The organism is Thermoclostridium caenicola (assembly GCF_900142095.1).
Lineage (GTDB): Bacteria > Bacillota > Clostridia > DSM-8532 > DSM-8532 > Thermoclostridium_A > Thermoclostridium_A caenicola.
This window is the reverse complement of the sequence record NZ_FQZP01000001.1, coordinates 115,344-159,092: the sequence shown is the minus strand read 5'-3', so window position 1 is coordinate 159,092 and position 43,749 is coordinate 115,344. Positions and strand designations below refer to the sequence as shown.

Below are 43,749 nucleotides of genomic sequence, written 5' to 3'. Positions count from 1 at the left end.
AATGGTTTCACGGAAGGTGTCAACAACAAGATTAAAGTGATCAAACGAAATGCCTATGGGATAAGAAATTTCACAAGGTTCAGAAACAGGATACTTCATGTTATGGCTTAGCTCTTATATTCAAAATTGGCAGATGACCAAAATTGATCATCTGCCAACAAAGCATAAGCTACTTCATTTTACTAGTTCCACCCCAACAATTGACGTAGAACCAGAAAAAGCACTGGTCAATTCCAGGGCCTCTTTTGCTCACAAAGTTAATATTGATATATCTATTGTCACAGTAATTGTGACCTTTGATGGTGGAGGTGAGGGGAGTCGAACCCCTGTCCGAAACCGTATCCGCAAGAGCATCTCCGGGTGCAGTTCATGTTTTAACATTCCCTCCGCTGTACGCCCATGAACAGGCTTACAGCTTCAGTAGCTTCATTTTGTCATGCACGGCTCAAAGCTTTGCCGTGTCACGTTCACCACTGGTCGACGCCCCATCGCGGGCCGTGGTCCTCCCGCGCGGGACGGCAGCCTTTAATTAGGCTGCGAGAGCCAACTTGTTATTGTCAGCACTTATTTTTTTCTCTCGTTTTTTAAAGTGGCCAACGAGAATCCACTACCCGCTTCTCTTACTTCAACAGCCCCGTCGAAACCTTGACACCCCCGTTGAAAGTAAAAAATGTGCTGCACAATGATTATACCATATCCGGCTCCGTATAGACAGAGTGGGTTATTTCCTGCTTACCTGTTGTATTCCTTCATCCTGCGGTCTATCTCCCTGGCCGCGTCCCTCCTGGCGATGTCCTGGCGCTTGTCGTAGAGCTTCTTGCCGCGGCATACCGCAAGCTCCACCTTCACAAGCCCCTTCTTGAAATAAAGGCTCAGGGGAATCAGCGTAAAACCCTTTTTCTGGGTCAGCCCAATCAGCTTGTTGATCTCGTAGCGGTTCAGCAATAATTTGCGCACCCGCAGGGGATCGTGATTGAACCGGTTGCCCTGATCATAGGGGCTGATATGCATGCCCTGGATAAAAACCTCACCGTCTTTGATGACGGCATAGCTGTCCTGAAGGTTGGCACGGCCCAGGCGTAGGGATTTGACCTCGGTTCCCGTGAGGGCAATCCCGGCTTCAAAGGTTTCCTCTATGAAATAATCATGCCTTGCCTTTCTGTTCTGTACGATCACTTTTCCGCCTTCGGGCATCGCGTGCTTCTTCCCTTTCAGGTATTGTCATGCTCCTTGCCGGAGAGAGACAAAAAGCCTCCACCGCATGGAGGCATGATCTAGTATACAACCGTTAAACCTGTTCGTCAAGTAAACTTGGGAACGAGGCGTTTATTGCCTGAAGAATATGAGCCTTCTCTGCAGACTAGTCAGACGCCTTGTCCTGCGGGTTAGACTCAAAAAGGCCACGGACGTCCACTACGGGTTCCACGAACAGTATACCCTTGCCCGGCTCCTCAAGATGAAGTTCCTGGTACAATGCGTCCGCGACTTTTTCGACCAGCTCGTCCGGTATCAGGATCAGGACCAGTTCTTTCTCGGGTTCGATTTCCATGCCGAAAAGCTTTTCGGTGTATTCCGCGCCGGCAGCCCGACCGTGCATGATGGTGCCACCTCTGACACCTGCCTTGCGGGCTATTTCCATGACATCTTCGCCCATACCGCGGTCAACGACCACTGTCAGTTTCTTATACATACGCATACCCTCTTCCTTCATAGCTTGTTCCGTATTTCCGCTTTCCTGCGTTTTGCCGGGCCTGCAACCGGCCATAACCACCGGAGTGGTGAAGGCAATGCCATGACCGGGCTCATGGAGTTGAAGCTCTGCAGTAAAGAAATCCAGCATCTCCTTTGTCTGTTCTTTCTCCAGCAGGAAGCTGATGATTTCCTTCTTCTGGCTCTTAATGCCCAGCAGGTGCAAAACTGAGCTTTTCACGGTGCCTCTGCCCAGGGTTATGATACCGCCGCAGATGCCTTTTTCCCTGGCGAGATGGATGCACTTGTGGCATTGGTTGTCACTTAGGATAAGCGTCAGAATTTGATGCTCCGTATCCTGTGTTTCCATTTGCATTTCCATGACTACTGACTACCTCCGACAGATTGCTTATTGCTTATTTTTAAGTGCACTTTGCGTCATCTTGCGGGCTTTGGCCTGATAGAGCGCGCCAAGCAGTTCAATTGCAACGATGGGCATCATTGCAACGATGGCTATCATACCAAACCCGTCCGTTACCACATCGGCGGTGGGCACCTGCGCAGCAATGCCCTGGACAAAGGCAAGGGAGAAGGTGGCTGTCATAGGTCCTGAGGCAACACCGCCTGCATCAAAGGCCATACCGACAAACAAGTCCGGTATGAAGAAGGCCAGGATCACGGCAAGGCCAAACCCGGGCAGCAGATACATCCATAGCTGAATATCGGGTATGAGGATCCGCAGGGCGGACATGAAAATGGACATTCCCACTGACACGGACAGGAAGATGAGCACCAGGGTTCGGTTGACAGAACCGCCGGTGATATCTTCCACCTGGTGGGTTAAAACAAGTACAGCGGGTTCGGCCAGTACCGTTGTGAGCCCAAGCAACAATGATACCAGCAAAACCGGAAAATTGGAATCCATGGCGGCAAGTTTCTTTCCCAGCTGGGCGCCCACTTCCATGAAACCGGCGTTTACACCCAGCAAGAATATGATAAGACCGACAAGAGTGAAAACAAGACCACGGGCGATATCGATGACCTTGTTCTTCCTGTGCTTGAAGAAGAATATCTGGAACAGGATATACACGATAATAATGGGAAGCAGGGACAAAAATGCATCCCAGGCTATGGTGAGCAGCTTATCTCCATAGGTCTCCAGCATGTTGGCGGTAGAAATCTCGGCTTCCGGCAATACCCCTTCCAGCTTCTTGATATCGAGGAAAATACCCGTTATCAGAACCCCGAGAATCGCACCGGCCGAGGCAATGCCTACCAGGCCGAAGCTGTCGGCTTCTCCCATCTTGCTGTCCTTCTTTAAGGCCGAGACACCGGCTGCCAGCGCAAGCATGAAGGGGACCGTTACCGCGCCGGTGGTTGCACCCGAGGCATCGAATGCAATAGCCAGAAAATCAGCCGATGAGAACTGGGACAGGATAAAGATCAGAAAATAAACGCCTGCGAATACATATTTCAGCCGGACGCCCCTGAGAATGCGCAACATGCCAAGTGTCATCATCATGCCAATACCAATGGAAACAACCACGACCAGCAATGTATTGTCAAACTGGCCGGAAGTCACGCTGGCTACCTGCTTGGCCAGGATGTGCAGATCCGGCTCTGCGTAGGATATAAAGAAACCCAGTATCAAGCTGAATGTCAGCAGCACTGCATAACTGTTGGAACGGGTTATGGTATTGCCTACGCCTTGTCCGATGGGCTCCAGTCCCTGATCGATACCAAAGAGAAATATTGTCAGGCCGAGGATGACCAGGGCCGAACCTATCAGAAAAGCAACAAGCATATCCGGTTCCAGCGGACTTATGGTAAAGTGAAGTATCAGAACAATAAGCGTTATGGGCAATACGGATGTCAGGACTTCTTTAAGTTTTGCAGTTATTTCGCTCAAGTCATCACCCCTATGTAGTTATGAGTTGTAAAGATATGTTTATCTTTTTTACCCTGGCACATCCGGGTATTGCTCAGAATACAGAATCCAGCCTATGATGCCTGCACGTAATGCTTCATTTGAGTTTCAGGATTGTGCTTTCAGCCGACAGTGCATGATATGCGTATAAACAGCATGATTAGACCAGTGCAGGCTGGGATGAGCCTTTAAATCAACCAGAAACATTATAGCATAAAAAAGGGGAAACTTTCGATGCGCAATCTTCATGATTTCTGCTGATTTAATTGCCGAATGCTTTGGCAATTGATCAAACCGGACGGCCCCGGCATGGCTATCCTATGCCCGGAATCTGCTTGGCGCTTTGGAAACATGCGGTTGGCAAAGGGGCGCGTGTGATTGCTGTTGCGCCACTTTTCAATTCCCAACCATATTCTAGAAAATTATAGCAAGCTATAGTATAATGCATCGATAAAGGAATATTTTGAATGGTACAGGGGGCTTTTATTGCCCGGCCTTCTTCGCATGAGGAGGTGAGTTCACAATGAAACGCTAGGACAGTCATATGTTCAACCTGGAAGTTCCCATTGGACTGTTTAACCGGTATACGGAAACCGGTATCAAGGGATTGGCGTTTGTCAGGGAAATAGAGATTTTTGCTATGGAATAATCTCCATTGGCATATGTATGGTGCAGAGTGCAAAACGGAAATTTTATAACCCGAGGAATCGTACCGTGTTGTAAAAAATAGTGTTATAAATGCAACTGTGTTATCATAAACATGGTAGAAGGGGAGTTAATTTCTCCCCTTCAGCTTAGAGGACTTCGTTTTCTTTATCTTGGATATTTCCTGCACTTGTTTGGCCGCTGTCAGGGGTAATACCAAGAGCTGAGCGAAGTCCTTTACTGTTTTTATCATTGTATTCCCTCCCTTTCTATATTTTGTCACTATATTATATTGATGGAGGCTCAAAAAAAGAAGTAGAACTTTTATTGTATATGGAGAATTTTGCAGGCGGATTTATGCATGGTGGCAGGAAAGCAAGTGCTGGCAAGGGTATAGAATAGAATGGGAGGATATGGCATGGAAGTGTCCTGAACATGCCCGGAAAATGATGGTTTAGTTGCCTTCATGCGCTGAGAAAATAGGACGCGTCTCATCCAAATAATTGAGCGTTACCCGGGCATGGCGAACCACCCTGGTGGTGCCCGGATCTTGGGGGATTATCTCTTTTCATGCTGAACCATGATGAAGAAAGAAATGAGGGAAAAGAAAAAACCGCTCAAGTTGAGCGGTTTTTCTGGTACACCATCAGGGACTCGAACCCTGGACTCCCTGATTAAGAGTCAGGTGCTCTACCAGCTGAGCTAATGGTGTATATTCTGTTCTGTCGAAGTCCGTCCGACAGTTTTATATTATAACGAGTGTACATGCCGTTGTCAATAACCTATTGCGGATGTTTTTGGTAACATTTTATTACATTTATGGGAGATGTATTATAAACAACCTGCCTCCGCATGGCCGGGCAATATGCCGCTACCCAGGGCCCGGGAGGCAGGCTTTGAAGGAGAGCGGTATCTTTGGTGGCGTAACCGCTTTGGGCAGCATCCGCATTCTCAAAGTTGACTGACTGCGTTTTCAAGCTGGGTGAGGGCCTGCTCCAGGATAGCCCTTGGGCACGCGATGTTGATGCGCTGGAATCCTTCGCCGCCGGCTCCGAACATGGTTCCGGAATCCAGCCACAGTTTTGCTTTGTTCACGATAAGGTCCTCAAGCGCATTGTCATCCAAACCAAGGGCGCTGCAATCGAGCCATACCAGGTAGGTGCCTTCAGGCTCCACAAGCTTGATCCGGGGCAGCCTTTTCTCAAGGAATTCCCGTAGGTAATCCAGATTGCTCTTAAGGTACTTTTTAAGTTCCTCAAGCCACGGGCCGCCATCCCTGTAGGCCGCGCGGCAGGCCACAATGCCCATGATATTGGGCTGGCTGTAGCCGCTTCTGGTGATTTCCTGCTTAAACTTTCGCCGGATGGCCTGGTTGGCGATAAAGATGTTGGAAATCTGCAGGCCCGCCAGGTTGAAGGTCTTGGTGGGCGCCGTGCAGGTGATGGTGATGTCTGAAAACTCTGGCTTCAGATTTACGAACACCTGGTGTTGGTAGCCGGGGTAGGTAAAATCGGCATGGATCTCGTCGGCTATGACGATAACCCCGTGTTTCAAACAGATATCACCAAGCCTGATGAGCTCTTCCCGGGTCCAGACCCGGCCTACCGGATTGTGCGGGCTGCACAGGATGAAGAGCTTTACCTTGTTCCGGATGATTTTTTCCTCAAAGTCATCAAAGTCGATGTTGTACTTGCCTTCCGAGTAAACAAGCTGGTTGATGACCAGCTTTCGCCCGTTTGCCCGTATGGAGCCGGAGAACGGATAATAGACCGGTTCCTGGATAAGTACCGCATCGCCCTCGTTGGTGAGGCTTCGGATGGCAGCGCAGATGGCGTATACCACACCGGGGGTTTTTACGAGCCATTCTGGCCTGATCTGCCAGCCGAATTGCCTGGAAAACCAGTCGTGCAGCACTTCAAAATAGTCTTCCCGGGTATCCGAATAACCGAATATGCCGTGCCGGCTTTTCTCCACCAGGGCCTCTATCACGCAGGGCGGGGTCCTGAAGTCCATGTCGGCCACCCAAAGGGGCAGGACATCCTCGGGCAGACCCCGCCTTACGGCGAAGTCGTACTTTATGGAATCCGTGTTTTTACGGTCAATGATGGTATCAAAAGTTTCCTGCAAAGCCTATTCCTCCTCAAATGCCTGCTCCAGATCGCGTATCAGATCCTCCGGGCTTTCCAGTCCCACCGAGAGGCGCAGCAGCCTTTCGTTGATGCCTTTTGCCTCGCGCTCCTCCTTGGGAATGTCGGCATGGGTCTGGAGCATCGGATAGGTGATCAGGGTCTCGACGCCGCCCAGGCTCTCGGCATACTGGATCAGGGAGACCTTTGAAAGCACCCGGACCGCAGTTTCCTCCGAGTCGGTTTCAAAGGAGATCATGGAGCCAAAACCGGTTCCCTGGCGCTTTGAAACCTCATAGTCCGGATGGGAGGGAAGGCCTATGTAGTGCACCGCCTTAACCTTTTTGTGGCCCTGAAGCCATTGAGCGATCTTCATGGCGGAATCCTGCTGCCTGTCCATGCGTACGGCCAGGGTTTTGATGCCGCGGATGATCAGCCAGCTGTCGAAGGGGGCGAGGCAGCCGCCAATGGTCTTGTAAATAAACCGGAGCCGCTCCGAAAGCCCGCTGTCCGCCACCACCAGAAAGCCTGCCAGGGTGTCGTTGTGCCCGCCCAGGAACTTCGTTCCGCTGTGGATGACGATATCGGCGCCCAGGGCCAGCGGCTTCAGATAATAGGGCGTCAGGAAGGTGTTGTCCACGATTAAAAGCAGGTTATAGCTTTTCGCAAGGCGCGCCGCCGCCGCGATATCGGTGACATGCATCATCGGATTGGTGGGCGTCTCAATGAATATGGCCTTTGTTTCAGGCCGGATATGGGCCTCGATCCGGGAGATGTCCGACGTGTTTACCAGGCTGAAACGAAGACCGTTTTTCTCCGAGATGTTGTAGAACAGCCTGTGAGAACCGCCGTAAAGATCATCGGAGGCGATGATGTGGTCCCCGGGCGAGAAGAGCTCCATAAGCGCGGCAATGGCTGCCATGCCGCTGGAAAAGGCCATGGCGTCAACACCGCCTTCCAGCTTTGCCGCCGTCATTTCGAGGTGTTCCCTGGTGGGGTTCTGGAGCCTGGAATAGTCGTATCCGGTGCTCAGCCCCACACCCGGATGGGCAAAGGTGGCCGACTGGAAGATGGGCACACTGATGGCGCCGGTATTATCATATTTGCGGTCACTTCCATGGATGCAGAGGGTACTGAAATCCATACGCATTCACCCGACTTTTAAATAAAGAACATAAATCCCTGGTCGGCTTTATGCTTTTCCACTTCACTGACCAGGTCGGAAAGGGTTATCTTTTCAAGCGCACTTTTTACCGCACTGTCAAGCGCATCGAACACGGTGGCCCGCATGGCTGCGTCGATCTCGGGCGCATTGAGCTTCACGGTCTCCTCGGCCGGCTCGAAAAGAGCAGTCTCAACCGCCGACAAGACATCGTAGACGGTTACCTGCCGGGGCGAACGGGCAAGCTGGTAGCCTCCCTGGGCGCCCTTTACCGAATTGACGATGCCGCCCCTTTTCAGGAGGGAGAAGACCTGCTCCAGATAGATTTTGGATATGCCGAGTTTTTCGGAAATGCTAATCACGGTGATGTATTCCCCGCTGCTGTAGTTCTCGGCCATATTGATGGCAGCAGCCAGCGCGTAGCGCCCTTTAGCCGATATTCTCATCTGTCCATCCTTTCCTTTCCAAAAACATCACAGCATTTAATTCATACTTTTAATATATAAATAATATGTAAGAAACGGGGGAATGTCAATACCTATCAATCATATAAAGTTTATATAAAAAATATGATTTGGCCTATTGACATCCCCAACCAATAGGATTATAATGACTATATCATAGTAAACATATATGAATTATATCAATGGTAATTTAATCAAGGAGGTAATATTATGCCGAGAATTTATAAGAACCTTGTTGACCTGATTGGAAAGACACCGCTTCTGGAATTGACCAGATATGAGAAGAAATACGATCTTAAGGCTACCGTTATTGCCAAGCTGGAATACTACAATCCGGCGGGCAGCGTTAAGGACAGGATCGCCAAGGCCATGATCGAGGACGCCGAGGCAAGGGGTATTTTGAAGCCCGATTCGGTCATCATTGAGCCCACCAGCGGCAACACCGGTATAGGCCTTGCTTCCGTTGCCGCAGCCCGCGGTTATCGCATTATCCTTACCATGCCTGAAACCATGAGCATTGAGCGCAGGAACCTTTTGAAGGCCTATGGTGCGGAGCTCGTCCTCACCGAAGGTTCAAAGGGTATGAAGGGCGCTATTGCCAAGGCCGAGGAACTGGCAAAAGAGATACCCAATGCCTTCATTCCGGGCCAGTTTACCAACCCGGCTAACCCCGCTATCCACAAGGCAACCACCGGTCCCGAGATCTGGGAGGATACAGATGGCAAGATTGACATCTTTGTGGCAGGTATCGGTACAGGCGGTACCATCACCGGAGCAGGCGAATTCCTGAAGTCGAAGAATCCGAATTTACATATCGTTGCCGTTGAGCCGGCCGGTTCCCCCGTGCTTTCCAAGGGAACACCCGGTACCCACAAGATCCAGGGCATCGGCGCAGGCTTTGTGCCTCAGGTTTTGAATACCAAGATCTATGACGAGATCATTACGGTCGAAAATGAAGATGCATTTGCGACCGGCCGCGACCTTGCAAAAACAGAAGGTCTGTTGGTTGGTATATCCTCCGGTGCTGCGCTCTGGGCCGCGACCCAGGTTGCCAAGCGTCCCGAAAACGCAGGAAAGAATATTGTCGTTGTGCTGCCCGACACCGGCGAACGTTATCTTTCCACCCCCCTGTTCTCGGAATAAGCGTGTTGCGGCTGGCGCAGCATCCCATTTCTTAAATCCCCCCAAACACTGTCTGATAACATATCCATTCAGGGTCACTCGCAAAGGCAGACATCAACAGGTTGTCTGCCTTTGCTGTACATGTCCTTTTTTCTGATTCTCTGTTCTGTGAAGTCTTCTGTCAGGAGGAATGATGATGGTCAAAAACAGACTCCTAACCGGTATTTTGCTCATCATCCTGGGAGCGCTCATCGCCTTTGGTCCCATAACGGTTTTCCCGGTCTGCGGTGTACATACGAAAGAAACCGCGGCAGATAGTGCAATGAAGATGGATGGGCATAAAAGCGATGATAGTGTCCATGCTTCCAAAGATACCAGCGGCATGACAGCCAACACCGCGACATCAAACAAGGTGATGAAATGCCACTGGACCGCCCGTGCGGAACTCGGTACAGGATTGGTCATCGCTTTGCTTGGCCTCCTAATGCTCATCTTCAGATCGGCGCAAATAAAGCTTGGTCTGAGCATAGCGCTGGGTCTGAACGGCATTCTCGCACTTTTGATCCCCACAGTGCTGATCGGTGTTTGCGGTAATGTGAAAATGACCTGCCGATCGCTCACCCTGCCGGCCCTGGTCATTCTGGCCTCAGTGGTTACTGTTGCCGCAGCGGCCAATGCGTTCTATCTGTACCACTCCAACCGCAAGGAGCAGGTCGGGACATGAAGCAGACGCCATTGACCAATCGACGCTTGTCATTTTATAGCTTAAAACTAAGGCCGTTTCGAACGGCCTGCCTCATCCTTGTCGTCACCATCCTGGCTTTCACCCTGTTTGGGGGATCGGTTCTGACGGCCAGCCTAGAAAACGGCATGAACAGTATGATCCAAAGGCTGGGCGCCGATCTGATGGTGGTTCCCGAAGGCTATAAAGCGGATATGGAAGAGGTTCTCCTGAAAGGAGATCCGTGCCATTTCTATTTCAGCCCGTCCATCGCGCAGCAGGTGGCGCAGATTGAAGGCGTCGCCCAGGTGACCGCCCAGTTCTTTCTCACATCCCTTTCAGAGTCCTGCTGTTCCGCGCAGGTCCAGCTCATCGGCTTTGAACCGGAAACCGATTTTGTCATACAGCCATGGATTGCCAGGACTTACGGAAGCGTAGTCGAAAACGGGGTTCTTATCGCGGGCAGCGATATCGTTCTGGAAAGCGATCATACCCTGAGGCTGTTCAACTGTTCCTATCCCGTGGCGGCGCAGCTTGAGAAGACCGCTACCGGCCTGGATTCCTCGGTTTTCATGAACATGGACACCATGAAATCCCTGTTTGCCTCGGCACGCGAGGTGGGCATCAACTTCCTGGCGGCGGATGAACCGGGAGGTTCGGTATCTTCGGTCCTGGTCAAGGTCAAAAAAGGCCATGACCCGGAAACCGTGGCCAGCCTGATAAGAAACCGGATTCCGCAAGTGGATGTGATCGTGTCCAAAAGCATGATAACCGGAATAGCCGATAACCTGGGTTCCCTCGTCGACTATATCCAAATGCTTGCCATACTGCTGTGGGCTATCGCCGTCCTGGTGCTCACAGCGGTGTTCTCGGTCACCATTAACGAAAGGAAAAAGGAGTTCGCTGTTCTGCGCATTCTGGGCGCAACGCGGAAAAGGCTGGTCAGCCTGGTATTGACCGAGTCGCTGATTTTGAGCGCCATGGGCGGTGTTGCCGGTACAGCGGCGGCAGGGGTATTGGTGTTGCCCTTCAGCGCCTATATTGGCGAGAGGCTGCAACTCCCATATCTTCAGCCGAATACCGGCGTCGTTTTGGGGATCCTGGCCCTGAGCCTCTTGCTGTCATCAGCCGTAGGGCCCCTGGCTTCCATCTATGCAGCGGCCAGAATCAGCCGGACGGAAACCTATCTTACCATGCGGGAGGGCGAGTAGCCATGGTGCTGAGAGTGAACCAACTGACAAAGGAGTTTAAACGCGGCAACACATCCTTTTTTGCCGTGAAAAACGCCGGCCTCTCGGTTTATCCGGGGGATTTTGTGAGCATCATAGGGCGATCGGGCAGCGGAAAGACCACGCTGCTGAACCTGATCGCCGGGCTTCTGAAACCCACCTCCGGCAGCATCGAGATCGGGGGAAAGGATATTTCATCCTTCAACGATGCGGAAGCTTCCCGTTACAGGAACGCGATCATCGGCTATGTCCCCCAGGGTCAGAGCCTGCTTGCCAACCTGACGGTGCTGGACAACGTCCGGCTGCCGTTCTATTTCTTCAGGCGTGAGGGAGATGCCGCAAAGAAAGCCTTGTCCCTGCTCGAGCAGGTAGGCATACCCCATTTGGCCTACATGTACCCCAGGCAGCTTTCCGGCGGGGAAATGCGGCGGGTAGCCATTGCACGCGCGCTCATCAACGATCCCGCTATTCTTTTGGCCGACGAGCCCACCAGCGATCTGGATGTGCAGACCACCGCCGAGGTGATGAAGCTGTTCAAAGAGATTTCCCTGAGCGGAACCGCCGTCCTGATGGTGACCCATGACCTGGAAGCCATCCATGAGGAAGCCCGGGTCTTCAGGATGGATGCGGGTGTCCTGACCGGGCAGGCTTAACGCCCGGGCGTTTGACAAATCAAAAGAGAGGCAGCATCGGGCTTGCCTCTCTTTTTTCGCTTATTCGTTTGAATTCTCTTAAGATGCTTTCCGGGTATCAGAGGTTGGCCTGGAGTTCCGGACGGATGTTTCCTGTCTCCAGGGCCAGCAGGTAATCACCCCACTTGGACGCCCAGTCGCGCAATTCCTGGATGCCGAGGGGTTCCGGCGTCCTGGAATCCTTGTGCTCGGCTATTTTTTCAGCGAGCCTGAAATAGATTTTGGCCTGCTCGGAATCAGGTGCTGCCTCGATGGTGGTCTTTCCCTGGAGCTCGCACTGGGTGACGGTCACGGAGCGGGGGATGTATTCCACCACCTGGGTTTTTGTCCTGGCTACGAAATCGTCAATGATCTCCCTGGCATAGGGTGCGTTGATGGAATTGGCGATAACTCCGCCCAGGAGCGCACCGCCTGCGTTGGAATACTTCTGGATCCCGCGGAAGAGGTTATTTGCCGCGTAGATGGACATGAAGTCCGCCGAGGAAACGGTGAAGACATGCTCGGCAATGCCTTCGCGGATAGGTACGGCGAATCCGCCGCAAACCACGTCACCCAATACGTCGTAGATGACAAAGTCCAGGTTCAGTTCCTCAAAAATGCGCTGCTGCTTGAAAAGCTCCACGGCGGTGATGATGCCCCGGCCGGCACAGCCGACACCCGGAGCGGGTCCGCCGGCTTCCACACAATATACCCCATTGAACCCCTCGTAGATGACGTCATGGGCGTTTACCGTGCTTTTCTCACGCAGCGTGTCAAGGACAGTGGGGATGTAGGTCCCGTTGCGGAGCGTATTGGTGGAGTCGCTCTTGGGATCGCATCCGAACTGCATCACTTTAAATCCGAGCTTCGACAGGGCGGCCGTGAGATTGGATGTGGTGGTGGACTTTCCGATGCCGCCCTTTCCGTAAATCGCTATTTGCGTCACTTTCTTGGCCATGATTCATTCCTCCGGTACTGTGAAATTTGTTTTGATGAAATATTTCGCCAGCTTTGACAAGGCGTTGTCTATGTAATCGGGCTGCTCGAAAACAGCAATTCGGTTGATCTCGAGCGCCCTTCTTGCTGCCGGGCCTATTTGTGAGACCAAAACGGCGACGCAGTCGTGCAGCGCGCCGACATGGGCCTCCATGGCTTCCCGGGTATGCTGGCCGCCTGAGCAGAGGGGGGCAACCTCACGCTTTTCAACCAAATGCCAGGTTCCATCCCGGGCAATATCAACAATAAAAAATGCCTTGGCACGTCCGAAATGCTCGTTGATGACCTTTCCATCCAGGCTTGCTATGGCAACACGCCAGTATCTGTCCATATCCGGCTCCTTTTGGCAGCGCCCGATGCAACCGCTGATCAGGCGGCTGCATCGGGCAGAGGCCTATAAAGTATTGTGGGGGGGACTTATTGGTAAGGAATATTGTCAAGCTTAACGAAACTGTTTTGCGGAAGGGCCTTGGTGTCCACATCCGCTTCCAGCATGCCAACCTTCTGAAGCTGTTCCGCAAGCAGGCCGAACATGTCGTATGCCTGGGAGTATGACGGGATGTAATTGAAGGTTTTCAGAACCTCGGCATTGATCTTGGCATCGCCGGCAACCCATTTGTTCTCCACCTGGATCCGTGCTGTCTCATCCTTGTTTTCCTGGACCCATGCGCTTGCCTTCTGCATGGCACGTGTATACTTGGCCGCGATTTCAGGATACTCCCGTGCGATGTTCTCACGCACGTAGGCAGAGCAGCAGTATTGATCCTTATAGGGCTCGTCAATGGCTGAGTCGAAGATCACCGTAAAATTGTTTTCCAGCTCCGGATGGCGCCGGTGGACCAGTCTGAAGGTTTCCAGCGCATGAGTTGTGGCGAGCGTGTCGCCGGGGCCCGCAATGCCCACCACCGTGATCTCGGGGCACAGGGTAAGGGCCTTATCCACCAGCTGCGCGGCCTGTTCCGGTGTCAGCAGCCGGCCGGCCACACCGGGGCGCTGTTCGGATTTATTGAAGATTCGCTTGCAGAATCTGCACTGGATATTGCAGGCCGGGCTCACCGGAAGATGGACCCGTCCTCTGCTCATGTTGGCGCCACCGCTGAAGCAGGGGTGCAGGTTGGAAATCTTCTCAAACCGCGTATCGACCTTTGCTTCAAAGCATGCCATTTCAGCGCCTCCTTTCGGGCGAATTATCGTTCAAGGCTGTCAAACAGCGGGGTGGAAAGGTAGCGCTCGCCGGTATCGGGAAGAAGAACGACAACGATCTTTCCTACGAATTCCGGGCGTTTGGCGATTTGCGTCGCCGCAAAAGCGGCTGCACCGGAGGAGATGCCGACAAGCAGCCCCTCAATCCTTGCCAGGTCCTGCGCCGTCCTGTATGCGTCTTCCGTTCGTACCTTAAAGATTTCATCGATCACGTCCAGGTTCAGAACGGATGGGATAAACCCGGCGCCGATACCCTGGATCTTGTGGGGACTTGGCGCGGAACCGGACAAAACGGCCGAATCATAGGGTTCCACGGCGATGATTTTGATGTTGGGATTTCTCTCCTTCAGCACTTCGCCCACACCGGTTATGGTGCCACCGGTGCCGACGCCGGCCACGAAAGCGGCAATCTCGCCGTTCGTGTCGCGCCAGATCTCTTCGGCAGTGGTTTCACTATGGATTTTTGGGTTGGCCGGATTGTTGAACTGCTGGGGGATAAAGGCATTCTCGATTTGGCTTGCGAGTTCCTCCGCTTTCCGGACTGCGCCTTTCATGCCATCCTTGCCCGGCGTGAGGACAAGTTCCGCATTAAGCGCCTTTAACAGGTTTCTGCGTTCCATGCTCATGGTTTCCGGCATGGTAAGAATCAGGCGATAGCCTTTTGAAGCGGCCACAAAGGCAAGACCGATGCCCGTGTTGCCGCTGGTAGGTTCGATGATGACCGTGTCTTTGTTGATGATTCCTTGTCTTTCAGCATCTTCGATCATCGCCAGGGCGATTCTGTCCTTCACGCTTCCCAAGGGATTGAAATATTCCAGTTTACCGATAAGCCTTGCCCTGACGCCATGCGCCTTGTTGTAGTCCGTCAGTTCCAGCAGCGGGGTGTTTCCGATAAGCTCTGTGAGCTTGCGTGCGATTCCAGCCATTGTGACCCTCCAATCATATAAATTATATATGTTTAGTAGGAATTAAATTTATTATCATTATATGCTTCAAATTTCCAAATGTCAACCAATAATCATACAATTCATATAAAATTTATAGGAATATTTTTTCAATCTGCCCAATTCCAGCTTGCAACGAGGGCTGCGGCTTTTGTTGAAACCCTGGATTGCATCTGATATAGTAGTAATGCAGGGGGAGATTGCATGAAGATATCCACAAGAGGCCGATACGCGCTGCGACTGATGCTGGATCTTGCCCTGAACGGCCAGGATCAGTATGTCACCATAAAAAGCGTTGCGGAACGGCAGGAGATATCCTATAAGTATCTGGAACAGATCATCACCGTTTTGAACAAGGCCGGTTTTGTCAGAAGCATCCGCGGCGCCCAGGGCGGGTACAAGCTGTCGCGCCCGCCGGAGGAGTATACCGTGGGCATGATTTTAAGGCAGATTGAAGGAAATCTTGTGCCCGTGGCCTGCATGGAGGATGAGCCGAATCAGTGTCCCCGCAGTAGCAAATGCGTGACGCTGGACGTGTGGAAGCAGCTCAGCGATGCCATCAACAACGTGCTGGACAGCATTACCCTCGCCGATCTGGTCAATAGGGCTCACGAGAAGATGGCGGCATCGGAGTGATGCGTGCCGGATAGCCATATAAAGAAAAGCCGTTTTCCTTTGCCCGATGAGACTGGCGGGCAGGAAAACGGCTTTTTCAAACCGTTATGCATGACAGTTGACTGGCACCCCAGGGGCTGGCTTATGCTCAAAGAGGAGGTGGCAAACATGTTGATCCATGAAGTCTGCAAGGTCACAGGCCTGACCAAAAAGGCCATTGATTACTATATCGAAAAGGGCTTGATAGCACCGTCCATTTTGGAGAATGGATACAGATCCTTTGACCGAAATGATGTTGAACGGCTGAAAAAAATAGCGGTCCTCAGAAAGCTTGGTCTCGGCACTGATGAGATTAAAAGCGTCTTGTCCGACGGTTCGGGGAATGCGCTGCATACCTTGGCCGTACGCAGGCAACTGGACATCCAGAGGGAGCAGGCGAAAAAAGCCATCCTTGAAAAGCTGGGCAGCGGCGCAAGCTACGCTGAAATCAGCGATGAACTCCAGGCGATAGAGAACGGCAAGACCATCGCAGAGAAGCTGCTGGAAGCCTTTCCGGGGTACTATGGCAGGTTCGTCTGCCTGCATTTTGCCAGGTTCCTCAATGAACTCATCAGGACTGAGAGCCAGCAAGCCGCCTATGACAGGATCATCGCTTTCCTTGACGATATGCCGCCCCTGAACCTGCCGGAGGATCTGAAGGCCTTTTTGATGGAGGCAACCGACGAAATAACTACGGAACAGATTATGGAATCCCTTGAGCAAACCAAAAAAAACATCGAGAATCCTGACGAATTCTTGAGCAATAACAGGGAAATGCTGGAGAAGTACATGGCCTTCAGGCAATCGGATGCATACAGGAATTCTCCCGCATACCGGCTGATGGCCTATATAAAGGCGTTCAACCAGGCAAGCGGATACTACGATGTGTTCATTCCGGCCATGAAAGCGCTGAGCCCGTCCTATGCCGAGTACAGCAAAAAACTGGAGGTGGCCAATGAAAAGCTTCTTGCCGAATATCCGCCCGGCTCCGGAGAACCATCCGGCACATTTTGATGTCCCTGGCATACCGATCCTTCTGGTATAATGGATACAGAATGGCTGGATCTGGTGGTGAATTGCGGTTATGGGCATCTGCCGGCGTCCGGATTGCCGGCTTGCTTTTATAACCGGAAGAATATGAAGCCTTTCCGCATCAATCTAACAAGAGCATATCGCTCCATCCTCCCGGTCATGGCGCTTGCCATATTATCCGGCCTGGTACTCTGCGGCTGCAAAAGTAAATATAAAATTTTGCTGGATGCCGGTCTTACAGTTCCCCTGACCGAATCCCAGGTTGTCAGTCTTTCCGTGGAAAGCAAGATCCTGGGCAGGGAGATCCCCTGCAAGGTGTATCTTCCGAAAGGATACGGCGGGGGAAAGAGATATCCTGTATGGTATGGGCTCCATGGGCATGGCCAGAGTGAATCCATGTGGATCCGCGATGTGGCCATGGACAAGGTGGCCGACGAAATGATTGAGGCAGATGAGATCCAGCCCATTATCATGGTGTTTCCTTTCACCAGGGATGCCACCCTGAAAGAGATCGAGGAAGACTTAAGGGATGACGGCAAGCTTGATGAACGGAAGTGGGATCAGTTCCTGTGGAAGGAGCTGGTACCCTATATGGATTCCCGTTTTGATACCGTGACGTCGGCGGAAGGAAGGTATATCGGGGGATTTTCCATGGGCGGCGCCATTGCCCTTCGCATCGCGTTTCATCATCCCGAGCTTTTCAGCAGGGTAGGCGGATATACGGCCGCCGTCCCTTCCGATGATTTTTCAGGAAAACAACTGGAGAAATGGTTGTATCCGAACATGGATCCTGAAGCTGTTTCGGACGTTGCCCGGTTTGCCGAGGAGAAGGGGCTTGCCAATCTGAAGGTCTATCTTGAGGCAGGAAATGAGAACGATCCCTTTTTAAACCCCTTGCAGTCCCTGCATGAAGCGCTTCTTGAGCGGGGAGTCCAGTCGGAGTTTATCATCTATAACGGCGGACACTCCCTGGACAATGCCAGAAAATGCGCAAAGGATTATCTCAGATTCTACGTGGCAGAGGATTGATCAGGAAAGACGACAGGAATGGGACAGACCGGTGTCAGACGCAGGCATACCCGGTATACGCTGTGGCAGGATGCCATATAAAAAAGCCGCTTATTTGCGGCCTTTTTTCTGATCCATATTAGCTTTCATGGGTTCAAGATTTTCACCAATCTGATCATTGTAGAAAGCCGGATCACCCTTTGTATCCCCTGTGATGCGCTTATCCTTCCTCTTTTCCTTACTGCCCATCCGCAGCCCTCCTTTGCAGTGCTTTTATCGCTATTGTGCATCGCTATCATCAAAATATGCATGCCTGATGCGTTTTTACGGTTTATCCCCTGAATGGCCAGGGCAGGAAGACCTGATGGCCCCTGGTGTTGACGGTCCATGTGCCATATGATAAGTTATCCTTAAATTCTCAGGCCATGCCCGTTTTTTTGACGAACGGGTACCGATGAACTGCTTAGGGGGGCTACAGGATATGGGACTGGGGAAAAAAACTGTTTTTGCCATGATTCTGGCGACCTTGTTCATGATGCTCTTTGCAACTTCCGCCAGGTGTGAGGAATTGTCGGACAGCGTCTACCAGGAGACAACGGCCGAAAGCCAGGCTGGTGCGGGTTCTCCGTCGGAGGGAGCGGAAGAGCCTGAATATCCCAGGGGAAGGGTCGTCAGGGTATTGGATCAAACTCAGGAAGAGACCGAGTTTTCCGGCGGAAATTTCAGTACCAGCCTGCAGCTTTTGGAGGTTCTCGTCTTAAACGGCTCCCATGCCGGTGAAACCGTTCAGGCAGAATACATGCTGAATTATGGATTTTCGGACAAATACGAATACACGCGCCTGTCCGAAGGGGACGAGGTGTTCCTTTACCTGCAGGAGAATGATGAAGGAAATATCGATTTTGCCTATGTGACAGAGATCGTGCGGGACAAGTACATCCTTTACCTGGTCATAGGCTTTTTGCTGGCCCTTTTGGCCGTTGGAAGGCTGAAAGGCCTGAAGGCCATCGTATCATTGGTTCTGACCGCTCTTGCCATCGTGAAGATATTGATTCCAGCCATCCTGAAGGGCTGGGACCCCGTAAGGGTTTCGGTCCTCATCTGCATTGGCGTCATATCGGTGACCCTGCTGATCATCAGCGGCTATAACAAAAAGACCCTGTCGGCCATCATCGGCACTGCGGGCGGGGTCATCGTCGCAGGGGTCATCGCCCTGCTCATAGGTTCCATGGCCAAGCTCACCGGGTTTGGGGACGATGAATCCCAGATGCTGATGTACATACCGCAGAACGTCACCTTCGATTTCCGGGGGCTTTTGTTTGCCGGGATCCTCATAGGCACCATGGGCGCCACCATGGACGTGGGCATGTCCATCGCGTCGGCCATGCATGAGATAAAGGAAAACAGTCCGAACATCAAAACTTCAGCCCTGTTCCGGGCCGGCATGAACGTGGGCAGGGATGCCATGGCCACCATGTCCAATACCCTGATCCTGGCCTATGCCGGGGGCTCCCTGCACATGATGCTGCTTCTGATGGCTTACCAGACACCGTTTACGCATATCATCAACTGGGATATGATCGCATCCGAAATCCTGCGATCCCTTGCCGGAAGCATCGGTATCATTTTTGCTATCCCCATAACGGCTCTGGCATCCGTGATGATTGAAAAATACGAAAAAAGGGATTCCAGGATTTACAGCGGCAGCTACAGGTACTGAACGGGCTGACCGGCTTATGCTGCCGGAGCCGTGTCGCGGTCAGGCCTGCCTTTGAAGTTTGACATGCATGCGAAAACCGGCAGCGGCAATAATAGGCTGTAACGGGCATTGTGATTTTCAATCGGGCAGGCCTTAATCGGCTCCGGGACAGCCCTGCATCATGATCCGGCTTTGCCAGGAAGCTCATAACCCGGTATTCTGCTTGTTGGGGAGTGGTAGGTTTGATCGGCCTTGCGCTGGAAGGCGGGGGCGCCAGGGGCGCTTTTCATATGGGTGTGATAAAAGCCTTTCTTGAGGAAGGCTATGATATTGGAGGCGTTACGGGAACCTCCATTGGCGCCCTGAACGGAGCGGTTCTGGTCCAGGGAGCTTTTGAGGAAGGCTTCAGGATATGGGAGAACCTGACACCTTCCCAACTGTTTGATATTGATGATGAGGAATACAGAAAGCTCATCCGCCGGGATTTTGACAGGGAAACCGCTCTCCAGTTTGCTGCCCGGATCGGTGGAATCATCAGGAACAAAGGGATTGACACCAGCAGACTGAAGCAGTTTTTGCAGGGGATCATCGACGAGGATAAAATCCGCCAATCGCCCATGGATTTTGGTCTGGTCACCATATCCCTGTCCGGATTGAAACCCCTGGAGCTCTATAAGGAAGACATTCCCAAGGGACAGATGATCGATTACCTGATGGCCAGCGCCAACTTTCCCGGGTTCCGCCTCAAGGAGATTGAAAACAAGTATTACATCGACGGCGGCCTGTATGATAATTGCCCCATCAACCTGCTCGCCCGTAAAGGGTACAGGGAGATCTACGCCGTCCGGACGCTGGGCATCGGCATGTTCAGGCATATCAGGTATTCCGATGTGAAGGTCACGCAGATACTGCCTTCCGAGCCACTGGGCAGGATATTCGATTTCAGCCGCGACCTCATCCGGCGCAACCTGAAAATGGGGTATTACGACGGCCTGAGAGTCATCAGGGGGCTCAAGGGCAGAAAGTATTGCATCAAGCCGGTGGAGGAAGAGCTTATGCTTCGCGCGCTGTACCGGGTGCCGGAAGAGCAGATAGGCCATCTGGCCAGCCTGTTTGGCCTTGGTCAGACCGGCACCAGGCGCATGCTGCTGGTGAAGATCCTGCCTGAAATAGGCGGGAAGCTGGGCTTAAAGGATGATGCCGATTTCCAGGACATTGTCATAAACCTGCTGGAGCGGCTGGCCGAGGAACAGGCGCTTCCCAGGTACCAGATATACGAAATGAAGGATTTTCTCACCGCCATCAGGGAAAGAAATATGCCCGAAACATCCGAAGCGGCCGGAATTACGGCTGCCATCAGGAACAGGATCACAGAAAGCCTCACGGGAAAGCACAGGCTCCTGGAGGCAGCCCGGATGATTGCTGAAAATCTCATGCTTGATTAGATTCCTGCAAAATCAGGGACAATAATGAAGCGGGCCGTACATAATCAAATTCCATTCCGGATTGGTTGAGGGGAGTGCAGCTTGCTTACCGATATTTTGTTCCTGTTGATTCTGATTTTTGTCAACGCTTTCTTTGCCGCTTCGGAGATCGCCCTCATATCCCTTAATGATACCAAGATCAGGCTCATGGCCGAAGGCGGCAGCAAAAGGGCCGGTTTGCTGCGGAAGCTGCTGGCCGAACCCAGCCGTTTTTTGGCTACCATCCAGATTGGCATTACCCTGGCAGGCTTTCTGGCCAGCGCCTTTGCTGCGGAAAGATTCTCGGACGTACTGGCAAGCCTCATTCAAGGTACCGGGATTGCCATTGATGCCGGGGTTTTGAAAACCCTTTCCCTCATCCTGATCACCCTCGTTCTGTCCTATTTTACGCTGGTTTTTGGCGAACTGGTTCCCAAGCGGGTGGCCATGCAGAAGGCCGAGTCCATATCCATGCTTGCCGCAAGGCCGCTGACCATCCTGTCTGCTGTTACGGGCCCCTTTGTGAAATTCCTTACCCTGTCCACCAACTTCTTTGTGAGGCTTTTCGGGGTTGATCCCGACCAGGATGACGAGGAGGTTACAGAAGAGGAAATCCGCATGATGGTGGACGTGGGGGAGGAAAAAGGGACCATTTGCGGCGCCGAAAAGGAAATGATCAACAACATCTTCGAGTTCAACAACAAGACCGCCGATGAGATCATGACCCACCGGACCGACATCGTGGCCCTGCCGGTCAGCGCCGGGCTCGGCGAGATCCTGACCCTCATCAGGGAGGAAAAGTACACCCGGTTTCCGGTCTTTGAAGAGACCATCGACAATATTGTGGGAATTCTCCACGTCAAGGACCTGATAAGGTATCTGGACGACAGCGAGGACAAGGCGGACTTTGACCTGAAGCGGATCATCCGCCCGCCTTTTTTTGTACCCCAGTCCAAGAAAACCGATGTCCTGTTCCGGGAGCTTCAGAAAAGCAAGAACCACATGGCCATCATCATTGACGAGTACGGGGGCACCGCCGGGATTGTCACCATCGAGGACCTGATGGAAGAGATTTTCGGCAATATCTTTGACGAATATGACGAAGAAGAACCGGAGATCGTGAAAGTGGATGACACCACCTATGTCATCAGCGGCCAAACCAGCCTGGATGTGGTCAGGGACCTGTTGAAAGTGGAGCTTCCGGTGGATGAATATGTGACCCTGAGCGGATTTGTTATCGGGCAATTGGGAAGGATTCCGCGGGATGATGAAAAGCCCGAGATTGAATTCAACGGCATCCTCTTCAAGGTCATCCGGGTGGAGGAAAAGCGGATCGAGAAGCTCAAGATCTGCAGGACGAGCTGAAAAAGGTTATGAAAAAGGGATTTGGCCAGATAGTATCTGCCTGCCAAATCCCCGTCATCTTTGCAATTGCACCTACATCTTTTCGGGTCTGGAGGGCGAAGAGATATCCGCCAGGGTTTCGGAAATTTCCACATCCTGGGGGGCCTCGGTAGCCACATCGCCCAGGGCGACAATGCCAACCAGATGGTTGTTTTCCACCACGGGAAGCCTTCTTATCTTCTTTTGCGACATGAGACCGAACACATCCCTGATCTCGTCATCCGGGCTGACCGTGGTCACATCGCTGGTCATGACGTCCCTGACCGGTGTCTGGTGCGGGTCTTTTCCATGGGCGATGTTCCTGACGACGATATCCCTGTCGGTGACGATGCCGACAACGCCGTTTTCATCGCAAACAGGAATGGAGCCGACATTGTGCTTCTGCATGAGCTGTGCCGCCTCCACCACGGTGGAAGCCGGGTTGATGTAGGCCACGTTCCTGGTCATGATATCCTTGACTTTCATGTTCGCACATCCCTTCCTTACTGTGATTCCGTCTTTATTCTTCCACCTGCGAAATCAATCAGTACAGAAAATTAATGGATGGCGTTGTTGTCTCCGGCAAAAGGAAATTATTGGAATAAACTTATGAACCCAGAATCCAGGAAGCGATGTCCTCTAGCACCCGATCGTCCACCTTGCCCGGCGTGTTGTAATCCTGCGGGCCGGGTGTGTCTGTTCCGTAGATCATCAGGTGGTTGAGGCCTTCATAGGATTTGAACGTGACATTGTCCTTGTCCTCAAGGGCATCTTTCCACTGCTCAAAATCCTCCATGGTGACCTGGTAATCCCTATCACCCTGCAGAATGAGCAAAGGTTTGCCGATGGCCTTTGCTGCTTCCGCAGGCCGGTAATCTTTCAGATCCAGCCAGTAGGAGGCCGGAATACCGAAAAGCTGTTCGGGTGGTAAGTCCGATCCGGGAGTGAGGGCCTTCACCCGATCGCGCATGGCTTTATAGGTTTCCAGCGCCTGTTCTTCCTGTTCCGTGACGGTTCCGTCCAGTTCGCTGATATAGGCGGTCTGCTTCACGATCAGATCCTCAAGGGGAGTAACCGGACCGGCCATGATGATGTATCCGGCCGCATCAGGCGTAAAGGGCGCAATTCGCGGGATGAGCATGCCACCAAGGCTGTGGCCGAGGATGTAGATTCGGCTTTTATCAATGCTGCCATCCTGTTTCAGGAACTCAGCCGCCAGGATCGCGTCTTCCACAGTTTCCTCATATACGGTGATATCGGTCAGGCCCGACATTTTCTGCTGGTGGGCATATGTCCGCTTGTCATAACGAAGCGTGGCAACTCCCCGATGGGCAAGACCCAGGGCGATGTCCCTGAAAGGCTTGTTGGGGCCCAGGGTTTCATCCCGGTCATTGGGACCGGAGCCATGGACCAGGATGACAACGGGGAAGGGACCATCGCCGGCAGGTTTGGTGAGCGTTCCGGAGAGTTCCCAGCCGCTTTTGCCAAAGGTGATATCGGTTTCTGAAATGCTCTCAGGTGCTTTAGTGGCGACAGCGTCCGGATCAGGGGCGAAATTGAGACCGGCCACCCGCATGTCCGCGTCAAAAACCACGTTGATATAGAGGCTGCCCTTCTCAAAAGCAGTTATGACCGAGATGATATCATAATCCTGGCGCTGGGAGGCTTTTGTGCCGGTAATTTCGGAAAATGCGCCATAGGCGCTGATGAGCGGATTCCAAAGCTGGTCCCTGATAAACTGACTGTCGGTGATCACTGCCTTCATCTCCGGTGAGAACGGGTACGACGAATAAACCTTTTCAAAGTTTCCGGCTGCCATGTCGGAAACCAGATTCACAGCCATCTCTTCCATGCTTGTTCCCTCCGGCCAGGGTGATGCAGTTGACGGTGCGGGCGTGACAGTTGCGCCAGGTGCCTGCCCACCGCCGCAGCCTGTCAGAAGAATGAGGACCGCCAGGATCCAAACCAAGTGCTTTCTCATGTGTTGCCCCTCCAGTTGTAATACGACTTTTGCCTTTACGGACGCCCAAAACTGCGCAGATGTCATTGCGAGCTAAGCGTCATTGCAGCGCGGCAATCTCTGAAAACCCGTCAGCGGCTATATAAGCGACTGAGATTGCTTCGTCGGCTGCGCCTCCTTGCAATGACACAAGGGCCAAGGCCAGCGGAGCCATACTTGCATGTCATTGCGAGCGAAACGGAGTGGAGCGCGGCAATCTCCACCCGTAAGCCCGTAAAGCCCGGCCGCTGTGCTGCACGGCTGCAAAACAGCAACTGTTCGAATGGGGGCCGGCTGAACTCGCTGCGCTCAAACAGCAGCCGCCCTTATCCCATTCTCACAGGCTGTTTTGGCGCCTTATCGCAATGCGGCCTTAACCTTTACGGGCTCCCTTTCTGAGCATCTAACGCGATCGCAGCGCAAGGTTCCAGATTTATTATAAAGCATTCACGACCCGCTATGCAAAAAGCAATCATGCGGTTTTCCGGCGCTATACGCCCCGAAACCTGTCCTGGGCAACTCGTCTTGCCTTCAATTTGGCGGTATGAAATAATGAAGAAAGAGAAGAGGCGGACATCGTATCTGAAGTTGATTTGGACAGGGGATTTGCAATGAGCCTGAGACTGATCTATGGCCGGGCGGGAAGCGGCAAAACCCGCTTCTGCCTGGAAGAAATCAAAAATAGGATACAGGAAGGTGCCGACCACCAACTGGTCTACCTGGTGCCGGAGCAGTTCAGCTTTCAGGCGGAGCGGGACCTGGTTGCCATGCTGGATACCGGAGGTATCCTGAAGACCGAAGTCCTGAGCTTTCGCCGCATGGCATTCAGGGTCTTCAACCGGTTGGGCGGCATTACCTATCCCCATATCCATCCTGCAGGCAAATGCATGCTGATCTACCGCATCCTGGACAAAATGCGGGACAATTTCAGGATCTTTGCCAGGGCTTATGAGCGGGAAGGGTTTGCCAATACGATTTCCACCCTGATCACCGAGTTCAAGCGGTACAATGTGACGCCTGAACACCTGAAAAAAGCCGGTGAGGAACTGGGCGAGGATCATCCCCTCACCGCAAAGCTTTCCGAACTCCATCTCATCTATGAGGCCTTTGAAAAGGCATTGGTACAGCAATACAGGGATGCAGACGATGATCTGACCCTTGCTGCACGCAAGCTGGAGAACTCGCCGCTCTACAGCGGGGCCGAAGTCTGGATCGACGGGTTTGCCAGCTTTACGCCCCAGGAATACAGGCTCATCGAATGCCTGCTGAAACAGGCAAAGCGGGTCAATATCACTTTTTGTACCGACAGCATCGATCTGGATGGCAGCATGCAGGAACTGGATGTGTTCCATTGCGTGAAATACGCCTGCCACAAGATTCGCAGGATAGCCGAGGCAAATCGGATTCCCGTGGAAAAGGCCGTTTGCCTCAACCAGGAGGTGCTGCCGCGATTTAAGGAAAGCGCCGAGCTTACCCACCTGGAAAAATATCTGAATGCCTGGCCCTACCGGGTTTACGGACAACAGACCAGGGATATCCTTCTCTTCTCCTCATCCAATCTTTTTTCAGAGGTGGAAGCGGCCGCCAGGGAGATCCTTTCCCTCTGTCGCGACAGGCATCTGCGATTCAGGGATATCGCCGTTGTCATCGGCAATCTTGAGGCGTACGCGGAAATCATCGAAGTGGTGTTCAGGGAATATGGGATTCCCTGCTTCCTGGACCGCAAGGTGGACATTGCCAACCAGCCCCTGGTACGGCTTGTCCTGTCCATGATGGACATTTTTATCGAGAACTGGTCTTATGAAGCGGTCTTCCGCTATTTGAAGACGGGGTTGACCGGCATCCCGCAGGAAAGCATCGACAACCTGGAAAATTATGTGCTGGCCTGCGGCATCCGGGGAAGTCGCTGGACCGACGAAGAAGACTGGCAGATGATACCGGGCATGATTCCCGACGAGCGGGCGCCGGAGGCCGATAAGGAATACCTGGAGACCATCAACCGGATACGCCGGCAGGTGGTTGCTCCCCTGGTGGCCTTCAGGGAGAAGACCCTCGGCCGGCGTAAGGCGTCGGATTTCTGCGCCGCCCTGTATGATTTCCTCTGTGAACTGCATGTTCCTGAAAGAATTGAGTCATACATTGAGACTTTCAGAAAGAACGGCGATTTAAACCGGGCCAATCAGTACTCGCAGGTCTGGAACATTCTCATGGAGGTGTTTGACCAGACCGTGGAGGTCATGGGCGACGATACCTTCGGCCTCGAGCGGTTCAGCAGGATTCTGCGAATCGGGCTGGGCGAATACCAGATCGGACTGGTCCCCGCATCCCTGGACCAGGTGATCGTGGGAAGTGCAGGCCGGTTCAGAAGCCATGAAATCAAGGCCATGTTCCTGCTGGGGGTCAATGACGGCGTTTTCCCGTCTGCTGCCCTGACCGAGGGCATCCTTTCGGATCAGGATCGGGCTGCCCTCAGCCATATCGGTCTGGAGCTTGCCAATGATACCAGGACACAGGCCTTTGACGAACAGCTCCTGGTCTATCGGGCCCTCACCACTGCCGGCCGGTACCTGCGGATCAGTTGGGCCATTGCCGACCAGGAAGGGAGAACCTTAAGGCCTTCCACCCTGATATCCCGGCTCAAAAAGCTTTTTCCGGCGATCACACAGGACAGCGACATCCTGCCGGCCGGCACGCCGGAAGAGGAAATGGCATTGATAGCCGGAAAGAACCCCACTTTCAGGCACATGGTAACGGCCCTGCGCAAACGCCTGGACGGCCGGAGCGTTCATCCCGTCTGGAGAATCGTCTACGGCTGGTATGCTTCAAGGGAGGACTGGAAGCCAAAATGCGAGTCAGCCCTTGTATCCTTGAGCTACAGGAATGTGGCCCAGCGGGTGCGTCAGGAAAATGTTCGTGCCCTGTACGGCGATCCGGCCCTGTCCAGCGTCTCCAGGCTGGAGAAGTATACATCATGCCCTTTCTCCTTCTATGTCCAGTATGGCCTGGGTGCCAGGGAGCGAAAGGTCTACCGCCTGAGCCCGCCGGATGTGGGCACCTTCATGCATGCGGTCATCGAGCGTTTCTCAAGGCTTCTTGCCAGGCAGCGCCTGTCCTGGAGGGAGATAGGCAAAGACCAATGCCTGGCCATGGTCTCGGATATCGTGGACGACATGCTGGGCATGATGCGCGGTTCGGGCATTGCGGCGTCCAGAAGGTATACCGCGCTTGCCGCAAGGCTCAAGCGCGTTGTGGGACGGGCGGTATGGATCATTGCCGAGCATATCCGCATGGGAAGTTTCGAACCTGTGGACTATGAAGTGGGTTTCGGAGAAGGGGAGAAATACCCGCCCATTGTCATCGAACTGCCGTCGGGCGAACACATCCACCTGCGGGGCAGGGTTGACCGGGTGGATGCACTGGAGACCCCAGAGGGGACATACCTGAGGATCATAGACTACAAATCCGGGTATAAGGATTTCCGGCTCTCGGATGTCTATTATGGCCTTCAGATACAGCTCATCACCTACCTGAATGCCCTGTGGGAAGCCTATGAAAACCGGGATGACAACGGTGATCCCCGCGGTGCCTGCACGCCTGCCGGAGTGCTGTATTTTAAGATAGACGATCCCATCATCAAAAGCACGTCACGGATGTCGGAAGAGGAAATCGAGAAGGCCATCCGCAGGCAGCTCAGGATGAAGGGGCTGATCCTGGCCGATGTGAAGCTGATCAAGGAAATGGACCATGCCATCGACGGACCTTCCGCTATCATCCCCGCCACGCTGAACAAGGGAGATGTTATCGGAAAACATACCTCAGGTGCCACAAGGGAACAGTTCATGCTGCTCAGAAAGCATGTTAACAGGCTGATGACCGCCATTTGCGAGGAAATCATGAAGGGGAACGTGGCCATCAGCCCATACAAAAAGAAAAAGAACACTCCGTGCGACTATTGCGGGTTCCGGCCGATATGCCAGTTCGACGCGGCCATGAAAGACAACCGGTACAGGCTTCTTCAGGACAGGAGCGACGAGGAAATCTGGAGCCTGATGGAACAGGAATGACGGTTGGATGAAGGGAGTACGGGTTCATGGGAAATGCCAGATGGACCAATGAGCAATGGGAAGCCATAACGGAGAACAGTGGGAACCTTTTGGTGGCGGCTGCGGCCGGAGCGGGCAAAACGGCCGTGCTGGTGGAAAGGATCATCCGGAAGATCACCAGCCCCGAAGCGCCTGTAGACATCGACAGGCTGCTGGTGGTGACCTTCACCAACGCGGCGGCCACCGAGATGCGGGAAAGGATTGGAGAGGCTATCTCCCAGGCGTTGGAAAAAGAGCCTGACAACCGCCAGCTCCAGCGCCAGTTGACGCTTTTGAACAAGGCCTGCATCACCACCATCCATTCTTTCTGCCTGGAAGTCATACGCAGCAATTTTCAGAATCTGGACATCGATCCCGGTTTCCGGATTGCCGATGAGACCGAAAGCACGCTGATGAAGCTGGAAGCCCTCGGCGAGGTCTTTGAGGAACAGTATGAGAAAGAGGATAACCAGGACTTTTTTGAGCTCCTGGAAAGCTATGGCGGAAATCATGATGATCAAGCCCTCATGGACATGGTGTTCAACCTGTATAATTTCGTCCAGAGCAGCCCATGGCCGGAAGCCAGGCTGAAGGAGATGGCTCAGGCCCTGGACCTGCCGGAAGGAACCGATTTCAGCCATACACCGTGGGGCAGGACGCTGCTGGGCACAGCCCGGCTGGAGCTTGAAGGTCTCAGGGAAATGGCCGGAAAGGCCATGGCCATATGCCGTGAAGCGGAAGGACTGGACAAGTACATACCCGTCCTGAGGGAAGACTACGACCGGATCGATGCCATGGTCCGGCTGATTTCAGAGGCGTTGGATACCGATGCCGGCGGTTCCTTGAGGGAACCGGTATGGGATCGGGTCTTCCTGCTGATCCAGGAGATGGCTTTCAGCCGGATGCCCAGGCTGGGCAAGGATGCGGATGCAAATGCCCAGGAAACGGTCAAACGGCTGAGAGATGATGTGAAGGCCGGCATCAGGAAATTGCGGGAGAGAATGTTTACAGACAGTTCGGAACAGATTGTCAGGGATCTGAAGGGGCTTTTTCCAAGGATGCGCTGCCTGGCTGAACTTGCTTCCGGACTGGCCGTTAAGTATAAGGAAAAGAAAGCGCGAAAATCGCTGGTCGATTTCAACGATCTGGAGCATTTGTGCCTGGAACTGCTGATGGAAAAGGATGAGAACGGCAAGCCTAGCCCATCCCCCACGGCCAGGGCTTACAGGGAGCGTTTTGCGGAGATCATGGTGGATGAGTACCAGGACAGCAACATGGTCCAGGAACTCATCATCCGGATGATATCCAGGTCGGACGAGGGAAGACCCAACATCTTCATGGTGGGTGATGTGAAGCAGAGCATCTATCGATTCAGGCAGGCATGCCCGGATCTTTTCATGGAAAAGTACAATACCTATTCACCCGAAAAGGGAGAGCCCTACCGGAAGATCCTGCTTTACAGGAACTTCCGCAGCCGCAGGGAAGTGATTGATGCGGTCAATTTCCTGTTCGGACAGATCATGTCGCAGCAGGTGGGAGAGCTGGATTATACCGATGCGGAAGCCCTGCATCCCGGCGCTGTTTTCCATGCTGCCCCCAATGATTCGGTCCGGGTGGGAGGGGAAGCGGAACTCCACCTGATCCAGACCGGCGAAGGGAATCCGGAAACGGCTGCGGACGCCGAAACCCAAGATGCCGGCGACGTGGAAACCGAGGATGAGGAAATGCTGGACAGCATCCAGTGCGAGGCCAGGATCATCGCACGCCGGATCAGGAAACTGCTCACACCCGATGAAGAAGGCCGGATATATGCCGTATGGGACAAATCCAGGGGGGAATACCGCCCGCTCACGTACCGGGATATTGTCATCCTGCTCCGGACCACCAGGAACTGGAGCGAGGTATTCACCGAGGAACTGGGCCTGATGGGCATCCCGGTCTTTGCCGACACGGGAACCGGGTTTTTCAAGACCATTGAGGTGCAGGTGGTACTGTCCCTGCTCCAGGTTATTGACAACCCGCTGCAGGACATCCCCCTGCTCTCGGTGCTCCGGTCGCCCATCTTCTCCTTCACCACCGACGAGCTGGCCGAAATCCGCCTGGCAGACAGGAAGGGACTGCTGTATCATGCTCTCTGCAAGCTGGCCGAAACCCAAAGCGGAGAAACAGCTGCCCGGGCTGCCGATTTTTTGGAGAAGCTCGGAAGATGGCGCGAAATGGCCCTATACATGTCCACCGACCAGCTGATCTGGCAGCTTTACCAGGAGACGGGCTACTATGGCATGGTTGGCGCCATGCCGGCCGGCGAACAGCGCCAGGCCAACCTGAGGATCCTGTATGATCGGGCCAGGCAGTTTGAAAAGACCAGCTACAAGGGGTTGTTCAACTTCATCTCCTTCATTGATAAGCTGAAAAGCAGCCGCGGTGATATGGGAAGCGCCATGATCCTCAGCGAAAACGACAATGTGGTGCGGATCATGAGCATCCACAAGAGCAAGGGCCTGGAGTTCCCGGTGGTGTTCCTGGCCGGCTGCGGCAAGAAGTTCAACCTGCAGGACATGAACAGGAGTATCCTGCTCCATCAGGATCTGGGATTCGGCCCCGATGTGGTGGACACGAAACTCAGGGTTTCATGGCCATCGGCCGCAAAATTGGCCATCCGGGAGAAAATCCGGCTGGAAACCCTTTCGGAGGAAATGCGCATCCTTTACGTGGCCCTCACCCGTGCCAGGGAAAAGCTCGTTATCACCGGAACGGTCAGGGATGCGGCGCGGGCCCTGGAGCGCTGGTCGGAACCGGCCAATACAAGGGATCAGAAGCTGCCGGCCTATGAAATGGCCAGGGCCGGCACATATCTGGACTGGATCGTTCCCGCCCTGATGCGTCACAAGGGCTGCAATCTGCTGCGGGATCGGCTGCCGCAGGATTATGGTTTCAATGGGCTTGTGCTGGATGATACGTCCCGCTGGCAGGTTGCATTCTGGAACCGGGATCAGGTGCCTGAAGGTCCGACGGAGGAAGAAACCGGGGAAACCGAGTTTTTCCAATGGCTCGAAGGCGGTGAAAACCCGGACGATCAAAACGGATATCATCAGGAGATTGACAGGCGGCTCAACTGGGAATACCCTTATGCGGCATTGGCCCGGGTCCAGGCCAAGTTCTCGGTTACCGAGCTCAAGCGCCGGTTTGATCCGCAGCTGTCTGACGAAAGGGGCGATCCGCCCGGATACCTGACCCGGATGGTGAAAAAGCCCCTGTTCCTGGAGGAAAGGAAGGGACTGAATGCGGCCGAAAAGGGTACGGTGATGCATTTTGTCATGCAGCATCTGAACTTTAAGAACCCCAACCTGGATCAGCAGATCGAAGACATGGTATCAAAGGATCTTTTGACACGGGTCCAGGCTGACAGCGTGGATACGGACAAAATCAGGCGCTTCCTGGACTCTGATTTGGGCAAGCGGCTCCTGGCCTGCGGACAAATCAACCGGGAGGTGCCCTTCAATATTGAGATACCCTGCTGCGAGCTGTACCCCCATATCCAGGGGGATATGGGGCGGGAACCCATCCTGCTTCAGGGCGTTATCGACTGTTTCTTTGAGGAACCGGACGGGCTGGTTCTTATCGACTACAAAACCGATCGGATATCCCCGGGGGAAGAGAGGACCATCCGGGATCGCTATGCCATGCAGATACAATACTATGCAAAAGCCCTGGAAATCCTCACCGGTAAAAAGGTGAAGGAGCGGTATATCTATCTCTTTTACAACGGGGATGTCATAGCAATATGAGTAAAACCACCGTGAGCCCTGGGACACAAAAGTTTATCCCAGGCATGAAGGTTTAAAAAAGTGCGTTTCAGGCATAAAAACAGGGGCCGTTTGGCCCCTGTTCCATATGGATATTTGGCTGAGGTTTATGTGACTCCCTACTCTTCCGCTACGCCATGTTCGGCAAGGTACTTTTCGGGATCCAGAATCGCATAGTAAGCTTCCTTTGGAGTATAGTCGTTTCTGAACAGGCACGGGAACTTGTCTCTGCGCCAGCTCTTAGAATCGATGGTTCCCCAGAAGGTTACCCTTACGATGTTGTCCTTGTACTGTTTGAACAGCTTGAACAGCTTTGCGTATACGATGGCCTGCCTGACTTCCTGCTCCTCGGTGAGGGATTTCGATACGGAGGCATCGTTAACGGAGATATCCAGTTCAGTGATGCTTACCTCAACACCAAGCTCAGAGAACATTTTTATGCTTTTCTCAACCGATTCGATGGAAACATTGGTGTCATAATGTCCCTGCATACCGATGCCGTGGATGGGTACACCCTTTGCCCTGAGGTCCTTGACCATGGCGTGGACGACTTTGGCCTTGACTTCGTCGTTCATGTTATAGTCGTTGTAGTAAAGCTTAGCGTCGGGGTCGGCCTCATGGGCAAACCGGAATGCCATTTCTATGTAGTCGGGACCGATGGATCTCAGCCATTGTGTTTCCCGCAGGCATTTGGTCCAGTCACCGTCCGCGGGGAGAGGCGCGCCGTCTTTCACAGCCTCGTTGACCACATCCCAGGCCATAATCCTGCCCTTGTAGTTGCCGACGACGTTGGTAATATGGTTGCGAAGCTGTTCTATGGCCTTTTCACGGTCCGAGGTCTGGCCCAGGAATCTTCCGGATTGCTGGTGCCATACGAGGGTATGTCCAATCACCTTGATATTGTTCTCCTCGGCAAACTTCAACATGGCGTCGGGCAGGGTGAAGGCGAAATAGCCCTCACTGGGCTGCATACTCTCAGGCTTCATGATGTTTTCCGGTGTGATGCAGTTGAACTGTTCGATTACCAGGCTTCTTTCCGGGTCGACAAGGGTATTGGGCGTATAGATTGTGCCTATCAGAAAATAATCAGCGTAAGCTTCGGCCAATGAAGAACCGATGGGCTCGTAAACCGGGCCTTTCGGCTTGTTGCTCCCTGAATCGCTGGTTTCCGGAGACGGCTCGGGAGTTGGTGTCGGAGTGGGGGGAGTGGATGGCTCCGGGGTCGGGGTCACGGAGGTTTGATTATCCGCGCCGCAGCCGGAAAGCATGAACACAAAAAGACTGATGATCAGAAGCAAAAGGAAAGACCTGCTTTTCACGATTGAACCCCTTAGCATGCAATCACCTCAAACATGATTTTTGCTTTTGGACGGATATAAGTCCGAATTGCTAACAATCAACAGAACCAGTTGATATTGCCGGTTCCTTTCTTGAGTATACCATAAATTGAAGCAGGTGTAACAGTATTTCAATGTTGGTACATCAATGACCCGGATGTTGTATTCCCCGTGTTGCATGGTGCCGGGCGGATTTTGCGAAGGCCCGAGTAGGAATTTGCCTGTTTGAATGGACAGAATGAATGACGGGAGCGATGGACGGGGCATAATTGGTGGTAAATATAAATAATACAAATAACTATGGATATTTCCCTCAAATTTCGGGATGAGATACAGAAAGGAGTGATTCATGATGAAAAATATAGCGTTTTTTGATACAAAGCCCTATGACCGGATTTGGTTCGACAGGCTCAAGGATAAATACGGATTTGAGTTCAAATATTTCGAAAGCAAGCTGAACAGCGACACCGCTGTCATGTGTGCCGGACTGGACGGCGTGGTGGCCTTTGTCAACGACGTCATCGATGAGAAAACCATAAGCATCCTGAGCGACCAGGATATCCGGATCCTTGCCCTGCGCTGCGCCGGGTACAACAACGTGGATTTCAAGGCGGCTTATGGCAAGATCCATGTGGTGCGGGTTCCCGCCTATTCGCCCCATGCGGTGGCCGAGCACGCCATGGCCCTGCTCCTGACCCTGAACCGCAAGATCCACCGGGCCTATATCCGGACCCGTGACTTCAACTTCAGCATCAACGGGCTGACGGGCTTTGACCTGTTCGGAAAGACCATGGGTGTGGTGGGTACCGGTAAAATCGGACGGGTGTTTGTAGACATCTGCAAGGGATTCGGCATGAAGGTCATCGCCTATGATCCGTTCCCGGCCAAAGACAGCGGCATTGAATATGTGGAACTGGAGGAGCTTTTCAGGCGATCCGACATCATCTCCCTCCACGCACCCTTAACGAAAGAGACCTACCATATCATCAACCAGGACAGCATCGCGCTGATGAAGGACGGTGTCATCATCATCAACACCTCCAGGGGGGCTCTCATCGACAGCGAAGCTCTGCTGGAGGCCATCAAGAACGGCAAGATCGGCGGTGCCGGTCTGGATGTCTATGAGGAGGAATCCGACATCTTTTTTGAGGACTACTCCAATGCCATCATCCAGGACGATGTGCTGGCCAGGCTGATTTCCATGCCCAATGTGGTCGTGACGTCCCACCAGGCCTTTTTGACCGATGAGGCATTGAAGAATATCGCTGAGACGACTCTGGAGAACCTGCGCCAGTTCTTTGACGGTGAGGATCTCACCAACGAGATCTGTTATCAGTGCGCCAAGTACGGTAGCTGCGAGAAGCAGGGCAAGGGAAGGTGCTTCTGACAGATTTGATCCAGGCTTAACCCGGAGGGCGGCGCAGAAAATGCGCCGCCCTCCGGGTTTTATCCGTTCTCCTCCCAGAACAGCTCATCCAAGGTTTTACCCAGTGTGCGGCATATGGCGATGCACAGCCTGATAGTGGGGTTGTAGTCGCCATTTTCAATGGCGTTGATGGTTTGGTGCGAAACGCCCACCGCATCGGCCAGATCCTGCTGGGACATATCCTTCGCGACACGGGCAGCTTTCAGCCTTAAGTTCTCCATAATCTACTCCGTTTTGGTTTGCTTTCTGTCAGTGATGATGCACCGGATGGCAAAGACAGTCAATGCCAGGATAAAGCCAATGAATGTTCCGGTAGTCATATCGGCCCATTGTATGCCTTCGATGTCGTTCAGAAACGCGGCAAGGAAGGAATAGGCCGCGAAGGTCCAAAAGGCGGCCTGGAGTATGCAAGTCACCTGTTCCGGATGATGCATAAAGACCAGCGTTGCCCCGTGCAGCACTTTACAAAGATTTAACATATACCTTATTTGTCCAAAACACGGCTGCGTTATTATCCAGATGTACAAAACGAAAGAGAGGGATGGAAAATGAAAAAAGCTTTGGTAAGGCTCTCTGCGGCGGCCACAGCCCTGGTCCTGCTGGCAGGATGCAGCGCCCAAAAGGATGATGCCATTGCCGTGATCGCCCGCGAGGAAGGCAGCGGGACACGCAGCGCTTTCATTGAACTTTTCGGAATTGAGGAAAAGGATGCAAACGGCAATAAAATCGATCACACCACGGAACAGGCGGATATTACCAACAGTACGTCGGTCATGATGACCAGTGTGGCGGGCAACCCCAATGCCATCGGGTACATATCGCTGGGTTCTCTCAACGATACCGTAAAAGCCCTTGAAATAGACGGCGCGGCCCCGACCGTTGAAAACATCAAGTCGGGAAAGTACAGGATCGCACGGCCTTTCAATATCGCCACAGGAGCGGATGTTTCGGAACCTGCCCGGGCCTTTATCGACTTCATCATGAGCTCGGAAGGACAAAAGGTCATCGAGGAAAACGGCTACATCGCAGCGGTGGACGACGCACCGGCCTATGCCGGAAGTGCCATACCGGGGAAAGTGGTGGTGGCAGGATCCTCCTCCGTGACACCTGTGATGGAAAAGCTGAAGGAAGCCTATCTGGCGGTCAATCCCAACGTCGAAATCGAGATACAGCAAAGCGATTCCTCCACCGGGATCAAGTCTGTCATTGACGGTGTGTGCGATATCGGCATGGCTTCCAGGGAGCTTAAGGACAGCGAGCTGGCCGCAGGGCTCACCCCCACGGTTATCGCCATGGATGGCATCGCGGTCATTGTAAACAACCAAAACCCTGTGACCGGCCTTACCAGCCAGCAGGTGCGGGCCATTTTCATGGGGGAGATAACCCGCTGGGGTGAACTGGATGGCTGAAAGAAGAAGCGACCGGGGCGGTATTGCTTTCGGCCCGGCCGAGGGAAAAAACGTTTCATTGAAATGTTTCCGGGAGTCGCTGGCCGCCGGCCTCTTTGCCGCTGCGGCCTGCATTTGTGTTCTTGCGGTGGTGCTTATCTGCGCATTTCTGCTGGCCAATGGTATTCCGGGCATGGTGCGGATTGGTGTGTTCGACTTTTTAACGGGTACCAGGTGGAAACCGAGCAATAACCTCTATGGCATCATGCCCATGATCCTCGGAAGCCTCTATGTGACAGCCGGGGCACTCCTTGTGGGCGTGCCGGCCGGCATACTGACGGCATTGTTCATGTCACGGTTTGCGTCCAGGCGAATGCTGAAGTTTATGAAGCCTGCCGTATCGCTGCTTGCAGGCATCCCTTCCGTGGTTTTCGGCTTTTTTGGCCTGGTGGTCATCGTGCCTCTCATCCGTGAGCTTTTCGGCGGAAACGGTTCCAGCCTGCTGGCCGCCTGTGTACTGCTGGGAATGATGATCCTGCCCACCATCATCACGGTGTCGGAATCGGCGCTGAACGCAGTGCCGCAGAGCTATTACGAGGGTGCCCTGGCCCTGGGAGCGACCCATGAGCGGGCTGTTTTCAGGGTGGTACTACCGGCGGCCAAATCAGGGGTGGCCGCCTCGGTCATCCTGGGAATAGGGCGGGCCATTGGTGAGGCCATGGCGGTCATGATGGTAGCCGGCAACTGGCCGGTGATCCCCGACAGCCTGTTAAAGGGCGTTCGTACGCTGACCAGCAATATTGTGATGGAAATGGGATATGCGGCCGACCTGCACCGGGAAGCACTGATTGCCACCGCTGTCGTGCTGTTTGTGTTTATTCTCAGCATCAACCTGCTGTTTTCAATCCTGAAAAGGAGGGCCGGACTATGAGTGCCAGAGCAAAATCCTTTGCGGCCCGCCTGTTGGTTTATGCAGGAGCATCTTTTTCCATGACGGTGTTGCTCTTCATCATGGGGTACATTCTCGTCAGGGGGATACCCCATCTGTCTCCCGCGCTCTTTGCCTGGGAATATAATTCGGAGAATGTATCGTTGACACCTGCGCTGATCAATACCCTGTACATGACCGTTTTGTCCCTTGCCTTCGCAGTCCCCCTGGGGGTTGGAGCCGCCATTTACCTTTCGGAATACGCAAAGCGCAGCAGCAGGCTGGTCAAGGTGGTGCGCCTCACGGCGGAAACCCTTTCAGGCATTCCCTCCATCATATATGGGTTGTTCGGTGCGCTGTTCTTCGTGGTAACGCTCAGGATGAATCTGTCCCTGATGGCTGGGGCACTGACCCTGTCCATCATGATACTGCCGCTCATCATGCGTACCACCGAGGAAGCACTCCTGGCGGTCCCTGATGCCTACCGGGAAGGGAGCTTTGGATTGGGAGCGGGCAGGCTCCGGACCACGTTAAAGATCGTGCTTCCTTCAGCTGCTCCGGGCATTCTTGCCGGTGTCATACTGGGGATCGGACGCATCGTGGGAGAAACAGCTGCCCTCATCTACACGGCAGGTACTGTGCCGGAGGCTGCCGAGAACCTGTTGGATTCCGCACGGACCCTTTCAGTACACATGTACTCGCTTGCCAGTGAAGGCTTGCACATCGAAGAGGCTTATGCCACAGCGGTCGTCCTGTTGGCGACGGTTGCAGGGATAAACGCATTGTCGGCCTGGACAGCAGGAAGGCTTGGAAGGAGGAGCAATGGCCAAATTTGAAATTGAGAATCTCAACCTATGGTACGGATCACATCATGCATTGAAGCATGTGAGCCTGTCCATAGAAGCGCTTAAAATCACGGCTTTGATCGGGCCGTCCGGCTGTGGCAAGAGCACATTGCTCAAAACGCTGAATCGGATGAACGACCTGGTGGAAGGCTGCAGGATAACAGGACGGGTGCTGTTGGACGGCCAGGACGTGTATGGCGGCATGGACACTTCACTTCTGCGCAGGCGGGTGGGAATGGTATTCCAAAAACCCAATCCGTTTCCCATGAGCGTTTATGACAATGTTGCATTCGGCCCGCGCACTCATGGTATCCGCGGAAAGGCCCGGCTGGATGATATCGTGGAACGATCGCTGAGGGCTGCCGCCATCTGGGATGAACTGAAAGACTGCCTGAAAAAGGATGCTCTGAGGCTTTCCGGCGGGCAGCAGCAGCGGCTGTGCATCGCCAGGGCCCTGGCTGTGGAGCCGGAGGTGCTGCTCATGGATGAGCCTACCAGCGCTCTCGACCCCATCTCCACATCCAGGATAGAGGACCTTGTTGTGTCGCTCAAACAGAATTATACTATCATCATAGTGACCCATAACATGCAGCAGGCCGCGAGAATCTCCGACAGGACAGCGTTTTTTCTCCTTGGCGAGCTCGTGGAATACGGCGATACCGAAAAGTTGTTCTCTCTGCCCCGGGATAAACGCACCGAGAACTATATCACAGGGAGGTTCGGATGATGAGAAACCGGTTTGAAGAGCAACTGGGCCTGCTGAACAGGGAACTTTTGAAAATGGGAGCCCTCATTGAGCTGTCCATTAAGAACGCAACACAGGCGCTGTTGAAGCAGGATGTGGATGCAGCCAGGGCTGCCATCAGGTTTGATAACGAGATAGATCAGATGGAACGCGATATCGAGGCGCTGTGCCTGAAGCTGTTGCTTCAGCAGCAACCGGTTGCCGGGGACTTAAGGCTCATTTCGGCAGCCATGAAGATGATCACAGATATGGAGCGCATTGGCGATCAGGCGGCCGATATTTCCGAAATCGTGGTTCATCTTTCCGGCGCGCCCTATATCAAAAAACTGGAGCATCTTCCGCTGATGGCCGATACCGCCGCCAATATGGTCACCGGAAGCCTTGACGCCTTTGTAGCCAAGGATTTGGAGCTTGTCTGCAAGATTATCGCCATGGACGACATCATTGATGACCTGTTCGACATCATCAAAAATGAACTCATAGAACTCATACGAAGAGACGCGGCCTGCGGTACGCAGGCCATGGACCTTCTGATGATTGCCAAGTACTTTGAACGTATTGGCGACCATGCCCAGAACATCGCCGAATGGGTGGAATATTCCATTACAGGTCGGCATAAAGGGGAGTATCTCTCATGATCTATTATGTGGAGGATGATGAAAACATACGGGAACTTGTGGTGTATACCCTGTCACAGGTAGGGCTTCCGGCCGTGGGATTTCCGGACGCAACCGCATTCTGGTCCGCCATGGAGGAGCAGCTTCCGGAACTCATCCTGCTGGATATCATGCTGCCCCGGGAGGACGGACTGGCCATCCTGAAGCGCCTGCGTTCCGATGAAAGGTCTTCAGAGATCCCGGTCATCATGATCACGGCCAGGGGTAGCGAATTCGACAAGGTGCTTGGGCTGGATCTCGGTGCGGATGACTATATTGCAAAGCCCTTCGGCATGGCTGAACTGGTGGCGCGCATCAAGGCAAGGCTCAGGAGAAAACCGGGAAAACCAGACGAAGAAAAGCTTTCGGTCGGCACCCTGGTGCTGGATAAAAAGGCGCACAGGGTTACGGTGGAAGGAGCTGAGGTTTCCCTGACCCTCAAGGAATACGAACTGCTTCGGATACTCATGGAAAACAGGGGAATGGTTCTGACCCGTGATCAGCTCCTGGAGAGGGTATGGGATTACAGTTATGACGGCAGCTCCCGTACGGTGGATGTCCATATACAGACACTGCGCACAAAACTTGGATGCTGCGGGGAGCTGATCGAAACCGTGCGCGGCGTCGGCTACAGGTTTGGAGGCAGAAGCCATGACTAAGCGTATTTTTCGGGGGATTTTTCTGACAGCGCTTTCGGCGATGATCCTGGCTGCCCTGTTAATCACCCTGTCCGTGTATTATGTTTATGAAATGCGTATGACAGAAGAACTGCGTTCAGAAGCAGCATACATCCTCCACGGCCTTTCCCGTGCGGAATCTGAACTTGCCTATTTTGAAGGGTTCGCCTCCCCAAACCGGGTAACGCTGGTGGCCGCCGATGGCACCGTGCTCTACGACAGCTCCAAAAAAGCCTCCGGACTGGATAATCATTACCACCGACCGGAAGTGAACGAAGCCCTTAAAACCGGAAGCGGCGAAAGCCGGAGGTATTCCAGCACCCTTGCCGAAACGACCTTTTACTATGCGGTAATGACTCCCGACGGGAATGTGCTGAGACTGTCCAATACGCGAAGCTCCGTTTTGGGCATTTTCCTGCGGATTGCACCCCTGCTGCTCCTTATCATGTCCGGCGTTGCTGTTGTTTCGCTGGTGATTGCGCGCCTGGTTTCCTGGCGTATCGTGACCCCCATCAATACGCTCAATCTGGATGCCCCCTTGGAGAACGATGTCTATGATGAATTGTCCCCGCTGCTATTGCGCCTGGATCGCCAGAAAAAACAGATTGCCATGCAGATGAAAGCCCTTGCGGAAAAGCAGCATGAGCTTTCCGCTGTCACCGAAAACATGCGGGAGGGCCTGATCCTATTGGATGCGAACAGCCATGTGATATCCATGAACGCAAGCGCAGGCAGGATTTTCGGCGTGGAAGCCGGCAGGATGGCAGGCAGCAGCATCCTGGCCCTTGTTCGCGACGCTTTGGTAAAAGAGGCCATTGAAAGCGCCCACCGGGGATCAAGCGCCGACGCCGTGTTCGAAAGGAACGGGCGGCATTACCAGGTGCTGGCAAGCCCGGTTGCACAAAACGGTTCGGCCACCGATGTTGTGCTGCTCATGCTGGATATTACCGACAGGTATACCGCAGAAATGAGCCGCAGAGAGTTCACCGCCAATGTTTCCCATGAACTGAAAACCCCGCTCACCTCCATTTCAGGGTATGCGGAAATCATGCGGGACGGCCTGGCCAGACCTGAGGATATGAAGGCCTTCGCCGCGCGTATCTGCGACGAGGCAAACCGCCTGATTGCCCTGGTGAACGATATCCTGGAACTGTCGCGCCTGGATGAACATAAAGGTTTGGGCGAAAAGACCGAGGTGGATCTTCTTCAGATGGCGCAAAGCGTGGCAAGGCATTTTATGCCCCGTGCCGAAGAGAAAGGCATCATTCTTTCGGTGGATGGGATGGACCTGTCGGTTTACGGTTATCCGGCACTGCTCAATGAGATGATCGCCAACCTGGTGGACAACGCCGTGAAATACACCGACAGAGGAGGAGCCGTCAGGATTAGCGTAGCTCAAAGAGATAACAGCATTGTCCTGTCGGTGTGCGATACCGGCATAGGCATCCCGGAAGAGCATCAGCCTCATGTTTTTGAACGCTTCTACCGGGTGGACAAGAGCCATTCCAAAGCCACCGGCGGTACAGGCCTGGGGCTTTCCATCGTCAAGCATATTGCCGCGGTCCACGATGCGGACATCAGGCTTGAGAGCGAAGTGGGGAAGGGCACCTGCGTCCATATACTGTTCAAACGTCTCCATCAGCTGTAAGGCCATATGCCGGGCTGCTCACGTAAGGAACCTGGTACGTATTCCAGAGGAGAGCTTGACGTTTTCGGCAGAACGAAAGGGGAGGTTAACTCATGCAGAAACTGAGCAAGCAGACCAGAACCATTATCATTGCGGCAATCGCTTTGACAGCTGTGCTGGGCATAGGACTGGCATTTTACCTGGTAACAGGCAGAACACCCGCTGTATCCAAACAGTATGTGCTTGAAAATGCCACCGAGCGGGATAAACTGGCGCGCATGATGTCGGTGACGCTGTATAAGAATGGCTCCGCAGAACTCGGCACAGCGCTGATAAGCAGCTATATGCCGCCGCCTTGCACCTATGCCTTTAAAACGGGGAACTGCTGATCTGCGCCAAAATAGACAGCGAACATGGAGAAGCTGCCTTCGGCGTCAGGAACGGGGAGGTCATCGCCCGTTTTGAGGTTGTCGACGACAATACCCTGGTGTTTAAATCCTCTACCGTCCCGCTGTTTGCGGACAAAGGAGCCCGATATGTATCCATGCCGCAGCAGGATGAAACGGTATTGCCATGATTCCGCAATAAAGCAAGGCACCCTGCATAAGTAAATGCAGGGTGCCTTGCCGCTTTACCGGAGGCTAACGGGTAGCCGGTCTGGGTTGAGTCTCTACCCTGAACTTGACGATTTCACGGATTAGATCTGTTGGAAGCGGTTTATTGTGCGGAAATTGCACGGCACCTTTCGAAGTTTTATAGCCGGACAGCTTTTCCTTAAAGGCGGTTATGCCTTCCGGCTGCGGATAGAACCCGATGTGATTCTTGAACGCGGCAAAATGAACCAGCCATTTGCCATGGAGATCATATGTGGGCATCCTCATGCAGATTCTTTCGGTAGCCTGTGGTGCCAGTTCAAGGATAATCTTTCTTATGGCGCACAACCTTTCCTGAATGTCCCCGGGGAAACCTGCGATGTACTTATCGACTTCATTCATTCAGGCCACCTCCATATGCCTTTGTGACATGTATCGGATTTTATGCCGGTTTTCTCCAGACATATCTGGGTCCCTCAGCACCCAAAACCCCCTTGGGAACAAAACCTGCCTTCTCAAGGACCCTTTGGGAAGCGATGTTGTCCGGCTCTGTTTCCGCTTCTATGGATGATACGCCCGGCTGTTCCGACGCCCAGCGTACGACGGCGGATACCGCCTCGGTCATCAGGCCTTTTCCTTCGTACGCGGGATCCATCCCGTAACCGATCTCGACCATCCCTTTTTCATCAAGCCCCTTGAAAGACAAACTGCCGACTGTCTTTTTGCTGCCGTCATTGAGCTGGAGCACCCACAGCGCATACCAGATGCGCTGCTTAGGATTTCTCAGACAACCGGCAAGCATTTCCGAATAGGCGGCTTTCAGCACTTCGTTCGTTTCCCTGCCGATCACTTCCCGCATCTCTTCATCCGATAATGGGTAAATGATAAGCCGCTTCGTATGAATCATGCCTGCTTTACTCCCTTGTGCGCAGCCATTGGAGCACGGGTTCCAGGTTTTCCTCCCGCACGCCGTCAAAGCCGTTTTCGATGATGTCAATGTATTCTGCCAGCTCCTCATCCTTCTCTTTACGGTTTTTGAGCATTTTCAGAAAGAGAGTGAGCATGATTTTGTCCATGCCTTTAAGCTCCCTCAAAGGCAGGCATCCGCCGCGCAGATAGAAGAAGGGCAAGCCTTCTATGCCGTTTCGCTCAATGACGGCTTCTTCACTGGGTTCGGCGCTACGCGCAGTGCCCACGGCGCAAACCGCTTTCAGGTTATGCTTCCTGACCCTTTTCAGTCCCTGTATGGTGCCGGCCTTCATCCAGCCCAGGAAAAGGATGGGCTCATCCTTCATGGCCGGCGGAAGATCCTTTGCCCGGTAAGCCTTAAACCCGGTCTTTTCCGAAAGCATATCGGCATATTTCTTGGTAAAACCCGTTTTTGACTCATATGCAATGATCATGCTGTAAGCCTCCTGACGACCATTCTGGCCCGAATTTTAATATTAAATACAACATTTCCCTTTCAGATGTCTGATGTTTTCTTCACGGAGCAGGGGAAT

42 protein-coding genes, 1 tRNA gene and 1 other RNA gene (1 of these 44 cut by a window edge) are annotated in these 43,749 nt (G+C 53.3%); 22 read left to right on the top strand and 22 right to left on the bottom strand.

What is annotated here, in order from left to right; all coding sequences use genetic code 11:
• A partial coding sequence (locus tag F3H12_RS00670) for a transposase (protein ID WP_149677403.1) occupies window positions 1-111 on the top strand: 111 nt, incomplete at its 5' end.
• Window positions 112-300: 189 nt separating this feature from the next.
• On the opposite strand, the gene ssrA is transcribed toward F3H12_RS00670, so the two are convergent.
• From ssrA to F3H12_RS00630, 8 genes are all read right to left on the bottom strand, one after another.
• Window positions 301-656, bottom strand: a transfer-messenger RNA (tmRNA) gene (ssrA, locus tag F3H12_RS00665).
• Window positions 657-732: 76 nt separating this feature from the next.
• A complete protein-coding gene (gene smpB, locus F3H12_RS00660) occupies window positions 733-1,194 on the bottom strand; it encodes an SsrA-binding protein SmpB (protein ID WP_149677402.1) in 462 nt (153 codons plus the stop codon).
• 166 nt (window positions 1,195-1,360) lie between these two features.
• Entirely contained in the window at window positions 1,361-2,071 is a 711-nt protein-coding gene (locus tag F3H12_RS00655; protein ID WP_243133139.1) for a P-II family nitrogen regulator, read from the bottom strand.
• 27 nt (window positions 2,072-2,098) lie between these two features.
• Window positions 2,099-3,598 carry a DUF1538 domain-containing protein gene (locus tag F3H12_RS00650; protein WP_149677401.1) on the bottom strand — a complete coding sequence of 500 codons (1,500 nt, stop codon included), beginning with the start codon at window positions 3,596-3,598 and terminating at the stop codon, window positions 2,099-2,101.
• A 1,299-nt stretch (window positions 3,599-4,897) separates the two neighbouring features.
• A tRNA-Lys gene (locus tag F3H12_RS00645) sits at window positions 4,898-4,973 on the bottom strand.
• 239 nt (window positions 4,974-5,212) lie between these two features.
• Window positions 5,213-6,388, bottom strand: coding sequence for a MalY/PatB family protein (locus tag F3H12_RS00640; RefSeq protein ID WP_149677400.1), 1,176 nt, complete (start codon window positions 6,386-6,388; stop codon window positions 5,213-5,215).
• A gap of 3 nt (window positions 6,389-6,391) precedes the next feature.
• Window positions 6,392-7,531, bottom strand: a complete 1,140-nt coding sequence (locus F3H12_RS00635; RefSeq protein ID WP_149677399.1) for a trans-sulfuration enzyme family protein — start codon at window positions 7,529-7,531, stop codon at window positions 6,392-6,394.
• Between the two features lie 17 nt (window positions 7,532-7,548).
• Window positions 7,549-7,995 (bottom strand): RrF2 family transcriptional regulator, encoded by a 447-nt coding sequence (locus F3H12_RS00630; RefSeq protein WP_149677398.1) that lies wholly within the window; start codon window positions 7,993-7,995, stop codon window positions 7,549-7,551.
• Window positions 7,996-8,223: 228 nt separating this feature from the next.
• Here F3H12_RS00630 and cysK (F3H12_RS00625) point away from each other — a divergent pair, with 228 nt between their 5' ends.
• The 4 genes from cysK (F3H12_RS00625) to F3H12_RS00610 all read left to right on the top strand — a co-directional run bounded on the left by cysK (F3H12_RS00625) (window position 8,224) and on the right by F3H12_RS00610 (window position 11,738).
• Window positions 8,224-9,156 (top strand): cysteine synthase A, encoded by a 933-nt coding sequence (cysK, locus tag F3H12_RS00625; protein WP_149677397.1) that lies wholly within the window; start codon window positions 8,224-8,226, stop codon window positions 9,154-9,156.
• A gap of 175 nt (window positions 9,157-9,331) precedes the next feature.
• Window positions 9,332-9,859 carry a DUF4418 family protein gene (locus F3H12_RS00620; protein WP_188118294.1) on the top strand — a complete coding sequence of 176 codons (528 nt, stop codon included), beginning with the start codon at window positions 9,332-9,334 and terminating at the stop codon, window positions 9,857-9,859.
• A complete protein-coding gene (locus tag F3H12_RS00615) occupies window positions 9,856-11,067 on the top strand; it encodes an ABC transporter permease (RefSeq protein ID WP_149677395.1) in 1,212 nt (403 codons plus the stop codon). Before F3H12_RS00620 ends, F3H12_RS00615 begins: the two co-directional genes overlap by 4 nt.
• A 2-nt stretch (window positions 11,068-11,069) precedes the next feature.
• On the top strand, window positions 11,070-11,738 hold the full coding sequence (locus tag F3H12_RS00610; protein WP_149677394.1) for an ABC transporter ATP-binding protein: 669 nt from the start codon (window positions 11,070-11,072) through the stop codon (window positions 11,736-11,738).
• A 97-nt stretch (window positions 11,739-11,835) separates the two neighbouring features.
• Here F3H12_RS00610 and nifH read toward each other — a convergent pair whose 3' ends face one another.
• The 4 genes from nifH to cysK (F3H12_RS00590) all read right to left on the bottom strand — a co-directional run bounded on the left by nifH (window position 11,836) and on the right by cysK (F3H12_RS00590) (window position 14,881).
• Window positions 11,836-12,714: a nitrogenase iron protein gene (nifH, locus tag F3H12_RS00605; protein WP_149677393.1), complete on the bottom strand. Its 879-nt coding sequence runs from the start codon at window positions 12,712-12,714 to the stop codon at window positions 11,836-11,838.
• A 3-nt stretch (window positions 12,715-12,717) separates the two neighbouring features.
• The gene (locus F3H12_RS00600) at window positions 12,718-13,083 is read right to left on the bottom strand and encodes a NifB/NifX family molybdenum-iron cluster-binding protein (protein ID WP_149677392.1); all 366 of its coding nucleotides are present in this window, start codon (window positions 13,081-13,083) and stop codon (window positions 12,718-12,720) included.
• An 86-nt stretch (window positions 13,084-13,169) separates the two neighbouring features.
• Window positions 13,170-13,916, bottom strand: a complete 747-nt coding sequence (locus F3H12_RS13330; protein WP_207706776.1) for a hypothetical protein — start codon at window positions 13,914-13,916, stop codon at window positions 13,170-13,172.
• Between the two features lie 23 nt (window positions 13,917-13,939).
• Entirely contained in the window at window positions 13,940-14,881 is a 942-nt protein-coding gene (cysK, locus tag F3H12_RS00590) for a cysteine synthase A (protein ID WP_149677391.1), read from the bottom strand.
• A 222-nt stretch (window positions 14,882-15,103) separates the two neighbouring features.
• Here cysK (F3H12_RS00590) and F3H12_RS00585 point away from each other — a divergent pair, with 222 nt between their 5' ends.
• The 3 genes from F3H12_RS00585 to F3H12_RS00575 all read left to right on the top strand — a co-directional run bounded on the left by F3H12_RS00585 (window position 15,104) and on the right by F3H12_RS00575 (window position 17,614).
• A complete protein-coding gene (locus F3H12_RS00585) occupies window positions 15,104-15,535 on the top strand; it encodes an RrF2 family transcriptional regulator (RefSeq protein ID WP_149677390.1) in 432 nt (143 codons plus the stop codon).
• Between the two features lie 147 nt (window positions 15,536-15,682).
• Window positions 15,683-16,567 carry a MerR family transcriptional regulator gene (locus F3H12_RS00580; protein ID WP_149677389.1) on the top strand — a complete coding sequence of 295 codons (885 nt, stop codon included), beginning with the start codon at window positions 15,683-15,685 and terminating at the stop codon, window positions 16,565-16,567.
• A 30-nt stretch (window positions 16,568-16,597) separates the two neighbouring features.
• On the top strand, window positions 16,598-17,614 hold the full coding sequence (locus F3H12_RS00575) for an alpha/beta hydrolase (protein ID WP_149677388.1): 1,017 nt from the start codon (window positions 16,598-16,600) through the stop codon (window positions 17,612-17,614).
• 90 nt (window positions 17,615-17,704) lie between these two features.
• Here F3H12_RS00575 and F3H12_RS13185 read toward each other — a convergent pair whose 3' ends face one another.
• Window positions 17,705-17,842, bottom strand: a complete 138-nt coding sequence (locus tag F3H12_RS13185; protein WP_188118293.1) for a hypothetical protein — start codon at window positions 17,840-17,842, stop codon at window positions 17,705-17,707.
• A gap of 232 nt (window positions 17,843-18,074) precedes the next feature.
• Here F3H12_RS13185 and F3H12_RS00570 point away from each other — a divergent pair, with 232 nt between their 5' ends.
• The 3 genes from F3H12_RS00570 to F3H12_RS00560 all read left to right on the top strand — a co-directional run bounded on the left by F3H12_RS00570 (window position 18,075) and on the right by F3H12_RS00560 (window position 22,120).
• Entirely contained in the window at window positions 18,075-19,313 is a 1,239-nt protein-coding gene (locus F3H12_RS00570) for a YibE/F family protein (protein WP_188118292.1), read from the top strand.
• 221 nt (window positions 19,314-19,534) lie between these two features.
• Window positions 19,535-20,737 (top strand): patatin-like phospholipase family protein, encoded by a 1,203-nt coding sequence (locus tag F3H12_RS00565; protein WP_149677386.1) that lies wholly within the window; start codon window positions 19,535-19,537, stop codon window positions 20,735-20,737.
• Between the two features lie 81 nt (window positions 20,738-20,818).
• Entirely contained in the window at window positions 20,819-22,120 is a 1,302-nt protein-coding gene (locus F3H12_RS00560; RefSeq protein WP_149677385.1) for a hemolysin family protein, read from the top strand.
• Window positions 22,121-22,192: 72 nt separating this feature from the next.
• Here the strand turns inward: F3H12_RS00560 and F3H12_RS00555 are convergent, their stop codons facing one another.
• A complete protein-coding gene (locus F3H12_RS00555) occupies window positions 22,193-22,624 on the bottom strand; it encodes a CBS domain-containing protein (protein ID WP_149677384.1) in 432 nt (143 codons plus the stop codon).
• A 121-nt stretch (window positions 22,625-22,745) separates the two neighbouring features.
• Window positions 22,746-24,119, bottom strand: a complete 1,374-nt coding sequence (locus F3H12_RS00550; protein ID WP_188118291.1) for an alpha/beta fold hydrolase — start codon at window positions 24,117-24,119, stop codon at window positions 22,746-22,748.
• Window positions 24,120-24,748: 629 nt separating this feature from the next.
• Between F3H12_RS00550 and addB the strand changes: the two genes are divergently transcribed.
• A complete protein-coding gene (addB, locus tag F3H12_RS00545; RefSeq protein WP_149677382.1) occupies window positions 24,749-28,201 on the top strand; it encodes a helicase-exonuclease AddAB subunit AddB in 3,453 nt (1,150 codons plus the stop codon).
• Window positions 28,202-28,227: 26 nt separating this feature from the next.
• Complete coding sequence (gene addA, locus F3H12_RS00540; RefSeq protein ID WP_149677381.1) at window positions 28,228-32,007, top strand: helicase-exonuclease AddAB subunit AddA; 3,780 nt, start codon at window positions 28,228-28,230, stop codon at window positions 32,005-32,007.
• A gap of 137 nt (window positions 32,008-32,144) precedes the next feature.
• Here addA and F3H12_RS00535 read toward each other — a convergent pair whose 3' ends face one another.
• On the bottom strand, window positions 32,145-33,344 hold the full coding sequence (locus tag F3H12_RS00535; RefSeq protein WP_188118290.1) for an endo-1,4-beta-xylanase: 1,200 nt from the start codon (window positions 33,342-33,344) through the stop codon (window positions 32,145-32,147).
• A gap of 367 nt (window positions 33,345-33,711) precedes the next feature.
• On the opposite strand from F3H12_RS00535, the gene F3H12_RS00530 reads away from it, so the two are divergent.
• Window positions 33,712-34,749, top strand: coding sequence for a 2-hydroxyacid dehydrogenase (locus tag F3H12_RS00530; protein ID WP_340162567.1), 1,038 nt, complete (start codon window positions 33,712-33,714; stop codon window positions 34,747-34,749).
• A 59-nt stretch (window positions 34,750-34,808) separates the two neighbouring features.
• Here F3H12_RS00530 and F3H12_RS00525 read toward each other — a convergent pair whose 3' ends face one another.
• Complete coding sequence (locus F3H12_RS00525) at window positions 34,809-35,009, bottom strand: helix-turn-helix transcriptional regulator (protein ID WP_149677379.1); 201 nt, start codon at window positions 35,007-35,009, stop codon at window positions 34,809-34,811.
• A gap of 3 nt (window positions 35,010-35,012) precedes the next feature.
• Window positions 35,013-35,222, bottom strand: coding sequence for a hypothetical protein (locus F3H12_RS00520; protein ID WP_149677378.1), 210 nt, complete (start codon window positions 35,220-35,222; stop codon window positions 35,013-35,015).
• 114 nt (window positions 35,223-35,336) lie between these two features.
• On the opposite strand from F3H12_RS00520, the gene F3H12_RS00515 reads away from it, so the two are divergent.
• The 8 genes from F3H12_RS00515 (at window position 35,337) to F3H12_RS00480 (ending at window position 42,043) form a co-directional block, all read left to right on the top strand.
• The gene (locus tag F3H12_RS00515) at window positions 35,337-36,197 is read left to right on the top strand and encodes a substrate-binding domain-containing protein (protein WP_149677377.1); all 861 of its coding nucleotides are present in this window, start codon (window positions 35,337-35,339) and stop codon (window positions 36,195-36,197) included.
• Window positions 36,190-37,107, top strand: a complete 918-nt coding sequence (gene pstC / locus F3H12_RS00510) for a phosphate ABC transporter permease subunit PstC (RefSeq protein ID WP_188118289.1) — start codon at window positions 36,190-36,192, stop codon at window positions 37,105-37,107. The genes F3H12_RS00515 and pstC overlap by 8 nt, the downstream gene beginning before the upstream one ends.
• Complete coding sequence (gene pstA, locus F3H12_RS00505; protein ID WP_149677376.1) at window positions 37,104-37,940, top strand: phosphate ABC transporter permease PstA; 837 nt, start codon at window positions 37,104-37,106, stop codon at window positions 37,938-37,940. The genes pstC and pstA overlap by 4 nt, the downstream gene beginning before the upstream one ends.
• Entirely contained in the window at window positions 37,927-38,676 is a 750-nt protein-coding gene (gene pstB, locus F3H12_RS00500) for a phosphate ABC transporter ATP-binding protein PstB (RefSeq protein WP_149677375.1), read from the top strand. Before pstA ends, pstB begins: the two co-directional genes overlap by 14 nt.
• The gene (gene phoU / locus F3H12_RS00495) at window positions 38,673-39,332 is read left to right on the top strand and encodes a phosphate signaling complex protein PhoU (protein WP_324448541.1); all 660 of its coding nucleotides are present in this window, start codon (window positions 38,673-38,675) and stop codon (window positions 39,330-39,332) included. Before pstB ends, phoU begins: the two co-directional genes overlap by 4 nt.
• The gene (locus tag F3H12_RS00490; protein WP_149677374.1) at window positions 39,329-40,009 is read left to right on the top strand and encodes a response regulator transcription factor; all 681 of its coding nucleotides are present in this window, start codon (window positions 39,329-39,331) and stop codon (window positions 40,007-40,009) included. The genes phoU and F3H12_RS00490 overlap by 4 nt, the downstream gene beginning before the upstream one ends.
• The gene (locus tag F3H12_RS00485) at window positions 40,002-41,675 is read left to right on the top strand and encodes a sensor histidine kinase (RefSeq protein ID WP_149677373.1); all 1,674 of its coding nucleotides are present in this window, start codon (window positions 40,002-40,004) and stop codon (window positions 41,673-41,675) included. The genes F3H12_RS00490 and F3H12_RS00485 overlap by 8 nt, the downstream gene beginning before the upstream one ends.
• A gap of 92 nt (window positions 41,676-41,767) precedes the next feature.
• Window positions 41,768-42,043: a hypothetical protein gene (locus F3H12_RS00480; RefSeq protein ID WP_149677372.1), complete on the top strand. Its 276-nt coding sequence runs from the start codon at window positions 41,768-41,770 to the stop codon at window positions 42,041-42,043.
• Between the two features lie 252 nt (window positions 42,044-42,295).
• On the opposite strand, the gene F3H12_RS00475 is transcribed toward F3H12_RS00480, so the two are convergent.
• The 4 genes from F3H12_RS00475 to F3H12_RS00460 all read right to left on the bottom strand — a co-directional run.
• A complete protein-coding gene (locus tag F3H12_RS00475) occupies window positions 42,296-42,649 on the bottom strand; it encodes an iron chaperone (protein WP_149677371.1) in 354 nt (117 codons plus the stop codon).
• Between the two features lie 40 nt (window positions 42,650-42,689).
• Window positions 42,690-43,154 carry a GNAT family N-acetyltransferase gene (locus F3H12_RS00470; RefSeq protein WP_149677370.1) on the bottom strand — a complete coding sequence of 155 codons (465 nt, stop codon included), beginning with the start codon at window positions 43,152-43,154 and terminating at the stop codon, window positions 42,690-42,692.
• Window positions 43,155-43,161: 7 nt separating this feature from the next.
• Entirely contained in the window at window positions 43,162-43,650 is a 489-nt protein-coding gene (locus tag F3H12_RS00465; RefSeq protein WP_149677369.1) for a flavodoxin domain-containing protein, read from the bottom strand.
• Window positions 43,651-43,712: 62 nt separating this feature from the next.
• Window positions 43,713-43,749, bottom strand: the final stretch of a protein-coding gene (locus tag F3H12_RS00460; protein ID WP_243133138.1) for an ATP-binding protein. Its footprint extends 1,724 nt past the window's final position; only the last 37 of its 1,761 coding nucleotides appear in the window; its start codon lies beyond the right edge, outside the window; its stop codon occupies window positions 43,713-43,715.

Coding starts and splice junctions, on each gene's coding strand:
- phoU (WP_324448541.1), top strand. CDS start 38,673: ATGATGAGAAACCGGTTTGAAGAGCAACTGGGCCTGCTGAACAGGGAA.
- F3H12_RS00585 (WP_149677390.1), top strand. CDS start 15,104: ATGAAGATATCCACAAGAGGCCGATACGCGCTGCGACTGATGCTGGAT.
- addA (WP_149677381.1), top strand. CDS start 28,228: ATGGGAAATGCCAGATGGACCAATGAGCAATGGGAAGCCATAACGGAG.
- F3H12_RS13330 (WP_207706776.1), bottom strand. CDS start 13,916: ATGGCATGCTTTGAAGCAAAGGTCGATACGCGGTTTGAGAAGATTTCC.
- F3H12_RS00610 (WP_149677394.1), top strand. CDS start 11,070: ATGGTGCTGAGAGTGAACCAACTGACAAAGGAGTTTAAACGCGGCAAC.
- F3H12_RS00555 (WP_149677384.1), bottom strand. CDS start 22,624: ATGAAAGTCAAGGATATCATGACCAGGAACGTGGCCTACATCAACCCG.
- F3H12_RS00530 (WP_340162567.1), top strand. CDS start 33,712: ATGATGAAAAATATAGCGTTTTTTGATACAAAGCCCTATGACCGGATT.
- F3H12_RS00515 (WP_149677377.1), top strand. CDS start 35,337: ATGAAAAAAGCTTTGGTAAGGCTCTCTGCGGCGGCCACAGCCCTGGTC.
- F3H12_RS00490 (WP_149677374.1), top strand. CDS start 39,329: ATGATCTATTATGTGGAGGATGATGAAAACATACGGGAACTTGTGGTG.
- cysK (WP_149677391.1), bottom strand. CDS start 14,881: ATGGCTGGAATCGCACGCAAGCTCACAGAGCTTATCGGAAACACCCCG.
- F3H12_RS00630 (WP_149677398.1), bottom strand. CDS start 7,995: ATGAGAATATCGGCTAAAGGGCGCTACGCGCTGGCTGCTGCCATCAAT.
- F3H12_RS00570 (WP_188118292.1), top strand. CDS start 18,075: ATGGGACTGGGGAAAAAAACTGTTTTTGCCATGATTCTGGCGACCTTG.
- pstC (WP_188118289.1), top strand. CDS start 36,190: ATGGCTGAAAGAAGAAGCGACCGGGGCGGTATTGCTTTCGGCCCGGCC.
- addB (WP_149677382.1), top strand. CDS start 24,749: ATGAGCCTGAGACTGATCTATGGCCGGGCGGGAAGCGGCAAAACCCGC.
- F3H12_RS00470 (WP_149677370.1), bottom strand. CDS start 43,154: ATGATTCATACGAAGCGGCTTATCATTTACCCATTATCGGATGAAGAG.
- F3H12_RS00620 (WP_188118294.1), top strand. CDS start 9,332: ATGGTCAAAAACAGACTCCTAACCGGTATTTTGCTCATCATCCTGGGA.
- F3H12_RS00655 (WP_243133139.1), bottom strand. CDS start 2,071: ATGGAAATGCAAATGGAAACACAGGATACGGAGCATCAAATTCTGACG.
- F3H12_RS00580 (WP_149677389.1), top strand. CDS start 15,683: ATGTTGATCCATGAAGTCTGCAAGGTCACAGGCCTGACCAAAAAGGCC.
- F3H12_RS00550 (WP_188118291.1), bottom strand. CDS start 24,119: ATGAGAAAGCACTTGGTTTGGATCCTGGCGGTCCTCATTCTTCTGACA.
- F3H12_RS00465 (WP_149677369.1), bottom strand. CDS start 43,650: ATGATCATTGCATATGAGTCAAAAACGGGTTTTACCAAGAAATATGCC.
- F3H12_RS00600 (WP_149677392.1), bottom strand. CDS start 13,083: ATGGACAGATACTGGCGTGTTGCCATAGCAAGCCTGGATGGAAAGGTC.
- F3H12_RS00480 (WP_149677372.1), top strand. CDS start 41,768: ATGCAGAAACTGAGCAAGCAGACCAGAACCATTATCATTGCGGCAATC.
- F3H12_RS00615 (WP_149677395.1), top strand. CDS start 9,856: ATGAAGCAGACGCCATTGACCAATCGACGCTTGTCATTTTATAGCTTA.
- nifH (WP_149677393.1), bottom strand. CDS start 12,714: ATGGCCAAGAAAGTGACGCAAATAGCGATTTACGGAAAGGGCGGCATC.
- smpB (WP_149677402.1), bottom strand. CDS start 1,194: ATGCCCGAAGGCGGAAAAGTGATCGTACAGAACAGAAAGGCAAGGCAT.
- F3H12_RS00520 (WP_149677378.1), bottom strand. CDS start 35,222: ATGCATCATCCGGAACAGGTGACTTGCATACTCCAGGCCGCCTTTTGG.
- F3H12_RS00575 (WP_149677388.1), top strand. CDS start 16,598: ATGGATACAGAATGGCTGGATCTGGTGGTGAATTGCGGTTATGGGCAT.
- F3H12_RS13185 (WP_188118293.1), bottom strand. CDS start 17,842: ATGGGCAGTAAGGAAAAGAGGAAGGATAAGCGCATCACAGGGGATACA.
- F3H12_RS00635 (WP_149677399.1), bottom strand. CDS start 7,531: ATGGATTTCAGTACCCTCTGCATCCATGGAAGTGACCGCAAATATGAT.
- F3H12_RS00475 (WP_149677371.1), bottom strand. CDS start 42,649: ATGAATGAAGTCGATAAGTACATCGCAGGTTTCCCCGGGGACATTCAG.
- pstA (WP_149677376.1), top strand. CDS start 37,104: ATGAGTGCCAGAGCAAAATCCTTTGCGGCCCGCCTGTTGGTTTATGCA.
- pstB (WP_149677375.1), top strand. CDS start 37,927: ATGGCCAAATTTGAAATTGAGAATCTCAACCTATGGTACGGATCACAT.
- cysK (WP_149677397.1), top strand. CDS start 8,224: ATGCCGAGAATTTATAAGAACCTTGTTGACCTGATTGGAAAGACACCG.
- F3H12_RS00485 (WP_149677373.1), top strand. CDS start 40,002: ATGACTAAGCGTATTTTTCGGGGGATTTTTCTGACAGCGCTTTCGGCG.
- F3H12_RS00525 (WP_149677379.1), bottom strand. CDS start 35,009: ATGGAGAACTTAAGGCTGAAAGCTGCCCGTGTCGCGAAGGATATGTCC.